Source organism: Pseudomonas mandelii (genome assembly GCF_006438925.1).
GTDB classification, from domain to species: Bacteria; Pseudomonadota; Gammaproteobacteria; order Pseudomonadales; family Pseudomonadaceae; genus Aquipseudomonas; species Aquipseudomonas mandelii_C.
Genome location: NZ_RCZA01000007.1, coordinates 337,470 through 393,856, shown reverse-complemented (window position 1 = coordinate 393,856; position 56,387 = coordinate 337,470). Strand labels below are relative to the sequence as shown.

Below are 56,387 nucleotides of genomic sequence, written 5' to 3'. Positions count from 1 at the left end.
CACCCGGGTCATGGAATCCATGGCGATCTTGCCGATCTGCTTGCCCACGGCGGTGGAGCCGGTGAAGGTCAGCTTGTCCACCAGCGGATTGTGGGTCAGGGCGGAGCCTGCGGTGATGCCGGTGCCGGTGACCACGTTGAACACGCCTTCGGGGTAACCGGCTTCCAGCACCAGCTCGGCAAGCTTCAGCGCGGTCAGCGGGGTTTCGTCGGCGGGTTTGAGCACCACGGTGCAACCGGTGGCCAGGGCCGGGCCGAGTTTCCAGCAGGCCAGCAGCAGCGGGAAGTTCCAGGCGACGATGGCGCCGACCACGCCCACCGCTTCGCGACGGATGAAACTGTGGAATTGATCGTTAGGCATCAACGGCAACGACACTTCAACGCTGGAACCTTCGATCTTGGTCGCCCAACCGGCCATGTAGCGCAGGAAGTCGATGGACAGTTGCACATCCATCACCTGGGCCACCGCCGCACTTTTGCCGTTGTTCAGGCATTCCAGTTGCGCCAGCAGTTCGGCGTCGCGTTCCATCAGGTCGGCGAGTTTCCACAGCAGGTTCTGCCGCTCCCGAGGCCGGGTGCGGGTCCAGGCCGAATCATCGAAGGCCTGACGGGCGGCGAGTACCGCGCGGTCGACATCTTCAGGCGTGGCCCGCGGCACGACGCACAGCACTTCACCGGTGGCCGGGTTGTGCAGGGGCATGGTCTGGCCGTCGGCGGCCTCGACCCAGTCGCCGCCGATGAGCATGCGTGGGGCGCGCTGGATGAACGCCGAGGTGGCGGGAAGCAAATAAGGGAGGGGCATGACGAAACCTCTTGTTGTTCGTGAGAACAGGGCTTTCGCAATGGCTGTGCCAAGTGCCCACAAAGGCGGACAGCCCTCGGCTGACGGGGTTTTGGGGCACTCAAGGGCATCGCGGACGCTGTGAGGTTGTTGCAAATTGCGACAGCTGTGAGACGACGAGCAACCGAGTTGCGACCTTGAGGTAGCCAGTATTGAGGACTAGAATTTTTTGGGATCGGTGGGTGAAATGACGGACCGTTCATCCGGCAATATATCTGGCGTGAGGGAGGTAACGATGTTCCTTTCAACCCTGGAAATTCAAAACATCATTGAACACAGTTTTCTGCCGTCCGTTTGCACCTGCACCATGGCGGCGGACCAGTCCCTGACAATTCGGGTCTGCGACTGCATGACCGGCAAAGTGGATATAGTGGCCACCCACGTTCCCCTGTGGACACTGGACAGTCCCCATGCGATCGCGTCGCTGGTGGCGGACATGCAGCACGAGATCGACGTACACAAAAGCGTTCCCCCCACCTATGACATCTGAACCGGCGTCACGCCGCACCGTGGGAACGCGGTGCGGCCTGCGCCGATTACTCAGGCTGCAAATTCCCGGGAAATTTCTTCGAACGTGTTGCCATCCACGGCGGCCAACAGCTTTCTGTCGTCCTTGAGTGTCGCCAGGAAGGTCACTTCGGTTTCCTTGCCGGCCAGCATGAACCCGGCAATTGCGCCGATGGGCCCCAACAGCATGGCCCCGGCCACGCCAAAGCCGATGGCATCCTTGATGTTGTTGATCGAATCCTCGTCGGCCACTTCCACGCACTTGAACGATGAGAGCGGCAGGGTAATGCCGGGCCATGGGTGAAGCGACGTTCTGAGGGTGAAAACGCCGTCTCTGTACTCTCCATCACCCTGCAGAAAGTCCCCCGCCAGGACAGTGATGCTTGCCATTTTTTTATCCCCTGGTGGCAATCGGTGAACAACCATTTCGCGCTTGCAGAGGATGGGCGTCAATCGTCGGCCGATGAGCTGTTCCGGTCAGGCCATCTATGCTGTCTCAGACTGCAACACGTGTCGCGTTATTAGACGCAGGCGATCTCGTTCAGCGATGCCGAAAAGCAGTAATCTTCACGCAACGGCTTGATTTAAAAGGTAATTGTTAAGCTGGCACGCTCCGTGTATTGCTCATTGCAGACGTTTCTCTTGCCTCCGTCAGCGGTGCGCCGCCGACGGCAGAAACCATAAAAACGATAAGCCACAAAAATAAGAAAGCACTGTGCGAGGTTCGACGTTGATGAAGAGAAAACTCCGATCAGGCCTGAGTGCCAGTCTGCTGGCTGTGGCCGCTTGTGTGGCGCTGCATTCGCCTTACAGCCTGGCAGCCCGCGACGCTCAGACCATCCTCAAGGAAACCTGTCAGGGCTGTCATACCCCCGAAGCCGATAACGCCCTGAGCCGTATCAGCCACCAGCGCAAAACCCCTGAAGGCTGGCTGATGAGCATCGCCCGCATGCAAACCATGCACGGTTTGCAGATCAGCGATGACGACCGTCGCACCCTGGTCAAATACCTGGCCGACACCCAGGGCCTGGCCCCAAGCGAGACCGACGGCGTGCGTTATGCGCTGGAGCGTCGACTCAATACCGTCGAGAAGTTCGACGACCAGACCAGCCAGATGTGCGGCCGCTGCCATTCCGGTGCGCGGGTCGCCCTGCAACGGCGTCCGGCCCAGGAATGGGAGCGTCTGGTGAACTTCCACCTTGGCCATTGGCCGTCCCTGGAATACCAGGCTCTGGCGCGTGACCGCGACTGGTTCGACATTGCCCGCAAAGACATGGTGCCGCTGCTGGCCAAGCGTTATCCGCTGGACAACCCGGCCTGGAAAAAATGGCTGAGCACCGCACCGAAAGCTGAAGCGCTGGTCGGTGACTGGAGCTTCAGCGGCCACTTGCCGGGCAAGGGGGAAGTGGCCGGTGTGATGAGCGTCACGGCCGATGGCAACGACACGTTCAAGGTCAGCGTCAAAGGCCAATACGCCGACGGCAGCCCGTTCAATGGCGACGGCAGCGCGATTCTCTACACCGGTTACGAATGGCGCGGCAACGTGACCATCGATGGCGTGACCATGCGTCAGGTATTCGCCGCCCAAGGCAACGCGATGCAAGGCCGGATGTTCGAGGCCGAGCACGATGAGCGGGGTCTGGACTTCGTCGCCGCCAAGCAGGGCAGTAGTCGTCTGCTGGCGGTGCAGCCGGGTTACCTGAAGGCCGGCAGCGAAACTGAAGTAACCCTTGTCGGCAGCGGTCTCACCGGCAAACCGAACTTCGGCAAAGGCGTGGAAGTGGTCGAAGTACTGGAGCAAAGCCCGGAGCGCATACGCGTCAAGCTCAAGGCTGCCGCCAATGCTCAACCGGGTTTGCGCAACGTTACTGTCGGCACGCTGAAAGGCCCGACCCTGTCGGTCTACAGCAAAATCGCCGAAGTCAAAGTCGTGCCCGAGTTCTCGGTGGCGCGGATTGGCGAGGGCGGTGGTTCGACGCCGAAAGTCCAGGGCCGTTTTGATGCCGAAGCCTGGGGCAAGGGCGCTGACGGCAAGCCTTATCGCATCGGCGTGTTCCCGGCGCAGTGGTCGGTCGAAGCGTTCGACGACCGCGCCAAGGAAGACGAGGACGTCAAGTTCGCCGGCACCATGCAGGCTGACAGCGGCGTGTTTACACCGGGCGATGCCGGGCCAAACCCACAGCGCAAAATGTCCACCAACAATGCCGGCAATCTCAAGGTGATCGCCGCCGTCGACGACGCAGGGAAATCCCTGACCGGCGAAGGCCACATGATCGTCACTGTGCAACGCTGGAACAATCCACCCATTCCATGATTTTGAAAACGTGAGCTGGCTGACTTCAACGGCTTCAGACATTTTTTTGGAATGACCGTGAGCCCCGTAGAACGGGGTTTGCACAGGAGGTTGCAATGGGCGCTATTTTGAATCTGGTCGAGCGGAATCTGCACGAAGTGCACGTCGATGCCGACCGCATGCTGTTTCACATCCCCAGCAGTTCGCTGTTCGCCAGCGATGAGCTGACCGGCACCATCATCGATACCTTGCGCGGTCCCGGCTGTTCGTCGGACGACCTGATCCAGCGCCTGGCCGCTCGCTTCAACGGCGAAGAAATCACCGAGACCCTGCGTGAGCTGATGGCCCTGGAACTGGTCAGCGACGGCTCGCCGTTGACCCCGGACATCGGCACCAAACGGGTCGAGCGCACGGCGATCAATACCGTGGTACTCAACGTCAACACCGGCTGCAATTTGAGCTGCACCTATTGCTACAAGGAAGACCTGGACAAGCCGTCGGCCGGCAAGAAAATGGACGTCGAAACGGCGGTCGCCTCGGTGGAGATGCTGCTGCGCGAGTCCCCAGACGAAGAGCGTTTCACCGTGGTGTTTTTCGGTGGCGAGCCGCTGAGCAATCGCAAGCTGATCGAGTACATGGTCGACTATTGCGAAAAGCGTTTCCGCGAGGCGGGCAAGTTCGTCGAGTTCGTCATGACCACCAACGCGACGCTGCTCACCGAAGAAACCGTGGACTACCTCAACGCCCACCGTTTCGGCCTGTCAGTCAGTATCGACGGACCGAAAACCGTGCATGACCGCAACCGCATCACCGTGGGCGGGCAGGGCACATACGACGTGGTGCGGCGCAAGGCTGAAATGCTGCTGTCGCGCTACAACAGTCGTCCGGTCGGTGCCCGTGTGACCCTGACCACCGGCGTCACCGACGTCGAAACCATCTGGGATCACCTGTTCAATGAACTGGGTTTTGCCGAGGTCGGCTTTGCCCCGGTGACCTCCGGTGACATCAGCACCTTCAACCTGTCCAGCGACGAGCTGATCGAAGTCTTCGCCAACATGAAGAAACTCGGCCGGCGTTATCTGGAAGCGGCGCTGGAGCACCGCAACATCGGTTTCTCCAACCTGCACCAGCTGATCACCGACATCCACGAAGGCCACAAAAAAGCCCTGCCTTGCGGCGCGGGCCTGAAGATGCTGGCGGTGGATCACAAGGGCGAATTGAATCTGTGCCACCGCTTTACCGGTTCGAGTCTGCCGACGTTCGGCAACGTCCATAGCGGTGTGAAGCAGGTGGAGTTGAATGACTTCCTGTCCCAACGCCTGGACCGTACCAACACCGGTTGCGAGGATTGCCAGATCCGCAATCTCTGCTCCGGCGGCTGCTATCACGAGAGCTACGCCCGTTACGGCGACCCGACCCACCCGACCTATCACTACTGCGAACTGATGCGTGACTGGGTCGACTTCGGCATCGAGGTCTACACCCGGATCATGGCCCACAACCCTGCGTTTATCAGCAGCTACATCACTCCGCGCAAGGCTCACTGATATGAAACATCTCAAGGCAATCAATAATAAAGCGCTGAAACTGGATGAGGCCGCGGCCGAAAACCGCATCGAAGAAGTGGTGGCGATGAGTTCCGTCGCCGGCTGTGCCTCGACCACCGACCCGGGTTGGGAAATCGATGCATTTGGCGGTGTGTCGTCGCTGTGCCAGCCGATGGAAGCCGACCTTTACGGTTGTTCCGACCCTTGCTGGTGGCCGGCCCAGGTGCCCGACATGATGAGCACCTACCCGGACTGGAACAAGGATGCCCAGGCGTCCAACGAAAACTGGCGCAACCTCGGCACGGTCTTCCCTAAAGACAAGTAATCGGACAGAGAAGAAGGATTCCAGCATGCATTGCATCAAAGCCTGCGGCCTGGCCGCATTCGCCGTCCTGAGCGTCTGTTCGCTCACTGTTCTGGCCGATGAAAATACAGCACTGCAAGACGGTCACGAGTACATGTTGACCACCAACTACCCGAACAACCTGCACGTCATCGACGTGGTTACCGACACCTTGTTCAAGACCTGCAAAATGCCGGATGCGTTCGGTCCCGGCACCGTTCAGTTGTCGCCGGACCGCAAGACCGCTTACGTGCTGAACAACCACTACGCGGATGTCTACGGCGTTGAACTCGACAGCTGCAAGCAGGTGTTCCACGCCAGCATCACCCAGAAGCCGGGTGAGAAAGCGAAGTCGATGTTCGCCTTCACCCTCAGCCACGACGGCAAGGAATTGTTCACCATTGCCAACCCGACGCTGATGCTCAGCGACCGCTACGAAGTGCAGCAACCGCGGCTCGATGTGTACGCCACCGACGCCGGCATGGACGCCAAACCCGTGCGCAGTTTCCCGGCGCCACGGCAGTTGACCATCATGCAGAGCGGTGACGACGGCACGCTGTACGTGGCCGGGGCGGATGTCTACAAGGTCGATGTGAAGACCGGCAAGTTCGACGTGCTGATCCCCAGCCGCCACTGGAAGCGCCCGAACTACAGCGCGCCGGACGTGCTCTACGTGTGGAACCAGCAGACCTATCGCCATGACTTTTCGCTGCTTTACACCGCCGCGAAATTCAAGGACCAGAAGCAGGACCCGTTGACCGCCGAATACCTTTACGGGCTGTTCAGCATCGACCTGAAAACCGGCAAGACCGAAACCACCGACTTCGGCCCTCTGACGGAAATCTACTTCAGCGGCATGCGCTCGCCGAAGGATCCGAACCTGATGTTTGGGGTGCTCAACCGTTTGGCGAAGTACGACATCAAGGAGAAGAAAATGCTCCAGGCAGCGACGCTGGATCATTCCTACTACTGCATTTCGTTCAACAAGGACGGTAGCAAGATCTACCTGGCGGGGACGTTTAACGATGTGGCGATCTTTGATCCCGAGAGCATGAAGCAGATCGGCAGCATCAAGTTGCCGGGCGGGGATATGGCGATCACGACCGCGCAGATATTTATTCGGTAACGGCGCAGTCTGAGCTGGCGCTTTCGCGAGCAGGCTCGCTCCCACAGTGGATCTCAGTGTGATCACTATTGTGTGAAGATCATTGAGCCCTGTGGGAGCGAGCCTGCTCGCGAAGAGGCCCTCGAAGAAACCGAAGCATCAAGCCCCAGGCACCGGGCAGCTCAAATCCCCCTCCTGACACTTCAAGTAGTTCTTGAACGTCTCAACCCGCGCCTTGGTCAACTCAGTGATGCAGTTGCTGTAGATCAGCGGATACACACTCCCACCTTCCACGGCAGACGCCGAAAACGTGCACTCGGCATCCCGAAACGCAATCCACGCACGCTGCGCACTGACCATGAGTTTTTTGCTGTCCGGGTTACTCTTCAAACGCTCATTGATCTGCTGGTAAAGCGCATTCAACTCCTTGTCCGCCGTCTTGTGCTGCTGCGCCGCGCACTCATTCATCGTGGCCTGATCGGTGGCGTTGTCGCAGTCCACGGCATAAGCAGCGGCGGTAAACAGCAGAGGCGTCAGAGCCAGGAGAAAGCGTGGGTGCATGGGGATTCTCTCTTTGACGTGGGAAATTGGGGGGCCGTGTAGCGCTACGTATTGGCCTGCTATGCCTGCCATTCAAGGTGTTTTTCGATCGACTCATCGTTGAGCCACGGCACATCATGTGATGTCCAGATATGCACCTGAGGCGTCATTTTCGGATCATCGTCCAGTGTCGCCACACGAACAATGACGTGGGGCTGGGCCAAGCGTTCGGCCATCAAATGTGAACCGCAGACCGAACAGAAATGCCGCAGCTTGCCCGGCGACGATTCGTAGCTGCTCAGGTGGTCCTGGCCTTTGGTCCAGCGAAAATGTTCGCGCATGACCCCGGCTGTCGAGGCAAACGCCGCCGCGTGTGCCTTGCGACAGGTTTGACAGTGGCAATGGCTGATGGGCATGTCGAGGCTATCGACGTGGTACTCGACGGCTTTGCACAAGCAACTGCCTTGCAGGCTATTCATCGCGTGCTCCTGTTTGCGTGAGGGTGGCTGCCCGCAGCAAAGCGTCAGCCGTGGCTTCGATGTCTTCACGCAAATGTAACTTCTCCAGCCAACGGTCGGGAATGGCCTGCACGCCGTAATGAGCCCCGGCCAACTGGCCAACAATGGCGGCGGTGGTATCGGCGTCATCGCCCAGGTTGGCGGCTTTCAGGATGGCGGCTTCAAAGCTGTCAGTCTGATGAAAGCACCACAGGGCCGCTTCCAGTGAAGCAACGCAGTAACCGCTACCATGGATTTCGCGTTCAGGTTTGCCGAAATAATCGCCTCGCGCGATGGCGGCCACTTTGGGTTCCAGGCATGTCGTTTCTGACAAGCCGAGCACTTCTGCCTTGGGCGCGCCTTGTAACGCTCGGTGGATCAGCTCGGCGAACAACTGACAGCATTCGATCGCTTCCGGTGCGGCATGGGTGGTTCGCGAGCTGTTGGCGGAAAATGCCAGGATCCGGTCGCGATCGGGAAAGTAATACAGCGCCACTGGCACCAGGCGCATCAGCGAGCCGTTCCCGGCCGTGCGGGGATCGGTGGAGCCGGCGAACGGTTCGCCGGTTTGCTGATAACGCGTCAGGGCGTCGCGTACGGTCATGCCAATGTCGAAGCATTCACCCGTTGAGCTCAGATAACCCCATTTCCACCAATTCAAGTAACGACCCATCTGATCGGCCGCCTCGAAGCCGTTTTTTTTCAGCAAGCTTTCGGCCAGGCACAGCGCCATCGAGGTGTCATCGGTCCATTGCCCGGCTTTCAGATTGAAAGGGCCGCCACCCACCATGTCGGTCAGGGGCTTGAACGAGCCGCGTGGCTGGAATTCGACGCTGGTGCCAACGGCATCACCGCAGGCCAGGCCCAGCAGGGCCCCGCGATAACGTTCCGTAAGTGAAGGCTGCATGAATCGTCCTTGTCTGAGTCAATTTCGCGTTTAACGTTAGCAGTTTCGGTCTACTCGTTTTGTCTTCAAATCAGCAGTTACACTTGGACATGCAGCTGAATATTTCGTCAGGGTTGATTGCGATGCCCGATTGATACAACTTTAGGGTTGGTCTTGTGGTCTTACAGGCCTACTGTTCAGTACAGGAGGTGACTTATGAATCCAGCATCAGATCGCATCGAAAGGAAGATCCTGCTCAAAACGCCGCGCTCGCAGGTCTGGCGTGTGCTGGCCAATGCCGAAGCTTTCGGACAGTGGTTTGGCGTGGCGCTGGAAGGCAAGCGTTTTGTCGCCGGTGAGTGGACCCAGGGGCAGATTACGTACCCGGGTTATGAGCACTTGCTGTGGAATGTACTGGTAGAGCGGGTCGAGCCCGAACGGGTGTTTTCGTTTCGCTGGCACCCTTATGCCGTGGAGCCGGAGCTCGATTACTCCCAGGAACCCACCACGCTGGTGAAGTTCGAGCTCGAAGACATGGATGAAGGCACGTTACTCAAGGTCACCGAGTCCGGTTTCGATCACATCCCTCAGACGCGCCGGCTCAAGGCGTTCCGCATGGACAGCCGCGGTTGGGATGAACAGATGAACAACATCGAAGAATTTCTCAAAGTCAGTGCCAAGGAACGCGAGCGCCAGGAATAGTGATGGCCGCCTGTTTGAACCTGGGCTGAAACGCTGGGCGTTTCTCGAGGACGGCGATCTGAGGGCCGAAGGTCAGCTGCAGTTCGCTAAATTAGCGGCCTCAATGCTTGAAACCTTACCTGTCTAAGGGTTTTCGGAAGGGCGGCTATAGCGAATGTCCTACACGCGATGGTAGCTATGTCGTCTATTGCACATTGGATCCGAAGCGTAATCTAGCTTCATCAACCGAAGCACAGGAAGTGCTCGGGATCACGGATGATCGACCATAAGCAAGGAATCGCTGCCGACAGGGAGTCGTAATGGTCTTGGGAAAAAACCCGCTTCGGCGGGTTTTTTTGGGTCTGTCGAAAAGACCTTGGCAGATGAGTTTCGTGTAGCAGGAGAGGGCTTCATGGCTGAATGGCCAATGGCTTACACCAGAGCGCTGGTATGTCCTCTGTTTACGCTTCACCGATGTGTTTAATCTCGGTCCATCAACTGAGTCGCAGGAAGCGCTCAGGATCAAGGATGATCGACCATTGGCCAGGATGGCTGCCGACAGGATGTCGAAATGGTCTTGAGAAACCCGCTTAGGCGGGTTTTTTTATGGGCGATGGAAAATCCTCGGCGCATCATTTTGGCCGGGGGAGCGGCAGCCTGGCACTGGCTGCCGATCAGGATGGATCAGCGTGCTGACAACTGATCGAGTTTCGCCGCTACACGCTCAGTGATTTCCGAGCGCAGTTTCAATGACCCGGCAGCACGTTTGCGGGCCTCCTCCAGCACACTGACCGGAGCCGTCTCAGGGCTGCCCGATGCAAACGGAGGTGCCGGGGCGTATTCGAGCTGCAACTGCACCAGCTCTGCCGTGTCCTTATCGAACAACTCCGCGGCCAGGGTCAGGGCAAAATCGATGCCCGCCGTGATCCCGCCACCGGTCAGCAGATTACCGTCGCGCACCACCCGATCCTTCACCGGGATCGCCCCCAAAGGCACCAGCAATTCGTGATAAGCCCAGTGAGTGGTGGCGCGTTTGCCCTTCAGCAGACCCGCCGCGCCAAGCACCAGCGCGCCGGTACACACCGACGTGACGTAACGCGCGTTGGCGGCTTGCGCCTGGATGAAGGCCAGCGTCTGTTCATCCTCCATCAACGGCCCGACGCCACTGCCGCCGGGAATGCAGATCACATCCAGCGGTGGGCAGTCGTCGAACGTGGTGGTCGGTTTCAGCACCAGGCCCGTGCTTGCGGTAACGGGCATCAGGTCCTTCCAGATCAAATGCACCTTCACGTCCGGCAGCGAGGCCAGTACGTCGTAAGGGCCTGTGAGGTCCAGTTGCTGAACCTGTGGAAACAACAGAAAACCGATCTGCAACGTCATGGCATTTTTCTCATGAAGTGGGTGGACGGCTTCACTTTAGGCTCGTAGGATTTGGCGTATACGCCAATCACCCCACGAATTACGCCAATCATGCCGAAAACCATTCACGTGCTCGCCTTTGCCAATGTGCAATTGCTCGACGTCACCGGGCCGTTGCAGGTGTTCGCTTCGGCCAACGATATTTCCCGCGAGCAAGGTTTTCCGCCACCTTATGCGCCGTCGGTGATTGCCAGCGGCGGCGGGGCGGTGATGTCGTCGGCGGGGCTGGCGGTGTTGGCCGAGCCGTTGCCCGAAGAGGGCAGTGACACATTGATCATTGCCGGTGGCTGGGGCGTTTACGACGCGGCGCGAGATGAACCGCTGGTGGCCTGGGTCCGTGAACACGCGACGGGGTGTCGCCGGGTATCGTCGGTGTGCACCGGGGCATTTTTGCTGGCGGCCAGCGGCTGGCTCGATGGCCGGCGGGTGGTCACTCACTGGACCCGTTGCGAGCAGTTGGCGCAGCAGCATCCGCGGCTGCAGGTTGAGCCCAATCCGATTTTCATCAATGACGGCCCGGTCTGGACCTCGGCCGGGGTCACCGCCGGTATCGATCTGGCGCTGGCCATGGTCGAAGAGGACCTCGGCCGCACGATGGCCCTGGACGTCGCCCGGCAACTGGTGGTGTTCCTGAAACGTCCCGGCGGCCAGTCGCAGTTCAGCGTGACCCTCTCTTTGCAAAAGGAAGGTAACCGTTTCGACGAACTTCATGCCTGGATCAGTGAAAACCTCACCAAGGATTTGGGTATCCCGACCCTGGCCTTGCAGGCCGGCATGAGCGAACGCAGCTTCGTCCGCCATTACCGCGCCGACACCGGCCAGACTCCGGCCCGGGCGATCGAACTGATTCGGGTCGAGACCGCCCGACGTTTGCTCAGCGATACCGGCGTGCCGATCAAACGGGTGGCGGTGCAATGCGGTTTTGGCAGCGAAGAGACGCTTCGACGCAGTTTTCTGCGGGCCATGGGCGTGACCCCGCAGGCTTATCGCGAGCGTTTCAGCGTCAGCCTTCCAGCAGATCCAGTAACGCTCTGACCGTTGCCTCGGGCGCTTCTTCGGGAATGTTGTGCCCCACGCCCGCCAACACTCGCCGCTCATAACGTCCGGTGAAATGGGCGATGTCTTCGTCTATTTCCGGTGCCGGTCCGACGCCATCGTCGGCTCCGCACAGGGAAATCGTCGGTACGCTGATCGGCGGCTGTCGGGTCAGTGCTTCTTCGATCCACTCCAGCGCCGGGTCGCCGGGCGCGTACATGAACCGGTGGCGGTAGGAGTGAATCACCACCTCGACGAAATCCGGGTTGTCGAAAGCCGGGGCGCTGAGGGGATACCGCTCAGGACCTTTGGTCCAGGTCGGAGACCACAACGTCCAGAGTAATTCACACAAGGCTCGATGATTTTTCGTCAGGCCTTCGACCCCGCGTGGCGTGTGGAAGTAGTACCTCTACCAGAGGCGGTGCTCGGTTTCCGGGTCCAACGGTTCGGTGGAGAGGGGAATGTTCTGTAGGTTGTAACCGTCGCCGGTCACCAGGCAACGAACCCGCTCGGGCCATAGCGCCGCCACAATACACGCCGCCCGACCGCCCCAGTCGTAGCCGCACAGGGCGGCTTGTTGAATGGCCAGCGCGTCCATCAGATCCAGCAAGTCCTGAGCGAGGGCGGCTTGTTGTCCGGAGCGCAGGGTGTCGGGGTGGTTGAAACGGGTCGGGCCGTAACCGCGCAGGTACGGGACGATGACGCGGTAGCCCTTGGCGGCGAGGACTGGGGCAATTTCGTCATAGGCGCGCGGGGAATAGGGGAAACCGTGGAGGAGGAGGATCGGGTCGCCGGTGGTGGGGCCGTGTTCTTCGTAGGCGAGCGACAACCCTGGCGTTTGGGTGAAGTGGATCAGCGCTTCATTGTTCATTCGACACTCCAGACAGGGTTGTTTTTCGCCTGGTTCCTAGACTTCGATTTCTGCCACCTGATTAAAGTATTTCGACCGATCCGGCGTGAACGTCACCACCATGTTGGTCCGCGAACAGGTCAAGGCCCGTTCTTCACTCAAATCAATATCCAGATCTTCCCCGCGCATCCCCTGCCACTCGGCGAGGTATTTGAGGGATCCGTATTTTTCGAGTTTCTTCAGGCTGCGGCTGACGCCACCTTTCCAGCCCAGCACCGGCAGTTCGCCGGCAAGGCAGCGTTGCGCGAGTTCGGGGAAACGGGCGGCGCGTTGGCGGCCGATTTCCCAGCATTTGATCAGGCCCTTGTCGTGGGCTTCCCACAATTCGTCGCGGTTCAGTCCGGACCTGAGTGGGGTATCGATGCTGCGGTGGATGCGTTGGGTCATTCTGGTTCCTTGAATTCGGGTTTTGTTGGACAGCTCCGCTGTACCCGTTGAGGGGGGATGGTAGGTGGGGATGTAACGGCTGGCAACAAACGTTTTCAGGCTATAGAAATCAGGTGCTTCGTGCGATTGAACAGCTCTGTTTAGCAGTTGTAGGAGCTTGGCCTATACCGGCCACCGTTTCTTTCGCCGGTGTTCAGTCGGCCTTGTGTTGTGGCTGATGGCCCTATCGCGAGCAGGCTCGCTCCCACATTTAATCTCGGTCGAATACAAATTTCCTGGCCACTAAAGATCCAATGTGGGAGCGAGCCGGCTCCGGGCGGCGTTCCGACGAAAGGGGCTACGCGGTTTCACGGCTGCCAGAAACTCTTCTCCCTACTCAATTTCCGATCCAGAAAACTGGCCGCACTGATCAGTGCCAAATGCGTCAGCGCTTGCGGCGTATTGCCCAGATGCCGCGCATGGCTGTCGAACTCTTCGGCGTACAACCCCAGCGGGTTGGCGTACCTCAGCAGCTGTTCAAACTCCAGATGTGCCTTTTCCACCCGTCCGGCGCGAGCCAGGCATTCGACGTACCAGAATGAGCACGCGGCGAAGGCGCCTTCGGTGCCGTCGAGGCCGTCGATTCGGGTGTCGTCATTGCGATAGCGGTAAACCATGCCGTCGCGCACGAGGTTTTTTTCGATGGCGTCGAGGGTCGCGAGCCAGCGCGGATCTTTGGCGCTGACGAAGCGCACCAGCGGCATCAGCAGCATCGAGCCATCGAGCGCGGTACCGCCGATGTACTGGACGAAGTGCCCGCATTCTTCGTTCCAGAAGTTTTCCCAGATGTCAGCGTAGATCGCTTGTCGGGTCTGGTCCCAGCGGGCGAACGGGGCGGGCAGTGAGCGTTTTGAGGCGAGGCGAATGGCTCGATCCAGTGCGACCCAGCACATCAGCCGGGAGTGCAGAAAGTGATGCTGCTCGCCGCGCATTTCCCAGATGCCGACGTCCTCTTGCTCCCAGGTTTCGCAGACCTGATCGACCACTTCCACGGTATGTTTCCAGCCTTCATGGGAGATGGCGTCGCCGTATTTGTTGACCAGGTACACCGCGTCCATCAGCTCGCCGAAGATGTCGAGCTGGACCTGGCCGTAAGCCTGATTGCCGATCCGTACCGGTGTTGCGCCACCATGACCGGAGAGGTGCGAGAGTTCGGTTTCCGGCAGTTCCTGGCGACCATCGATGGCGTAGAGGATGTTGAGCTTCATCGATTTTCCGTGGCAATCACTGACCCGCCCGCGCAGCCAGCGCATGTAATCGTTGGCCTCCTGGACGAAGCCCAGGCGCATGAATGCGTAGACGGTGAACGAGGCGTCGCGGATCCACGTGTAGCGATAATCCCAGTTGCGCTCGCCGCCAGGTGTTTCCGGCAGGCCGAAGGTCGCGGCGGCGAGGATTGCGCCGTGTTTGCGCGAGGTCAGCAGCTTCAATGCCAAGGCCGAGCGATTGACCATTTCCCGCCAGCGACCGCGATAGTTGGACTGGCCGATCCAGTCGCGCCAGAACTTCAGGGTCCGCTCCAGGCAGATCGCGGCGGCGCCTTCCTTGAATCGCGGATCGTCGATACCACCCAGCATGAATTCGGCGGTCTGGTCCTGTTCGAGGGTGAATTCGGCGACTGCCGCATGGCCGTCTATGCGTAAAACCTGGTCCGAAAACAAGCGCAGGGAAGGCTGGTCGGCGGCCTCGAAGGTCACGTCTTCTTCATCCATGCGCGCGCGGGTCTTGGCGCGCGCATAGTCATGGCGCACGGCGCAGCGCATGTGAAACGTTGCCTGACCACTGACCACACGAACCCGGCGCATCAGCACCGACGTGTCATCTTCGCTGTCGCCGATGGGCAGCAGGTCGGTGACTTCGACGACTGCGCGATCGCTCAGCCAACGGGTTTGCAGCACATTGGTGTCGGGCAGGTAAATCTGCTCGCGGCGAGCGTCGGGTAAATCCGGGGACAGTTGGAAAATCCCGGCCTCAGGGGTGTCCAGCAGCGAGCAGAAGATCGACGGGCTGTCGAATTCCGGCCAGCAGAAAAAATCCACACTGCCCTTGTCATTGACCAGTGCCGCGCTGCGCATGTCGCCGATGATGCCATGGGCATCGATAGCGCTTTGTCGTTCGGGATGATGATCAGCCATTGCCGCGAAACTCCGGATAAAGGCTCATGCCGCCGTCGATGAACAGGGTGGTGCCAACGATGTAGTCGGACGCATCGGAGGCGAGGAAGACCACCGCGTTGGCGATGTCCTCGACATCGCCAACGCGGCCGTAAGGAATGAGTTTGAGCAGCTCCTGCTCGGCGACGCCTTCGGTGTCGGCGCGATTGATCGCCGTGCGAATGGCGCCCGGCGCGATGCCGTTGATGCGGATGCGCTGGTGACTGACTTCCTGGGCGAGGGTTTGCATCAGCATGTCGACGCCACCCTTGGACGCGGCGTAATTGACGTGACCGGCCCAGGGAATGCGCTGGTGCACCGAACTCATATGGATGATCTTGCCCGCGGCCCGCGAGATTCCATCGCGAATGCCTTGCCGGTTGAAAATTCGCAGGGCGGCGCGGGCGCAGAGGAACTGGCCGGTGAGGTTGACGCCAATCACCTGGTTCCAGTCGTCGAGACTCATGTCCACGGCCGATGCGTCTTTCTGCATGCCTGAGTTGGCGACCAGAATGTCCAGAAAACCGAAGGCTTCGAGGGTTTGTGCGAATAACCGTTCGACGTCTGCTTCTTTGGAGACGTCGGCGCCAATGGCGATGGCGCGACCGCCTTCAGCATTGATCGTCCGGGCCAGCTCCTCGGCGGGGGCGGCCTGGGAATTGTAGTTGATCACCACGGCGGCACCGGCGGCGGCCAGGGCCTTGGCCGCGCCGGCACCGATGCCGGAACTGGCACCGGTGATCAGGGCGACTTGTTGGTCGAGGGAAATCTGCATGAACGTCAGCGCCTTGAGTTGAGGGCTTAATTAGCTGACTGGTTTGAGTTGCAGAGAGTTCAGCTGCAAGATCAAAAGATCGCAGCCTTCGGCAGCTCCTACAGTGGAATGCGATCTTCTGTAGGAGCTGCCGAAGGCTGCGATCTTTTGATCTTCAAGGCCTTCACATTCAACCAACAATTGCCTGCTTTCCCCTCAATCAGGCTTATGGCAACTTGCAGGCCCTTGTTGAGACCGGCACCCATGGCAAACCCTTACCGCGAGCTGTTCAAAGCCCCAGGCAGCAGTGCTTTTGTGCTGGCCGGGATGATCGCGCGCATGCCGATTTCCATGACTGGCATCGGCCTGATTACCATGCTCTCGCAACTGCAGGGCGGGTATGGATTGGCTGGCGCAGTGGCGGCGACGTTTGCCTTGGCCACGGCGTTTTGTGCGCCGCAGGTTTCGCGGCTGGTGGACCGCTTCGGGCAGCGTCGGATCTTGCCAGTCTCGGCGCTGATCGGTGGCGGGGCGTTGTTGCTGGTGTTGCTTTGCACTCGCTTGCAGGCGCCGCACTGGACGTTGTTTGTGTTCGCAGCGTTAGCCGGTTGCATGCCGAGCATGTCGGCGATGGTGCGGGCGCGCTGGACCGAGTTGTATCGCGGCCAGCCTGAGCTGCAAACGGCTTATGCGCTGGAATCGGTGCTGGATGAAGTCTGCTTTATTGTCGGGCCGCCGCTGTCGGTGGGGTTGTGCGTGGTGGCGTTCCCCGAGGCCGGGCCGTTGGCGGCGTTGCTGATGCTGGCGATCGGGGTGACGGCGTTTGTGCTGCAACGTGACACCGAGCCAGCGATTCATCCTCATGAAGAACATCATCAGGGCTCGATCATTCGCTCCAGCGAGATTCAGTTGCTGATGCTGTTGATGGTCGCCATGGGCACCATCGTCGGTGTGGTGGACGTGGTCAGCGTGGCGTTCGCCCAGCAGCAGGGCCAGCCGGCGGCGGCGAGTATTGTGTTGTCGGTGTATGCCATCGGCTCGTGCCTGGCCGGTTTGGCGTTCGGGGCGTTGCGCTCGAAACTGCCGTTGCCGCGACTGTTCCTGTACGGCGGAGTGGCGACGGCGGTGACTACGTTGCCGTTGCTGCTGGCGACGAACATTCTCGGGCTGTCGCTGGCGGTGTTTGTCGCCGGGTTGTTTTTTGCGCCGACCCTGATTGTGGCGATGGCGTTGGTGGAGCGCATCGTGCCGCCGGCCAAACTCACCGAAGGCCTGACCTGGCTGGTGACCGGATTGAGCATTGGCGTGGCGATGGGTGCGGCCAGTTCGGGTTGGCTTATCGATGCATTTGGAGCCCAGAGCGGATTCTGGGTCGCCGTCGCCGCTGGCGCCGTGGTCCTCGGTTCCGCAGTGCAAAGCTTCCGCCACTTGAAATGATGACTAAATGTGGGAGCGAGCTTGCTCGCGATAGCGGTCTGGCAGCCACATTCATGTTGACTGATACACCGCTATCGCGAGCAAGCTCGCTCCCACAGGGTTATCTGTACGACTAATTCTCGTCGGCGCTCATCCGTTCTCTTGATAGACAACTTTTGAGGTAAACCCGGTGACCCAGCTGACATTGCTCTGCCTGCCCTATTCGGGCGCGAGTGCCATGGTCTACAGCCGCTGGCGGCGCAAACTGCCGGAGTGGCTCAAGCTGCAACCCGTGGAATTGCCGGGGCGTGGTGCGCGGTTTGGCGAACCCTTGCACACCGACATGCGACGCCTGGCGCTGCAACTGGCGCAGGAACAAAAAGCCACGCTCAAGGCGCCGTACGCGCTGTTCGGTCATAGCCTTGGCGCGTTGCTGGCCTGTGAGATGGCCCATGCGTTTCGCTCGCTGGGCTGCCCGGAACCGGTGGCGCTGTTCGCTTCAGGTACCGCCGCACCCACAATGCGGGCCGACTACGACAGGGGGTTCGCCGAGCCCAAAACCGATGCTGAATTGATCGAGCAATTGCGCACCCTCAACGGCACCAGTGAAGAGGTGCTGGCCAACGAAGAGCTGATGAACCTGACACTGCCGGCCCTGCGCGCGGACTTTCTATTATGCGGACGTTTCGAACCGCAACAGCGCCCGTTGCTCAAGTGCCCGATCCATGTGCTTGGCGGCAAGGCTGATCGCGCCACCACCGAGCAGCTGATCGGTTGGCGCAAGGAAACCCATGGCAGTTTCTCGGTGGACATGCTCGCTGGCGGACCCTTCTTTATCCACGAGCACGAAGCCAAGGTGTTGCGGGTGATCAAGGATCAGCTGGGCGTTCATCATCGGCGGCATGCCATGGCCGTCAGCGCCTGACCCAGTCTCAGCATCACTCAACACCTGTGGGAGCGAGCAAGCCCGCTCCCAAATTTTTTCCTGTGAACGCAGGCCCATTGTGGGAGCGGGCTTGCTCGCGAAGAGGCCCTGAAGAACAGCACAAATCCAAAATCCTGAACCCTTCCTGAAGAACCCCGCGATTCCCCCTCCACACGGCTTTGCATCGTTTACTCTCCAGAAATCGGGGCGTAAGCTTCGCGCGTTTTCAATCAATAGCGGAGACCCACAGTGGGTACTTGTTCGAGTGACAGTAGTCGGCCGGTTTCGATAACCGGCACCTTCCCGGCAAGATAACGCGCCACTTTTTTGTGCCGTTGTCTCGCCGAAAAGCGAGCAGCGGCATCCTGATCGCGGCCGGTCCTGGTCCGTGTCCCGACGTCCCTCTCATCGACGCTGAACCGTGCGTGATGTTCGACTTGTTGTCGTCATCGCGGCGCATCGACACGCCTGCTCGACGGTTTCCCGGCTGACCCTGGGGGAACTGTCATGAACCTGACCCTGCTCAAAGAATTCTTCGCCGGATTCCTGCGCACCCGCCACATCGCCCGACACTTCCGTCGCCTGGCGCTGCTGGAAAACTTCACCGACACCACGGTCAGCCGCGAGGTGCCGCCCACCCTGGCGCAAACCCTGGTGAGCGCTGCCAACAGCGACACCGGCCAACTGCTGAACAACCTTGGCAGCCACACCGATGGCCTGAGTGAACTCGAAGCCGATGCACTGCGCGTGCAATACGGCCTTAACGAAGTCGAGCACGAACAACCTCTGCCGTGGTGGACCCACTTGTGGCACTGCTACAAAAACCCGTTCAACTTGCTGCTGACGTTGCTCGCGGTCATCTCCTGGCTGACCGAGGACATGAAAGCCGCCATCGTGATTTTCTCCATGGTGGTGCTCTCGACCTTGCTGCGCTTCTGGCAGGAAACCAAATCCAACCAGGCCGCCGACGCGCTCAAGGCGATGGTCAGCAACACCGCTACGGTGTTGCGTCGGGATGCGCAACGTACCGAGCTGCCGATCAAGCAACTGGTGCCAGGCGACCTGATCGTGCTCTCGGCCGGCGACATGATTCCCGCCGATTGCCGGGTGATCGGCGCCAAGGACTTGTTCGTCAGCCAGGCCGCGATGACCGGCGAATCGATGCCGGTGGAAAAATTCCCCCGTCAGCAGGACAGTGACACCCGCAACCCGTTGGACCTCGACAACATTCTGTTCATGGGCACCAACGTGGTGTCCGGCACGGCCATGGCGGTGATCCTGACTACCGGCAACAACACTTATTTCGGTGCACTGGCCCAGCGGGTTGGCGCTACGGATCGCGCACCCACTTCATTCCAGACTGGCGTCAACAAAGTCAGTTGGCTGCTGATCCGCTTCATGTTCGTCATGGCGCCGCTGGTACTGTTCATCAACGGCTTCACCAAGGGCGACTGGACCCAGGCGCTGCTGTTCGCGCTGTCGATTGCCGTGGGCCTGACCCCGGAAATGCTGCCGATGATCGTCACCTCGACCCTGGCGAAGGGCGCGGTGTTCCTGTCGCGTAAAAAAGTCATCGTCAAACGCCTCGACGCGATCCAGAACTTCGGCGCCATGGACGTGCTGTGCACCGACAAGACCGGCACCCTGACTCAGGACAAGATCTTCCTGGCGCGTAACGTCGATGTCTGGGGCAACGATTCCGATGACGTATTGGAAATGGCCTACCTCAACAGCTACTACCAGACGGGCCTGAAAAACCTGCTGGACGTGGCGGTGCTCGAACACGTGGAAATCCACCGTGAACTGAAAGTCGGCACGGCGTTTCGCAAGGTCGACGAGATCCCGTTCGACTTCACTCGCCGTCGGATGTCAGTGGTGGTCGCCGAGCGCGATCATTCGCACCTGCTGATCTGCAAGGGCGCGGTGGAAGAAGTGCTGGCGGTGTGCACTCGGGTGCGTCACGGCGAGGTCGATGAAGCACTGAGCGATGAATTGCTGGCGCGGATTCGTCAGGTCACCGCATCGTTCAATGCCGAAGGCTTGCGCGTGGTGGCGGTTGCAGCGCGGCCGATGATTGAAGGGCGCGATACCTACAGCCTGGCGGATGAACAGGCGCTGACGCTGATCGGTTACGTGGCGTTTCTCGATCCACCCAAGGAAAGCACCGCGCCGGCCCTTAAAGCCCTTGCCGCTCACGGCGTGGCGGTGAAAGTGCTGACCGGAGACAACGAACTGGTGACCGCGAAGATTTGCCGCGAAGTCGGCCTGGAGCAACAAGGCCTGTTGATGGGCAACGACATCGAGCGGATGAGCGACGCCGAACTGGCGGTGGCGGTGGAGAGCACCAACGTCTTCGCCAAACTCACCCCGTCGCACAAGGAACGCATCGTGCGTTTGCTCAAGGGCAACGGTCATGTCGTCGGTTTCATGGGCGACGGTATCAACGACGCGCCAGCCCTGCGCACCGCCGACATTGGCATTTCGGTGGACAGCGCCGTGGACATCGCCAAGGAAGCGGCGGACATCATCCTGCTGGAGAAAAGTCTGATGGTGCTGGAGGAGGGCGTACTGGAAGGGCGTCGGACCTTCGCCAACATGCTCAAGTACATCAAAATGACCGCCAGCTCGAACTTCGGCAACGTGTTCTCGGTGCTGGTGGCCAGTGCCTTCATTCCGTTCCTGCCGATGCTGCCGATGCACCTCTTGGTGCAGAACCTGCTCTATGACATTTCGCAGATCGCCATTCCGTTCGATAACGTCGATGAAGAAATGCTGAGCAAACCGCAGCGGTGGCAGCCAGCGGATGTTGGCCGGTTCATGCTGTTTTTCGGACCGATCAGCTCGATCTTCGACATCACTACGTTTGCCTTGATGTGGTACGTCTTCGACGCCAATACCCCGGATCATCAAACCCTGTTCCAGTCCGGCTGGTTCGTGGTCGGGCTGCTGACCCAGACGCTGATCGTGCACATGATCCGCACACCGAAAATCCCGTTCCTGCAAAGCCGCGCAGCGATGCCACTGATGGTAATGACTGGAATCATCATGGCCGTCGGCATCTTCCTGCCGATGGGACCGCTGGCGCACTACTTCAAATTACAGGCGCTGCCGTCGCTGTACTTCGTGTTCCTGCCGGTGATTCTGCTGGCCTATATGGCGCTGACCCAGGCCGTGAAGGGATTCTATGTTCGCCGGTTTGGCTGGCAGTAATGCTGCCAGATGTAGGAGCTGCCGCAGGCTGCGATCTTTTGATCTTGATCTTCGAGCGAAATTGTCGAGCAGCCAGATCAAAAGATCGCAGCCTGCGGCAGCTCCTACAGAAGTACCGTGTCCGGACGGTTTTTTGACTTTAACTTCCCAGGTCACCGGACGAGGGTTGCAGTTTTTAGGAAAAGTCCTACAGAAAGATCGACGGGTCTTCCGTAGCCTTGCGCCCTCACGAATTCGATACCCTCCTGGGGGCCCACGTTGTCGAACAAAGCCTTACGTATCCTGATCGCCGACGAGTTGCATTTTCACCGCATGAAGGTCGAGCGACTGTTCAATCAACTCGACTACTACCGGATAGCACCGGTGCACAGCCTTGAAGAGCTGTTGACCCTGGTCGAATACGGTTGCGAGCCTTTTGATCTGGTGGTCATCAATGCCTCGCTGGCGGGCGGGGCTTTGAACCTGTTCGATTTTTTCCTTGATAACCAACAGGTTCATCACGCCTTGATCTATGACGGTCAGCAGGCGCAACTGCCGCCCATTCCTGCCTGCGTTCAACAGACCGTTGAGGTGAGCCACGCAATGCTGCCTGATCTGGCGTCTATTGCGCGGCTGATGGCGATCATCGACCCTCGTCTACCGTTCGTCGGCACTGTCATTTCTGTCAGGTAGTTGCGCCCGGTTTTCCATGCAAAAGTCTTTGCGCAGCCGGCGCGTTCAACCGGGCCGGGCTCATGGGCATTGATTGTTCAATCGTCGTTTTTGTTGCACAGGAGTTGCCATGAAGTCAGTGCTGATTGTGGACGATCATCCGGTGGTTCGCGCCGCAGTCAAAATCGTACTGGCGCAGGAGGGTTTCAAGCAGATATACGAAGCGGCGAGTGGTAATGAAGTCTTGCCGATGATCCGCGAACACAAGCCTGATCTGGTGGTACTGGATCTGGTGATGCCCTCGCTCGACGGGCTGGATGTACTGGCGCGGATCAAGACCAGTGGGGTGCCCTGTCGAGTACTGGTCTTCACGTCCCAGGAACCCATGTTTTATCAGGATCGTTGCATGCACGCCGGCGCCGCGGGCTATGTTGCCAAGTCCAATGACTTGCAGCACTTGCACAGAGCCGTGCATGCCGTGATGGGCGGTTACACCTATTTCGCCCAGCTACCCTCGGCGTCGGTGTCGCTGAACTCGATACAACTGAGTGAAAAACAGATGATCGATCAACTCTCCGACCGGGAACTGACGATCTTTCAGCATCTGGCCCGGGGCATCAGTAACAAGGCGATCGCTGAAATCATGCACTTGAGTCACAAGACCGTCAGCACCTACAAGACCCGTCTGGTTGGAAAACTCAACGTGGATTCGTCGGTACACCTGAGGGACTTTGCCAAGCGTAATCATCTGATCTGAGTGAGCCCGATCATGCGCGATTGTTTGTGGGCCCTGTTGCTGTTCTGTGGACTGGCAGCACCGGTGACGGCGGCCGATGAGCCAAAGCTTTTGCATGTGCTGGGGCGTTCCGCGGTGGAGGGTTATCAGGTCCAGCTGGGTGAAAAAGACTGGCAGTGGTTGCGTGGCAAACGAGTCTTGCGCCTCGGGGTGTCGGGGCCGGACTACCCGCCGTTCGAGATCACGCGAAACGTTGATGAGCTGGAAGGCATTACCGCAGACTATGCCGCGCTGTTGGGGCAACTGCTGCATGTAAAAATCGACGTGCTTCGTTATCGCACGCGCGAGGCGGCCATGGATGCCCTCAAACACGATGATCTGGACCTGCTCGGCACGTCCAACAATTACGAAGCGGCCGATCCCGAGCTGACCCGATCCACTGCTTATGCTGAAGATCAGCCAATGCTGGTCACGCGGCTGGACGAACAGGTGCCCGTCGACCTCGCCGGCAAACGCATCGCCATGGTCGATGACTATCTGCAGGCGCAGACTGTCGAAGCCTTCTATCCCGATGCGAGCTTGCAACGCTACCCCTCGGCACTCGATGCGATCGGGGCGGTGGCGTTCGGGCAGGATGATGTGTACCTCGGGGACTTCATCAGCGCCAATTACCTCATCAATAACAACTACCTCAGTAACGTACGCCTGGTAGGGCCTTCCGGCTTGGACGCCAATCCGTTCGGCTTTGCCTTCAGTCGGGGCAACCCTCGTCTGAAGAGCATTGTCGATAAGGCTCTGGCGGCGATTCCCATGGATCAGCGCACGGCCATCGAGCAGCGCTGGAGTGCCGGAAGAGCCAACATGGCGGGTCAAGAACGAGTACGTTTGAGCGCCAGTGAACAACGTTGGCTGGATCAACATCCGACGGTGGAAGTGGGTGCCGTCGAGAGCTTTGCACCGCTGACTTTTTACGATGCACAGGGACAACTCAGCGGGTTGACCGCGCAATTGCTGACGCTGATCAGCCAGCGCAGCGGCTTGACCTTCAAGGTGCAGCGGGGTGACTCCCTCGATCAGCAGATCCAGCAACTCAAGGACGGCAAGATCGACGTGTTACCTGTGGTCACGCCCGGTATCGAACGCGAAGTCGAAATGCGTTTCACTCGGGCCTACTTGAACAATCCGTTTGTACTGGTCAGTGCGACCACCCCGGGAAGCCCCAGGACCCTGGATGACATGGCCGGTAAACGCCTGGCAATTTATCGCGGTCATCCGTTGCTCGGGTTCATCCGCGCTCGGGCGCCCAATGTACGTCTGGTCGAAGTGCAGAGTCCGGCGCAGGGTATGGAATGGGTGATCAAGGGCCAGGTCGACGGGGCAGTCAGCTCATTGATCGTGGCTCGGTATCTGATCACCCGGCAATACCGCGAGCGTCTGCGGATCAGCAGCACCGTGGGTGATGAACCGGCGCGTATCGCTCTGGCCACCAGCCGTGGTGCGCTGGAGTTGCACTCGATTCTGAACAAGGCACTGCTGAGCATTTCGCCCCAGGAGATGGATGAGCTGTTAGCCCGCTGGAGCAATGATGTGGTAGTCGATGACAGCTACTGGCTGCGTCATCGCCAAGGCATTCTCCAGGCGTTTGCCGCTGCGGGCGCTTTGCTGTTGCTCGCACTGGCCTGGATTGCCTGGCAGCGTCGGCAGATAACTCAACGCCAACAACTGCTCGGGCAATTGCAGGATGCCAAGAACGCCGCCGATGATGCCAACCGCGCCAAAACCACCTTTCTGGCGACCATGAGTCATGAAATCCGCACACCGATGAATGCCCTGATCGGCATGCTCGAACTGGCGCTGAAGCGAGCGGAAGAGGGCTTCACTGATCGCTCCGCCATCGAAGTGGCATCCAATGCTGCGCAGCAATTGCTGGCGTTGATCGGCGATATCCTGGACATCGCCCGCATCGAGTCCGGGCATTTGTCGCTGACCCCTGAGCGGGCCAATCTACGCACGCTGGTGGAGTCGGTGTGTCGGGTTTTCGAAGGCCTGGCACGGCAGAAAAACTTGCAGTGGCGGGTCGAATTGGCCGAACACAGCGATCGTGACGTGTTAGTCGACCCCACGCGCTTCAAGCAGGTGCTGTCCAATCTGCTGAGCAATGCGATCAAGTTCACCCGTGAAGGTGAGGTGAGTCTGACACTGCGAGTAGAGCCCGGTGTGTCGGGGCATCTGGCCGTCAGTGTGCGTATTGAGGACAGCGGCATCGGTGTCAGTGTCGTCGATCAGCAACGACTGTTCAGCCCGTTCGTGCAGGCCGGCAACAGCCAGCAGTCAGGCCACACTGGCTCCGGTCTGGGACTGGTGATCAGCCGCACTCTGTGCGAAAAGATGGGCGGCCGATTGCAGTTCGACAGCATCCTCGGACTGGGTACGCAGGTCGACATCAGCTTTGATCTGATTGCGTTGCAACCGTTGACCTGCGGCGAGTGGGTGGATAGCGGATTGCAGGTGGCCACTCGGCTACTGACGATTCTGGTGGTCGACGATTACCCGGCCAATCGATTGTTGCTCTCACGGCAGCTGAGCTACCTGGGGCATCGGGTGCTGGAGGTTGAGGATGGCGAGCGTGGTCTCGCGAAGTGGCGCGAGCATGAGCTCGATCTGGTCATCACCGATTGCAACATGCCGGTGGTCAATGGTTATGAATTGGCGGGTGCGATACGCGATGAAGAGCGCGCTAATGGCTTGCCACCCACGCTGATTCTTGGGTTTAGCGCCAATGCGCAGCCGGAGGAAAAGATCCGCTGCCTTGAAGCGGGCATGGACGACTGTCTGTTCAAACCGATCCGGCTGGCAGATTTGAGTGCCTGGCTGGCGTCCCGATTTGTGAATGAGCCGCCAGCGCCGGTTGAAGAGCAAGCAACGTCCGAGATCGACTTGACCGGCCTGGAGCTCTACGTCGGTGAAGACCGGACGCTGATCAATCAGTTGTTGCGCGAACTGGCCGAGACCAATCGCTACGATCGCGATGATCTGCTTGCAGCGCACGTCAGTGGCAATCGTCACCGGCTGCAAGACCTGGCGCACCGCATCAAAGGTGGTGCGCGGATGGTTCGTGCAAAACGTTTGATCGAGTGCTGCGAACATCTGGAGCGTGCCTGCGCCGAAGGGCGCGCGCCGTTGATCGACGAGGCCGTCGATCAATTGCAACACGCCATGGCACGCCTGGATCAGGGCCTCAAGCGAGACTGACGCTTAATCCCACTGGGGCGCGATGCCTTTGGGGCTGGTCAGTCGATGGTCACGATCCAGGCCCGCGATCAGCGCCATGTCGGCGTCGCTCAAGGTCAGTGTGCGAGCGTGCAGGTTACTTTGCAGGTTGGCGCGTTTGGTCGACGAGGGGATCACTGCGTAACCCAATTGCATGGCCCAGGCCAGGGTGACTTGTGCCGGCGTCGCCTGCAGGCGATCGGCGATCTGCTGGATCACCGGGTCTTTCAGCACTTCGCCGTAAGCGAGGGTCATGTACGAGGTGATCTGGATGCCCTGGCTTTGCGCGAATTCGACGACCTTGCGGTTTTGCAGGTAGGGATGCAATTCGATCTGGTTGGTCGCGATGTGTTCGGCACCGACCGCGGCGATCGCCTGTTTCATCAGGTCGACGGTGAAGTTGGACACACCGATCTGCCGGGTCAGGCCCAGTTGTTTGGCTTCGAGCAGGGCGCCCATGAATTCCTCGACCGGCACCTGATCTTCCGGGGACGGCCAATGGATGAGGGTCAGGTCCAGGTAATCGGTTTGCAGCTTTTGCAGGCTTTCCTTGAGGCTGTCGATCAGGCGATCCCTGGCGAAGTTGGCAACCCAGATCTTGCTGGTGATGAACAACTCGTCACGGGCGATGCCGCTGGCGGCAATGGCCTCGCCGACCTCGGCTTCGTTCTCGTAGATTTGCGCGGTATCGATGACTCGATAGCCCAGTTCCAGGCCGGTGCTCACCGAATCGATGACCACCTGGCCTTGCAAGCGAAAAGTACCAAGGCCGAATGCGGGAATAGACATCAATGACTCCAGGGTTGCAGTGGGAATGGGCACGAGTATCCGCGTCCGCACCCATGGGAAAAACCGCTGGTGGGGCAAAGCAATGTTTACCGCAAGTCATGAGTCGAAAGATCGCAGCCTCGTTTCACTCGACAGCTCCTACAGAGTACGCAAACCCTTGTAGGAGCTGTCGAGTGAAACGAGGCTGCGATTTTTTGATCTTAAGCTCTATCCCCGATTCTCAAGAATCATGCAGGTGGTCGACCCCGTCGCATACAACCGCCCATCCACGTCATAAATCCGCCCCTCGGCCAACGCCGTCGAGCGCCCCAGATGAACAATCTTGCCCTCGGCCCGCACCGGTCCGCTGGCACCGTTCAGCGCACGAACATAGCTGATTCGCAAATCCAGCGTCGTATAACCCTGACCCTTCTTCAGCTGCGTATGAATCGCACAGCCCATGCACGAATCCAGCAACGTCGCGGCATAGCCGCCATGCACGCTGCCCAACGGGTTGTAATGCCGTGAATCCGGCGTGCCCTGAAAGATGAACATTCCGGCGGACCATTCGATCGGTATGAAGTCCATCAGCGTGCCGATGGGTGGCGAGGGCAGTTCACCGTTGCCGATGCCTTCGAAAAACTCGGCGGGTGACAGGGCGCTGACCTCGGCCATGGACAAACTGCCGGGGCCGGCGAGACGGGCGCGCATGGCCTGTTCCTGGGCGATCCATTGGGCGAGCGTGGCTTCGCGGGTCGGGCTTTGCATGGGAATGTCCTCGGTTGGGAGTGAATATTATGTTTGTAATCTCGATCGATATTATGTCCGAAATAAAAACTCCGCCAGCCCTCTGTCGTTACGCAACCTGTAGCAGCTGGCGAAGCCTGCGTTCGGCTGCGAAGCAGTCGTGAAACCAGACAACGGGGTGTGTCAGGAAAACCTAGTGCTCAGGATTCACGACTGCTGCGCAGCCGAACGCAGGCTTCGCCAGCTGCTACATGGAGTGTGTACGGGCTTCTAGGCAATATCGCTGTGGCTGAATTCCTCTCCCAGAAAGTCGATCAATGCGCGCACCGACGGCAGCAGCCCACGGCGTGACGGGAAGATGGCATGCACGATCCCGCACTTGGGGGCCCAGCCCGGTACCAGTTCCACCAGGCGTCCTGCGGTAATGTCATCGCGCACCACCACGCTGGGCAGGTGAGCGATGCCGATCCCGGCCACCACGGCATGCCGTAGCGCCAACAGGTCATCGGTGACCATTCGTGGCGCATGTCGGATCACCGCGCTGGCGCCGTCCGCCCCAAACAATTCCCACTGATATTCACGCTGCGCCGCACCCCAGTGCAGGCTCGGCAACCCGCTGAGGTCAGCCGGGGAGGCCGGTGATGACAGGCGCGGCACGAAGGCCGGACTGCCCACCAGGCATTGGGTGCTGTTGCCGAGCACCTTCATCACCATGTCGGTGTTTTCCAGCGGCGGAAAGCGCACCCGCAGGGCGATGTCGAAACCCTCGTGGATCAAGTCGACTCGGCGGTTGGTGCTCTCGATGAACAATTCCACCAGCGGGTACTTGAGCATGTAGCGGGTCAACATCGGCCCGACCCAGGAGTTGAGCAGCGCGGTCGGGCAACTGATGCGCACCAGGCCCTGGGGTTCGGAGCGGTTGCGTTCGATCAGTTCGGCAGCGCTTTCCGCTTCCACGCGCATCGCCAGGCAACGCTGGTAATAGGCCTGACCGATTTCCGTCAGTGAACAATGCCGGCTGGTGCGATGTAGCAGGCGTACGCCGAGGCGCTCTTCGAGCTCGGCAATGCGCCGGCTCAGCTTCGACTTGGGCATGTCCAGCGCCCGACCGGCCGGGGCGAAACCGTGGTGTTCCACCACTTGGGTGAAGTAGTAGAGGGTGTTGAGGTCTTCCACCATCGTTCTCCATATAGAACGCTAAGGCTGATTTTTGCAGTCTAGTGCATCAAAGGGTTCAGTTTTAAGCTTTGTCCATCGCGTCACACACCAGATTCGGAGGCGGAATGAAAAACATCATCGGTATCTACACCAGCCCACGGACCCATTGGGTCGGCGACGGTTTTCCGGTTCGCACGCTGTTTTCCTACGACAACCTGGGCAAACACATCAGCCCGTTTTTGCTGCTCGATCACGCCGGTCCCGCTGAATTCACCCCGACCACCGAGCGTCGTGGCGTTGGCCAGCATCCACACCGCGGTTTCGAGACGGTGACCATCGTCTACAAGGGCGAGCTGGAACACCGCGATTCCACCGGCAGCGGCGGCAAGATCGGGCCGGGCGACGTGCAATGGATGACCGCAGCCTCGGGGATCCTCCACGAAGAGTTCCACTCCGAAGGTTTCGCCAAAACCGGCGGCACCCTGGAAATGGTTCAGCTGTGGGTCAACCTGCCGGCCAAGGACAAGATGGCCGACGCCGGTTACCAGACGATTCTCGATGGCGACATCCCGAGCATCGCGCTCAAGGACCAGGCCGGCAGCCTGCGCTTGATCGCCGGTGAGTTCGACGGCCACACCGGCCCGGCGCGTACGTTTACCCCGATTGACGTCTGGGACCTGCGCCTCAACGGTGGCAAGTTGCTGACCCTGGACCTGCACGAAGGTCGTAACACGGCACTTGTAGTGTTGCGTGGCACGGTTCAGGTCAACGGTGTGGAACTGGTGCGCGAAGGGCAGTTGGCGTTGTTCGAACGCAATGGCCAGCAGCTCAGCCTGGAAGCCAATAACGATGCCGTCGTATTGCTGCTCAGTGGCGAGCCGATCGACGAGCCGATCGTCGGTCACGGTCCGTTCGTGATGAACAGCGAGCAGGAAATCCACCAGGCCTTTGCTGACTTCCAGTCAGGCCGGTTCGGTCGGATGAGCGGTTGAGCTCATTGTTGTAACGCTGTGGCGTGACGGACGAGGGCGACTACCCTTGCTTGGTCGCGTTTTAACGAACTATCAGGTTTCTCTAACGCCGGCCCGTTCGGCATCGATAAAAAGCGAGGATTACTCCCATGACTACCTCTTACAAACGTCTCGACAAGGATAACGCCGCCGTTCTGTTGGTCGATCACCAGGCGGGTCTGCTTTCTCTGGTGCGCGACATCGAGCCGGACCGTTTCAAGAACAACGTGCTGGCCCTGGCTGACCTGGCCAAGTACTTCAAGTTGCCGACCATTCTCACCACCAGTTTCGAAACCGGCCCCAACGGCCCGCTGGTGCCCGAGCTCAAGGCGCTGTTCCCCGACGCGCCGTACATCGCCCGTCCTGGCCAGATCAATGCCTGGGACAACGAAGACTTCGTCAAGGCGATCAAGGCCACCGGCAAGAAACAACTGATCATCGCCGGCGTGGTGACCGAAGTGTGCGTGGCGTTCCCGGCGCTGTCGGCACTGGCTGAAGGCTTCGAGGTGTTCGTGGTGACAGACGCCTCCGGCACCTTCAATGAACTGACCCGTCAATCGGCCTGGGACCGCATGTCGGCCTCCGGCGCGCAATTGATGACCTGGTTCGGCCTGGCCTGTGAACTGCATCGCGACTGGCGCAACGACGTGGAAGGCTTGGGCACCTTGTTCTCCAACCACATCCCGGATTACCGCAACCTGTTTACCAGCTACAACGCGCTGACCAGCAGCAAGTAACCCCGACGCACATCGCCCCTTGTAGGAGCTGCCGAAGGCTGCGATCTTTTGATCTTTATAGATCGCCAAAAGATCGCAGGCTTCGCCAGCTCCTACAATCCGTGCGAAGTTTGCGCCACTGGTCCTTGCTGGAGTTGCTTGATGCTGTCACTGCTCACCGATCACCCGTTGTTCTGCGCGATGGCTTTGATCCTTATCGATCTGGGGCTGTGGCGCCTGCTCAGTGCCAATGGCAGCCAGTGGAAACTGGCCATACGACTGGTGATTTACTCGCTGTTCAGCGTGCTGCTGTTCAACGAGGGCATGAATCCCATGGAGCCGGCGCCTTGGGCCGACAATATCCCGCTGCATCTGGCGGCCACCGGTTTGCAGATCGGCTGGTGGCTGTTCGGCGCACGAACCCTGACGGTGCTGATCGGCGCGGTGATGATGCAACGGGTCGGGCACACCGGGCGCTTGTTGCAGGATTTGCTCGGCGCGGTGATTTTCCTGATCGCGATCATCGCGGCTCTGGCGTATGTCCTCGATCTGCCGGTCAAAGGCGTGCTGGCGACCTCTGGCGCATTGGCGATCATCGTCGGCCTGGCCTTGCAAAGTACTCTCAGCGACGTGTTCTCCGGGATCGTCCTCAACACCACCAAACCCTATCAACTGGATGACTGGATCTCCATCGACGGCACCGAAGGCCGGGTCATTGACATCGACTGGCGCGCGACGCGCCTGCAAACGTCCCAAGGCAGCATGGCGGTGATCCCCAACTCCCTGGCGGCCAAGGCCAAGATCATCAACTTCAGCCGGCCCAGTGACATTTTCGGCGTATCCATCAGCCTGCAACTGAGCCCGCACGCTCGTCCGCAAACGGTGATCGACGCGCTGGAACGGGCGATGCAAGGGTGCCGCTATCTGTTGAACAAACCGGCGCCGTGTGTCGCGTTGAAAGGCTCCAGCGCCACCGGCGTGGAATACGAAATCAGTGGTTTCGTGGTCTCCATGGACCAGAAGCGCATGGTCCGTAATCTGCTGTTCGACCTGGCGTTCCGGCACTTGCAGGCCAGCGGCGTCAGCCTGTTGTCGAACGTCGAACCCAATGCACCTGCCAACCTGTCGCGGCCACGGGCATTGCTGGATGCGTCGAATATTTTCTCGACCCTGCGTCAGGAAGAGAAAGAAACCTTCAGCCAGAACATGACCCTGCAAAACTTCCGCGCCGGTGAAATGATCCTGCCGGGGGGGGAGGTCAGCGATCATTTGTTCATCATCGAATCCGGTGTCGTGTCGGTGGAGCTGAGCCGTGGCGGGGTCAAGTTCGAGTCCGGGCGCATGGGGCCGGGTGAGGTGATCGGCGAGGGCGGTATTTTGTCCGATACGGCGCTACCGGCGGACTTCAGCGCCAAGACGTTCTGCAGCTTGTACCGGATCGAGAAGGAATACCTCAAACCGTGTCTGGATGCGCGGCATGACATCAGCGAAGCGATGAAGGCGTTGCTGGATTTCCGCTTGAACAAGGCTCAGACGTTGACTCAGGAAGCGCCTAGGGTTGTGCAGAAGAAGGGTTTTTTGCAGTGGCTGCGCAATCGAGCGTAGGGGCTCGGAGATCATGGGAACGGGTGCAATCGAGTGCGCCGTCAGCAGGCGTCCCATTGGCATCCTCAACTTCCCAATAATTGGCTATTTTCTGCCGGTCAATGCGGGATTAACGTAGCTCCACATCCCTTGTGACTGGAGCTCACCATGCAACCGCGTATCGATTTCTACACCGCTTCCCCCGATGCACTCAAAGCCATGATCGCGCTGGAAACCGCGGTTTCGAAGTTGCCGCTGGAAAAGACCTTGATCGAACTGGTCAAGCTGCGTACCTCGCAAATCAACGGCTGCGCCTTCTGCCTGGATATGCACAGCGCCGATGCCCGCAAGGGCGGTGAAGACGAGCGCCGCCTGTACACACTGTCGGCCTGGCGTGAAACGCCGTTTTTTACCCCACGTGAACGTGCTGCGCTGGCCTGGACCGAATCCCTGACGCTGCTGAGCCAGACCCATGCCCCGGACGAAGACTACGAACTGGCCACTGCGCAGTTCACCCCCAAGGAAATGGTCGATCTGACCGTGGCCATTACCACGATCAACGCCTGGAACCGCCTGGCGGTTGGTTTCCGCAAAATGCCTCAAGCCTGATCAGTGAGCGTCTGCTGACGGCGCGGCCGGTGGTTGCACCTTGCGCATCAAGGGCACCATCGCCGTGGCGATGATGAAGCAGACCATGATCATCAGGAACGTATCGCCATAGGTTTGTGTCTGCGCTTCGCGGTAGGTCAGCAGCCATAGCTGATGCAGGCTGGCGGTGACACCCACGTCACCGCTTTGGCCGAGGGCGGCGAAGTTGTTGCCGACCTGGGACAGCCACTGATTCAGTGCTTCGTTGGTGCTGTTGAGGTTTTCCGCCAACCGGGTGAAGTGCAGGTTGGTGCGGTCATTCAGAATGGTCGCGCACGCGGCAATGCCGATGGCACCCCCAAGGTTTCGCATCAAATTGAACAATCCCGACGCGTGTTTAAGCCGTGCTGGCGCCAGTCCGCCGAGGGTCAGGGTGACCGCGGGCGGCACCGCCAGTTGCTGGGCAATCCCGCGCAGCGCTTGCGGCAGCATCAATTCCTTAGCCCCCCAGTCATGGGTGATCGGGCTGAAATCCCACATCGACAACGCGAACAACCCCAGGCCGAACATCATGATCCAGCGCAGATCGATGCGGTTGGCCAGAAAGGCGTACAGCGGAATCGCCATGATCTGGAACACCCCGGTGGAGAAAACCGCCAGACCAATGTCCAGTGCGCCATAGCCACGCACCCGGCCGAGAAACAGCGGCGTCAGGTAAATGGTGGCGAACAGGCCGATCCCGGTAACGAACGAAAAGAAGCAGCCAAGGGCGAAGTTACGGTCTTTCAAGGCGCGCAAATCGACGATCGGGTTGGCGACGTGCAAGGTTCGACCGATGAACGCCAGGCCGGCCAGTCCGCTGATCCAAGCCGTGGTCAGAATCGTGCTGTCGCTGAACCAGTTCCAGCGCGGGCCTTCCTCGAGGGTGTATTCCAGGCAACCGAGAAACAGCGCCATGAACACCATGCTCACGTAGTCGGCACCTTTGAGCAGCGACAACTCCGGCTGATCGATTTTCACCAGCATCGGCACCGCCACCGCGACGAAAATTCCCGGCACCAGGTTGATGTAGAACAGCCAGTGCCAGGATGAAATGTCGGTAATCCAGCCACCGATCACCGGCCCCAGGGTCGGTGCCAACGAGGCCACCGCGCCGATGGTTGCAGCAGCGATCACCCGTTGCTTGCCAGTGAAGAAAAAGAACGCGGTGGTGAACACCAGCGGGATCATCGAACCACCGAGAAACCCTTGCAGGGCGCGGAAGGCGATCATGCTCTGAATGTTCCAGGCTGCGCCGCAGAGCAGGCTGGCCAGGGTGAAACCCACCGCCGAAGCGCAGAACAGCCAGCGTGTCGAGAACACTCGGGAGAGCCAGCCGGACAGCGGGATCACGATGATTTCGGCAATCAGGTAACTGGTTTGTACCCACGCCGTTTCGTCGGTGCCCGCCGAGAGCCCGCCGCCGATGTCACGCAGCGAGGCCGAGACGATCTGGATATCCAGCAGCGCGATGAACATGCCGATGCACATGGTGGCGAACGCGAACACCTTGGTCGCCGTCGCCATGTCGGCGGCATTGAACGGCTGCGCGGGGGCGGCGAGGGCGCGGCTCATGGCGCGCTGGCCACGGCCGGGGTTGCAGGTTCCTTGCGAGTGTCCACTTCAGCGGTGACCGACAGGCCCGGACGCAGATGGCCGAGCACGCCATCGGCCGGATCAAGCACGATGCGCACCGGCACCCGCTGAACGATTTTAGTGAAGTTGCCGGTGGCGTTTTCCGGCGGCAGCACGCTGAACTGCGAACCACTGGCCGGCGCGAGGCTGTCCAGATGACCGTGGAATTCCTGCCCCGAGAGCACGTCGGCATGAATGATCACCCGTTGCCCCGGTGTCATTCGCGATAGCTGATCTTCCTTGAAATTGGCATCGACCCACAGCCCGCTGGCCGGTACCACCGACAGCTGTTGCGAGCCGGCCTGGGCATAAGCGCCGACCCGCGCCCGGCGATTGCCGATCACGCCGTCCACCGGGGCCTTCAGTTCGGTGTAACCCACGTTCAATTGCGCCAGATCACGTTCGGCACGAGCCTGCATCAATGCGGCGCGGGCTTGCTGCTTCTGGGTTTCGATCACATTCAACTGACGTTGTGCGGCGAGCAATTCAGCCTGGGCCCGGGCGCTGAGGGCTTGGGCGGTCTTGAAGGTGGCGTTGGCGCGTTGGGCGCTTTCCACCGAGACGGCGTTGCTGCCGACCAGTTTTTTGTAGCGAACATCGTCATCCCGTGAACGGGCGGTTTCGGCACCGGCGGCATCAATCCCCGCGCGGGCCTGGCCGATCACTGCGTGTTGCAATTGTTCGGTGGCATCGAGATTAGCGAGCAGCGCCTCTTCGGCGGCCACCGCACCTTCGGCCTTGGCCAGGTTGGCGCGGTAGTCGCGGGAATCGAGACGAATCAACACATCACCGGCCTTGACCTTCTGGTTGTCGGTGACCAGCACCTCTTCGATGTAACCCGCCACCTTCGGCCCGATCACCGTTACATCGCCGCCGATGTAGGCGTCGTCGGTTTCTTCGATGAAACGGCCCGCGGTCCACCAGTGAGTCGCGTACAGCCCGGCGAACACCAGGGCAGCGATGACCGCCGTCAGCAAGATCAACCGTTTGAACAGGGGAGGCTTGGGTGTGCTCACCGGGACAGCAAGGTCGTGTTCAAGGCTGGGCATGCTGGTCATGGAGATTACCTGTGGGAAACGGGTCTTTATTACGCGTGTAATATGACGTAGGTAATATTTAGTGGCAGTTGATTTCTGTTGCCGGTCGTCAGGTGCTAGCGGAGGAGGGCTGGTTGTTGAGGCTCGGGTATCAACAAAGAAATGACACAAACGGAAATCGGATACGGTCATTTCGGAATCCTCCCACACCCAGAGTTTGAGCTTCCCGGTAGGGTCAACGGCCCCGGCACCCTGCCGAGACACCCCAAGGAAGAACGAACCATGACCAGAAAGGCCGTTATCGTTTTCAGCGGCGGACAAGACTCAACCACCTGCTTGATCCATGCATTGCCGATGTACGAGGAAATCCACTGCATTACCTTTGATTATGGCCAGCGCCATCGTGCGGAAATCGAAGTGGCGCAACAGCTTTCAAAACAACTCGGCGTGAAGGTGCACAAAGTATTAGACACTTCATTGTTGAGCGAACTGGCCATTAGCAGTTTGACGCGCGACCACATTCCAATTGCAAGGAGTACGGGGGATGGCGTGCCTGATACGTTCGTGCCGGGCAGGAATATTCTGTTTTTAACGTTGGCTTCTATTTATGCCTATCAGGTAGACGCTGAAGCTGTCATTACAGGTGTTTGTGAAACAGAGAGCTCTGGTTATCCGGATTGTGGTGATGAGTTTGTTAAGGTGTTGAACAGCGCCATTCACTTGGGTATGGACTATAAGGTACGAATCGAGACGCCGCTTATGCGGCTCAATAAAGCTGAGGCCTGGGCTTTGGCTGATTACCATAAGCAGCTGGATTTGATTCGGCACCATACATTGACTTGCTACAACGGGATAATGGGGAGTGGATGTGGTGACTGTGATGCTTGTAGTCTTCGTTCAAAAGGGTTGACTGAGTTTTTGGAAAATAGAGCAGAGGTTATTCACAGTCTAAAAATTAAATTAGAACTATAGGCAGTAATGCACAACGGGGGAGGGTCGATTTGCAGCTGGTTCACACTCCCCTAGGTCTTATGCGGTTGGCGGGCTGTGATGCCTGCGGGACTTGCCGGAAACCCGACCACAGAATGTGACAGCACCTGCTCTGTTCGAGACGTTGTGGCAAATGCTCAAGGACCGCGATGTCTGGCGCTCGACGCTGTTGGTGGCGCTATTCAACATTGCCTTGTTCAGGTACTACAGCCTCGGTCCTTTCGTGTTTCAACGCCTGGGTTTGAGTACGCAAGGGTTCGGCTACAACGGGGTGATCCTGACCTTGGGCTCTGGCCTTGGCGCCTGGCTCAACAAACGCCTGTTGCAGCGAGGGTTCAATGGTTTGCAACTGAACGCTGGCGGCGATGTTGGCATTGGTGGGCGGTGTCGGGACTCGAAGGGACGAGGACATTCTATGTTGCAACGCAACCTTGCCTTCAGGTGCCGTTCTTGAGCAACTGGCTGAGCGCCTCCAGCTCACTTTTTTCCAAATCGGAAACCAGCACAAATCGCATGTGGTTTTCTTGCCAGAACACGACGTTAAAGCCGCGGACCGTCTGACTCTGTCGCGGCTTGTCCGCCTCCTGCGTGGGCAGGATGAACACATTGATAATGTGCTTGGCGCGCCCATAGCTCAGGGCCGCCGTGGTCTGATGTTGCAGGTAATCCAGCCGCCCACCCAACAACGGAAAACCTTGCGCCGAGTAATCGAATACGGGCGGCGAGAAGTCGAGCTTGCCGGTGAACCAAGGTTTCACGGTATGGCGGTCGGACGAAACCACATCGTTCAAATGTTCACCCATCAACGAGCGGACATGGCTGGAGACCGCCTCATCCATCAACGGCTGTTCACCGCCCGGCGTGACGACATACAGCATCACAGCCAAGGCCAGGGCTGTCGCTGAAAAAACAGGCGCGAACCACTTCCGCCAACGTTCCACGGCCCGGGGTTGAGGTGCAACAGGGGCGAATAGGTTGGCGGTCAACGACGCCGGTGCCGAGTAATACGGCGCATGTCGCTTCACGCTGACCTTTAATAGCCGCGCCTGATCATGCAACCGCGTGCATTCGGCGCATTCGGCCAAATGCCCGGCGACCCGGGCAGCCATCACCGTATCCAGTTCTTTGTCCAGATAGCCATGAACCAGCGTCTGGCAAGCCGTGCAGTCGAGTTCATTCATGATCATGTAACTTCAGTAGTTCGAGTTTGAGCATGGCGCGAGCCCGGGCCAGTCTCGACATGACGGTGCCGATGGGGATGTCGGCCACCAGGGCGATGTCCTTGTAGGGCATGTCTTCGAGCTCCTTGAGAATAATCACCTCGCGAAATACTGGCGGCAGGGCGCACAGGGCCTGTTGGACAAGCGCCGCGTTTTCCGTGTGAATGGCCAGCAACTCCGGGGTTTGGCCGTGACTCAACGCGGCATCGTCTTCGGGCAGTTCATCGCCGATGGCCACCCAGTGGTGGCCGGCCGAGGCCTTGAGCCAGGTGTAGCTTTCGTTACGCACGATGGTCAGAAACCAGGCCTTGGCATTGCCGTCGGCGAAACGGTGCAAGAATCTGAAGGCCCGCAGGGCGCTTTCCTGCACGACGTCGCGCGCGGCGCTGTCGTTACCGGTGAGCCAGCGCGCGAGGTTGTAGGCGGCGTCCAAGTGGGGCGCAAACAATTCCTCAAATCGCTTCATAGTGATTCCCGTAACGTCCCACCCCTATAACTGTCATTCGCTGTGTTTTATTCCCGAGGAAAAAATAATTTTCCGACGTGGAATAAAGACTCGTCCCGCAAGGTTGTATCTCGTGTCAGCTACATCACTGTAGTCCGCTAACGAGGGCACACCGATGGACATACATACGAAATACGAACGACGCACCGACGGTCCGCTGAACCCCGACCGCCGGACACTGCTCAAGTGCTCCGCGTGGGCCGGAGCCGGCGTGATCTGGGCCTTGAGCGGCGGCATTCCACGGGCCTTTGCGCTGGACGATTCCGGCAACGTCTCCGACCCAAAAGCGCTGGCCAGCACCTTCCACTTTGTGCAGATCAGCGACTCGCACATCGGTTTCAATAAAGAGGCCAACCCGGAACCGTTGAAGACCTTGCAGGTGGCCATCGACAAGGTCATCGCATTGCCGAAACGGCCATCGTTGATCCTGCATACCGGCGATATCACCCACCTGTCGAAGCCGGAAGAATTCGATACGGCCGCGCAACTGCTCAAGGGCCTTCCGTCCAACGTGCATTACGTGCCGGGCGAGCACGACACCCTCGACGAGGGCGGCGGAAAACTCTATCTGGAGCGTTACGGCAAGGGCACCAAAGGCAATGGCTGGTACAGCTTCGATGACCACGGCGTGCATTTCATCGGGCTGGTGAATGTCTTCAACTTCCAGGCTGGCCATGAAGCGACGCTTGGCGCCGATCAACTGGCCTGGCTGGCCGATGACTTGCGCGCCGTGACGAGCAGCACGCCAATCGTTGTGTTTACCCATATTCCGTTGTGGACGATTTATCAGCCGTGGGGTTGGGGCACCGAGGATGGCGATCAGGCGATTGCCATGCTGCGCAAGTACGGTTCGGTGACGGTATTGAACGGGCATATCCATCAGGTCATCCAGAAGGTGGAAGGCAATATCACCTTCCACACCGCCCGCGGCACGGCTTATCCACAACCTGCACCGGGTACGGCGCCGGCACCGGGACCGATGACGGTGGCGGCTGATCAACTGCGCAATTATTTAGGGCTCACCGATGTGCGAGCGACGCAGGGCGAGCATCCGCTGGCGCTGATCGATTCGACACTGGTTTAGCGGAGGAACTGGGATGAAAACGCGACTGTTGGCTGTTGTCTGCCTGATGCTGTCGATGCCGGTGTGGGCTCAGGAGGTGAAAATCGATATCAAGGAGTTCATGTTCGGGCCCAAGGATTTGAACGTGGCCGTGGGCACCAAAGTGACGTGGGTGAACGACGACCAGATTCCGCATACGGTGGCGGAAACCCACAAGGTGTTTCGCTCTGGGGCGCTGGATACCAATGACAGCTTTTCCTGGGTATTCAACACGCCGGGGGAGTTTGAGTATTTTTGTGCGCTGCACCTGCAGATGATCGGGAAGATTGTGGTCAGCCAGTGATGCCGCAAGAACTTTGCGATAGATCCAGCTGAAGAAACCCTAACCTCCTGGGAGTAGGCTCGCTCTCACATTTGATCCATGTCGTTCACACATTTTGTGTTCACTGAAGATCCCTTGTGGGAGCGAGCCAGCTCCGGGCGGCGATCCGACGAAGCTTTCAGACTTTCAACACCTTCCCGCCGATAGCCACCGCCACCAGCAACACCGCCATCAGCCCGAAGGCAAAACTCAAACTGCTGCCATGGGCGATAAACCCGATCAACGCAGGCCCCGCAAGAATGCCCGCATAACCCAGCGTGGTAATGGCCGGCACGGCGACGCTTTCGGGCATCACCGTCTGTTTGCCCACCGCGGTGTACAACACCGGCACAATGTTCGAACAACCCACCCCCAACAATGCATAACCCATCAGCGCCGCTTCCCAACTCGGGGCGAAGGTCGCCACAAACAGGCCCGCTGCGGCCGTTAACCCACCGAACACAATCACCCGGGTAGCGCCGAGACGACGCACGATCGAATCGCCGGTCAAACGGCCGACGGTCATGGTCAACGCAAACGCCGCGTAACCCAGCCCCGCGTAAGCGGTGTCGATCCCGCGTTCCTGCGCCAGGAACACCGCGCTCCAGTCGAGCGCCGCGCCTTCGGCGAGGAACACGATGAAACACATTCCGCCGATGAACAGCACGATGCCATGGGGAACGGCAAACGCCGGCCCCGAACTTTCGCTGCCGTAAGGCAAGAGGTGTGGCGCGGCCTTGGCCAGGGCGATCAGCAGCATCACGATCACCACCAGCGTTGCCCCCAGCGGTGAAACCCCGAAGCCGAGCAGGGCGCTGACACCCGCCGCACCGACAATCCCGCCGAGGCTGAACAACCCATGGAAACCCGACATCATGGTCTTGCCGCTGGCCCGTTCGACGATCACCGCTTGCAGGTTCACCGTCGAATCCACCGTGCCCAACCCCGCGCCGAACATGAACAACGCAGCAATCAACGCCGGAATCGACGACACCGTTGCCAACAGCGGCAGGGCCGCACAGATCAGCAACACCCCGGCGCTCACCACCCGGCGACAGCCAAAACGCGTGGCCAGAAGCCCCGCCATCGGCATCGCCAGAATCGACCCCACCCCCAGGCACAACAGCAGCAAACCGAGCGTCCCTTCATCCAGCCCGGCCCGAGCCTTGGCGTAGGGCACCAGCGGCGCCCACGCGGCGATGCCGAAGCCGGCAATGAAAAAGGCGATGCGCGTGGACATCTGCTCCAGGCGTCCGGGAACAAATGCGGTTTGGGTGTTGAGGTTGGTCATATCAATCCTTGGCAAAAAACGTCGCGTATCCAAGGGACAGTGATCGACCTGCGAGGGTTCGATCAGCGTACGCGCAAGTTCGCGGTCAGGCAGGGTGACATCCTTGCACAGCCTGACCCTCCATCGCGAGTGCGGCTGTCAGTGCCCTTCGCACAATCCGCGCAGGTGTTCGTCGCGCACTTGCAGAATCTCGAACAAACCCAGCGCCCGTAACGCCGGCAAAGCCTCGACGATGTCGTGCTCGGCCAGCCGCCGCTGTTCTTCGCTGCCACCCGGATCGGCCAGCCTGCGTGCATTGATCAAAAAAGCCCCGACCGTGCCTTTGCGCACAGCGATGCCATTGAATTGGCCTTGGTCGAGATGGTCGGGAAGCAGGTCTTCAGCGCGCATAAGGGTGTCCCTCTGTTGAATGAGTGTTCAGCCTAAAGCGATGTTCATGGCTAAACTGCGTCATCCAGGTCATTCGATAACGTAGAACTGCCAATGGTTAAACCGCTGATATCCACCGAGCTGGCGCAGTCTTCCACGGCGGCGCGGGTGATCGCCGTCACTCAGGACAGCCCGGTCGAGCGCCAAAGTGCCTTGCACCAGCATGCCCGCGGCCAATTGCTGGGGGCACGGCGCGGTTTGTTGTCCGTAGATGCGGCAGATCATCATTGGGTGGTGCCGGCCACCCACGCGGTGTGGATTCCGCCGGACTGCCTGCACGGCTTGCGTTCCCACGGCCCGTTCCATGGCTGGAGCGTTTATGTGGCGACGCCGGCCTGTGCCGAGTTACCGGAGCAGCCGTGCATCATCGCCACCTCGGGCCTGCTCCGAGAGGCCGTCGACCGGGCTGCGACTTGGAGGGAGGGCGCAATTGATGAGCGACAGGAACGGATCGCCCAACTCATTCTCGATGAAATCGCCGCGTTGCCCGCCGAGCCTTTCGGCCTGCCGCTGTCCCACGATCCGCGATTGCGCCGGATCACCCAGGCGCTGGTCGATGACCTGGCAGACAACCGCGCACTGGAACAATGGGCGCAGTGGGGGGGTGTGTCGGCGCGAACCCTGGCCAGACGCTTCGTTAGCGAAACCGGCTTCACCTTCAGCCAATGGCGCCAGCGCGCTCGGTTGTTGCGCGCGCTGGAGCTTTTGGCGGCAGCGGTGCCGGTGACGACCATTGCGCTGGAACTGGGTTATGAAAATGTCAGCGCGTTTATTGCGATGTTTCGACGAACGTTCGGGGTGACGCCGGGGCGGTATTTCATCGCCGGACATTGACGCCTAAAGTACAGGCACTTTCTGGCTGACTTCAGGACCGATCCATGACGCCGTTCTACGATGCTCGAGGCAATATCTATGCGGTTGTGGCGCCTGACGCCGTGCGCCGGGGAGGTATCGATCTACCCGTGCAGGCCAGTCGCGCTGCGCAAACCCGTGCGGCATGGACGGTTTCGGCTATCGAGGCCTTCTGTGGCTGGGCACCCGGTACACAACCGCCAGGCAGCAAGGATCATCGCTGCGACGGTTTATTGGTCGGTCCGTTTCAAGCCTCGCCACCGTTTGACCTGCTGATCGTCAACACCGACGGCACGCTCGCCGAGCGCAGTGGCAACGGGTTGACGATTTTCTCTCAGGCCCTGAGTGAGCAAGGGCTGCTGCCGAGGGACGAGGTTTGTTTGCTCAGGGTTCATCACGATAAGACTGATGCGGTTTCGCCTGTGGACACTTCGGTGAAACCGGTCGAGATCGAGGGTGTGAAAGGGTTCTGGCTGGATCTGGGCAAACCCTCGTTCGGGCCTGACGCTGTGGGGGCTAAAGGGGTTGAAAGCGTGCGGCTGAACGGTCGCGACGTCAGCCATGTGCAGCCGTTATCGGGGCTTGATCCTGCCTGGTCTCGAAGCCAGTTCGTACGCATCGGCAATCCACATTGTGTGACGCTTTTAGAGAACGCCGATGCATTGCCGAGCAATGAGCAGATGCGCGAACCGGGGTTGTCCGAAGGGCTGACGCGTATCGCTTACGCCATGCCGGCCGGGGCGGGGGAGCCGTGTGCTGCTGGCGTGAATCTGCAATGGGCGATGCTTGAGTCTGAAGGGCGAGTCGTCGCGCGGGTATTCGAGCGCGGAGAGGGGCCGACGGCGTCGTCGGGCACCAGCGCCAGTGCGGTGGCTTGCGCGGCGTGGCGGGTGGGGTGGGTCAGAGCAGGGGAGGTAAATGTGGTTATGCCCGGCGGTACTGCACCGATTCTTCTGGAGGAAGAGCAGGGTGAGTTGAGTCGGGTCAGGTTGTTCGGCACGGCGCGGTTGATGGGGTGAGTTCAAGATTGCCTTCGCGAGCAGGCTCGCTCCCACAGTGGATCTGAGGTGTACTCAGCGTTTGTGTCCACTGGAGATCAAATGTGGGAGCGAGCCTGCTCGCGAAGGCGTCAGCCCAATCAACGCAAATCTCAGCTCAAATCACCATAGAACTCGACCTCCGGCATCTGCCGCTTCATCAACACCTTGCCATCGCGCACCGAATACAGCGGCAGGCCCTGACTGCGGATCACCTCGTAATCGCAGTCCTCCGACAGAATCAGCAAATTCGCTGGCCGCCCGCGTTCCAGTCCATAACGGTCACCCAGGTTCATGGCCTTGGCGCTGTTGTCGGTGACCAGGTCTAGCGCGCTTTGCAGGTTGCGGTAACCGAGCATGTGGCAGATGTGCAGGCCGGCTTCGAGCACCCGCAAGATATTGCCGTTGCCCAGCGGATACCACGGGTCGACGATCGAATCCTGGCCGAAACACACGTTCATCCCGGCTTCGAGCAGCTCGTTGACACGGGTCACGCCACGGCGTTTCGGGAAGTTGTCGAAGCGCCCTTGCAGGTGAATGCTTTCGGTGGGGCAGGAGACAAAGCTGATCCCCGAATGCCCGAGCAGACGGAACAATTTGGCGCAGTAAGCGTTGTCGTAAGAGCCCATGGCGGTGGTGTGACTGGCGGTCACCCGCGAGCCCATGTCGCGGCTGCGGGCTTCTTCGGCCAGCACCTCTAGAAAGCGTGAGTGCGGGTCGTCGGTTTCATCGCAGTGCACGTCCACCAGGCAACCGGTGCGCTCGGCGAGGTCCATCAGGAATTTCACTGAACTCACGCCTTGATCGCGGGTGTACTCGAAATGCGGAATGCCGCCGACCACATCGGCCCCCATGCGGATCGCTTCTTCCATCAGCTCGCGACCGTTGCGGTACGACTCGATGCCTTCCTGCGGGAACGCAACGATCTGCATGTCGATCAGGTGACGGCTTTCCTCGCGCACTTCGAGCATCGCCTTGAGCGCGGTGAGCTGCGGGTCGGTGACGTCGACGTGGGTACGCACATGCTGGATGCCGTGTGCGGCGAGGGTCTGGATGGTTTTCTTGGCGCGGGTTTTGGTGTCCTCTTCGGTGATCGTCACCTTGCGCTCGCCCCAGCACTCGATGCCTTCGAACAGCGTGCCGCTCATGTTCCAGCGCGGCTCGCCGGCGGTGAGCGTGGCGTCGAGGTGGATGTGTGGCTCGACGAAGGGTGGCACCACCAGGTTGCCGCCGGCGTCCAGATCATCGGGCCCCAGGGTCGGCGCTTCGGTCTGTCGGGCGATGTTGCTGATCAGGCCGTTTTCCAGGTGCAACTCATGCAGGCCATCTTGGTTGCGCAGGCGGGCGTTGATGATGTGCATCAGGCGAATCCTTTTATAGATCTTGTAATGGTGCGTTGGCAGTACGGGCACCCAGCACGCCGGTCAGTAACACATACGTTAACGCGGCAGCGGCAATCCCTACCAGCGGCGCGACCCACGGTGAACTGAACGCAGCAACGGTGCCGACCGCGTAGGCGCCCAGGCCAGACCAATTGAACGCCGGCAAGCGGGCATCGGCCAGACGTGGATATTGACCACGATAGCGGTAGAAGAAGTCCGCCATGATCACGCCGCCAATCGGCGGGATCACGGTGCCCAGCAGAATCAGATAGGGCACCAGCATGTCGTACATACCCAGCAGCGCCAGCAGGGTGCCGATCACCGCGCCCGCCAGGGTCACGGTCTTGCGACGGCCGGTGCGCAGCAGGTTGCAACCGGCGACGGCGAAGTTGTAGATGGTGTTGTCCTGGGTGCTCCAGATATTGAGTAGCAACATCGCCATCGCCGCCATGGCGAAGCCTTGCAACAGCAACACTTCGACCACGTCCGGTTGCTGGTAGACGATTGCGCCATAGGCACCGATCAACACCATCAGGCCGTTGCCGATGAAGAAGCCGATCAGGCTCGCCAGCACCGCCACGCGTGCCGAACGGGAGAAACGCGTCCAGTTGGTTGCCTGGGTCGCACCACTGACGAAGGTGCCGAACACCAGGGTAATCGCGGTCGACCAATCCAGTGTTCCCGTCGGGACTACTGCGAGCAAACCGTCGAGCCCGCCGATCTTCACCGTGGCCACCCACATCGACAGCATCAGCAGCAACATCATCGCCGGTACGGCGATGTACGACAGAATCTCCAACCCGCGATAACCGATGTACGCGGTCGCGCAAAACATCAGGCCGAACAGCACCATCAACCCGAGAACGGTGCCCTCGGCCAATTCGAAATACTTGCCCAGCACCACGGCGGCAGTGGCCGTGCCCCAGGCGTACCAGCCGATCTGGGTAAAACCGAGGATCAGGTCGCTGAGCTTGCTGCCCACTTCACCGAAGCAAAAGCGTCCCATCAAAACCGAATTCAGACCGCTCTTGAAGGCGATGTAACCCAGGCCGGCGGCATAGATCCCCAGCAGCAGATTGCCGATGACAATCACCGCCATCATCTCGCCGAAACTGAACGCCACACCCAGCTTGCCGCCGGCAAACATGGTCGCGGTAAAAAAGGTGAAACCCAGCAGCACCATGGCCGTTGAGGCCAGGCCTTTGCGGGCATGCATCGGGACTTCGCTGAGGGGGTAATCGTTGCCGGGATCGTTCTGCGTCATGGGGCGTTCCTTGCTGAATGAGTGACGCGGGGGCATGTTGCAGTGGTCGTGCCAAGCGTGGGGTGGTGGAGTTATTTATAGCCGAGCGGGGGGATTTGGCGCGGGGAGGGCCCGAAAGCGGTGCACCTGAAGGATCACAGAACCCATGTGGGAGCGAGCCTGCTCGCGAAAGCGGTTAAACATTCAACACTGAGGTCGACTGACCCGGCGCTTTCGCGAGCAGGCTCGCTCCCACAGGGGTGTTGGTTTCTTCAGGGGGATTTGTGTTGCGGTAAAAACCGCAGCAACGCCGCGACAATCGCTTCCGGCGCATCTTCCTGAACCAGATGCCCGGCATTCGGAATCGCCTGGAACCGCGACCCCGGAATCATCTGATGCAACGCCTGCCCACGTTCAATGGGAATCCACTGATCGTCTTCGCCCCACAGAATCTGCACCGGACAACGAATCGTCGGGTACAGCCCTTCGGCCTCACGGGTATAACGCTCGTCCATCTGAGCGATCTGCCGATAGAACGCCGCTTGCCCCGGATCGCCGAGCCACGGCTGCACGTAAGGCGCGAGTTCATGATCAGGAATCTCGCGCTTGATCGCCCCGCGAATATAGGTCGGTACAATCGCCCGCTGAATGTAATCGGGCAGGCCACTGAATGCCGCCTCATGCTGACGTACATGCTGCACAAACGGCGAACCCCAAGGCGTCAGCGCCACCGGGTCAATCAGTGTCAGGCTGCGGTAGTCCTTGCCGTTCAGCAGATGGGCCCGCAATGCGGTGGCGCCGCCGAAGTCGTGAGCGACGACGTCTGGTCGCTGCAGACCCCAGTGATCGAGCAAGTGAGCCAACAGGTCGTTCTGCACACCCAGCGACACATCGCCCTCGATTTTCTCCGATAGCCCATAACCCAGCAGGTCAAAGTAATGCACCCGATGGGTGGTGATGAAGTGCGGCGCAATCCGGTGCCACACGTAAGAAGAGAAGGGCGTGCCATGCACGAACACCAACGGCGGACCGTCGCCCCGCACGGCGTAGCGAACGGAGTGCCCGTTGAAGCGATAGGTCTGAGGCAGCGGCCAGTCAGTCATTGGGGGTGTCCTCTTGGCGTGGGGGAGCCAAAAAGCATAGGCATAAAAAAACAGCCATTGAAGGCTGTTTTTATATTCACTGACGAAACGCAGTTCACTGTGGGAGCGAGCCTGCTCGCGAAAGCGGTGTGTCAGTCATGCATTTGGCGACTGATAGATGGCTTTCGCGAGCAGGCTCGCTCCCACAGGAATTTTCATCGGCCTTTAGATCGGCTTATTCGCCGTGATAGATGCAGCCGCTGGTGCACGTCTCGTGAATGCGGATCGCGCTGAGTTCCGGCAGCAGAGGCTTCAATTCCTTCCAGATGAATTTGGCCAGCACTTCACTGGTCGGGTTTTCCAGACCGGGAATGTCGTTCAGGTAGTTATGGTCCAGGCGTTCATAGAGCGGCTTGAAGATCGCCTTGATTTCCGAGAAATCGCGGATCCAGCCCGTGTGCGGATCGAGGTCGCCGCTCAGGTGGATCGCCACTTTGAACGAGTGACCGTGCAAGCGACCGCACTTGTGGCCTTCCGGCACGTGGGGCAGGCGGTGGGCGGATTCGAAGGTAAATTCTTTGAAGATTTCCACAGTGATTTCAGCTCTGTCAGGTGGCGATCGCCGCGGCGATGTGGGCAGGCGGCGAGTTTAACAGTTTGCGTTTGGCGTTGCGGGAAAACACTGACTAAAGGGTCAGCAAGCGCTCCCCGAGGCGACCGCTGGCAGCCAGTTCGAGGAACTCATCGCCCATACGACGGCTTTCATCCATCGTCGCGCGCCAGTATTTCTGCCGGCTCGGGGCATCGCCCATGAAGCGTTTGAAGTCGTTGCGGTCCGGGAGTTTGCCGTAGGGCAGGCGCGCCAGGTAATCCTTCGACGGCGCCAGCAACAAGACATCCTGCAAGCGCGCAGGGCACGCGCGGCGCCATGGCAGGGTCTTGTCGAACCAGCCGGGAATCACCCGGTCTGTGAAATGCGGATAGAGCACTATGTCGTTGCCGCTGTAGGGCAGGTCGAGGTGATAGTCCAGCAGACCGCCATCGCGAAACGTCCCGGCACCGGCCCCCGGCAAATCACGCACGCCTTCCATCACCATCGGGATCGAGCCCGACGCAAGCAAGGCCTGGCGCAGGTTGCCGGCCTCCAGCGTAACGAAGCGCGAGGGGAAATCGTTGAGTGCATTGACCGGCGGTGCCAGGCGCGGATCGTGAATGATCAGCCGTTCGAAATGTCGCGACAGCCGCGCGCGGCCCCGCAGGTTGTCGGCGATCACCGATGACAGGCCCAGCCCCAGTCGGCCGCGATGATCGTCCGCCAGCAGGCCGTGGCTTTTGACCACCATGATGTTCAGTCGGTAATGAGCGTTGTCCAGAATCGAGGCATCGCGGCCATCAAGCAGCTCATCGAGCATGCGCCGGGAGCTCTGGCTGATCTGCGCCATGGTCACGCCCTTGGCGAAGTTCTGTTCGGTGTAGAGGTGACCGAGGCGGCGGATACCTTCGGCGGCATCCGGCAGACACGCGCTGGCAAAGCGCCAGGAACCCACCGAGGCACCGATCAACGAGCGCTCCCGCGGTGCCGCCGGCAGCCATTCACCGAACAACGCCAGGTCCAGACCTTGAATCCCCAACGCCTTGGGACCACCGGCGGCACCCGGCAGTGTGCCGACATCGGCGGCGCTCAAACCGTTTTCACGGATGCGCGCCAAGGCGCGAGGGCCGGCCTTGAGGATTAAGGAGGGGAACTTGATGTGGATAGCGGTCATACCGGTCTCGATGTCTGGCAAGCGGGGGATTATAGACATGCACAATCAATGTGGGAGCGAGCCTGCTCGCGATTGCGGTAGGTCAGCCAGCATTAATACCGACTGATACACCGCAATCGCGAGCAGGTTTTGTGCAGGGCGGTGATGTCGTGTTGCCATCCCCAATGATGGCAATTCAGTTTCAATTAAGTTCGCCCCGTTAAGGTGCACTCCCTAGGCAACACATAAAAAAATACGGAGACACCCCCATGAAAACCCTTACTGCCCTGTTCACCGCGTCCATCATCGGCATGACCGCCAGCATCGCCCACGCTCGCGACCTCGGTCCCGACGAAGCCCTGAGGCTGCGCGACGCTGGTACCATTGTGTCTTTCGAGAAGCTCAACGCCACCGCTCTGGCCAAACATCCCGGCGCCAAGATCACCGAAACCGAGCTGGAAGAAGAGTACGGCAAGTACATCTATCAGGTGGAATTGCGCGACCCTCAGGGCATTGAGTGGGACCTGGAATTGGACGCCGTCAGCGGGCAGGTTCTCAAGGATCATCAGGATACGTAATGAAGGTGTTTTCTTTTTCACAGCGGTGCACGAGAGGTCGAATGGCCCTGGTGCTTCTGGCTTTTTGCTCGGTGGCCATGGCCCGCGACCTGGACCAGGACGAAGCCCTGCGCCTGCGTCAACAGGGTGTGATCCTGCCGCTGGAGCAGATGTTGCAGCAGGCGCTGGACCGCTATCCCGGGGCCAAATTGCTGGAAGCCGAGCTTGAAGAGAAACACGACGTCTATGTTTATGAAGTCGAGTTGCTGACCACCGAAGGCGTGGTCCGCGAACTGGACCTCGACGCCACCACCGGCCAGTTACTGAAAGACAAGGAAGATTGATCGATGCGTTTGCTTCTGGTGGAAGACCATGTGCCGCTGGCCGACGAACTGATGGCCGGCCTCAACCGTCAGGGTTACGCCGTGGACTGGCTGGCCGACGGTCGCGACGCGGTGTATCAGGGCAGCAGCGAGCCTTATGACCTGATCATCCTCGACCTCGGCCTGCCGGGTTTGCCAGGGCTCGACGTGCTGACGCAATGGCGGGCCGCTAACCTGTCGACGCCAGTGCTGATCCTCACCGCCCGTGATTCCTGGGCCGAACGGATCGAAGGTCTCAAGGCCGGTGCCGACGATTACCTGACCAAGCCCTTCCACCCCGAAGAGCTGCACTTGCGCGTCCAGGCGCTGTTGCGCCGTTCCCATGGTCATGCCAACCAGCCGACGCTCAAGGCTGCCGGACTGCACCTGGACGAAGGCCGCCAATGCGTGACCCGCGACGGCGCCGACATCCAGCTCACCGCCGCTGAATTTCGCCTGTTGCGTTATTTCATGCTGCACCCCGAGCAGATCCTGTCCAAAAGCCACCTCGCCGAACACCTCTACGACGGTGAAACCGAGCGCGATTCCAACGTGCTCGAAGTCCACGTCAACCACCTGCGGCGCAAACTCGGGCGCAGCGTCATCGAAACCCGTCGCGGCCAGGGTTACCTGTTCGGCGGGCAAGCCCAATGAGGTCGATCCAGCGCCGCTTGAGTCTGGGGCTGATCAGCGTGATGGTGATCGTCGGCCTGGTGCTGGCGCAGACCAGCCTGTGGCTGTTCGAAATGGGTTTGCAGCGCTACCTCGAAGCCGGGCTGCGCGACGACAGCGAAAACCTGTTGGTGGCGTTGGTACGTGGGCCGCAGGGTTTGCAGCTGGATGAGCGGCACCTGTCGCCGGCCTATCAGCGACCGTTTTCCGGGCATTACTTCCGCATCGATTTTGCCGACAGCCATTGGCGCTCCCGTTCGCTGTGGGATCAGGAACTGCCGCGTCTCGACCATGCCGGCCTGCACAGCAACCTGCAATTGGGGCCGGAAGGCCAGCAATTACTAGTGCTGCGTTCAGACTATCGACGGCTCGGCCAATCGATTTCCATCAGCGTGGCCCAGGATTACACGCCGGTGCGCGAGAGTTTCCAGCGCATGCGGCAAGTCGGATTGGGCCTTGGGCTGGCAGGACTGCTGCTGATTCTGCTGCTGCAACGGATTACGGTTCGCCGAGCCTTGCGCCCGCTGGAAAAGGCGCGTGAGCAGATCGCCCAGTTGCAGCAGGGCCAGCGCTCGCAACTCGATGATCAGGTGCCGGTAGAGCTTGAACCGCTGGTGGCGCAGATCAACCATTTGCTGGCGCACACCGAAGACAGCCTCAAGCGTTCGCGCAATGCGCTGGGCAACCTCGGTCACGCCTTGAAAACCCCGCTGGCGGTGTTGTTGAGCCTGGCCTCAAGCGAGAAGCTCGATGCGCAGCCGGAACTGCGCAAGGTCATCAAGGCGCAGCTGGAACAGGTCCAGCAGCGACTCAATCGCGAGCTCAATCGCGCACGGTTATCCGGCGATGCGTTGCCGGGGGCGTTGTTTGATTGCGATGCTGAATTGCCGGGGTTACTGGCGACGTTGAACATGATTCATGGTGAGCATCTGGGCCTCCGCTACGGTGCACCGGCCGGTTTACAACTGCCTTGGGATCGCGAGGACTTGCTCGAACTGCTCGGAAACCTGCTGGACAACGCTTGCAAGTGGGCGGACGCCGAGGTTCGGTTGAGCGTGGTCGAGACCGCCGAAGGGTTTGAGTTAAGCGTGGAAGACGATGGGCCGGGGATTCCGGAAAACCAGCGCGATCAGGTGTTCGGCCGGGGTACGCGACTGGATGAACAAACTGAAGGACATGGGTTGGGATTGGGAATTGTGCGGGACATCGTCGATACGTGGGGCGGGGTGTTGCGGTTGGAGGAGAGTGAGTGGGGCGGGTTGAGGGTTGTCATCGAATTACCCAAACGCTGAGTAACCTGTGGGAGCGAGCTTGCTCGCGATAGCGCCGGAACATCCAACATCAATGTGACTGACAAATCGCTATCGCGAGCAAGCTCGCTCCCACATTGGATCTTCAGTGGGTAATGAAATTGGGTTACACGCGAAACTGATCCATCAAACTCTGCTGCTGATTCGCCAGGCTATTGAGCGACTGACTCACCCGCGCCGATTCATTCGCCTGCCCCGACAGCGACTCCGTCACATCCCGAATCGTCGCCACGTTGTTGTTGATCTCCTCGGCCACGGCGCTTTGCTCTTCCGCAGCACTGGCGATCTGCAGGTTCATGTCGCTGATTACCGTCACCGCCTCACCAATCTGCCGCAGAGCCGTCACCGCCTGACCCACCTGTTCGACACTGCCCTGAGCCTGACGATGGCTACTGTTCATCGAACCGACCACGTCCTGAGTGCCGCTCTGCAACTGCTCAATCACCAGACGGGTTTCTTCGACAGACTCCTGGGTCCGGCGTGCCAGGTTGCGCACTTCATCGGCCACCACGGCAAAACCGCGCCCGGCTTCACCGGCACGAGCGGCCTCGATGGCGGCGTTGAGCGCCAGCAGGTTGGTCTGTTCGGCGATGGCCCGAATGACTTCCAGCACCGAACCGATCTTCTCGCTATTGGCCGCCAGGCCTTCGACCTGGACCATCGCCGCGCTCATGTCGGCGGCGAGGTTGTCGATGCTGGTGGTGGTGCGGTCGATCACGGTCAAACCGCGACGGGTGGCCTGATCGGCATCCCGCGCCGCCTGTGCCGCTTGTGCTGCACTGCGCGCGACGTCTTGAGCGGTGGCGCTCATTTCGTGGGAAGCGGTAGCGACCTGATCCACCTGACGGTATTGCTGCTCCATGCCGGCGCTGGTCTGGGTGGCGATGGCGGACGACTGATCCGCCGTGCTGCGCGCGTCCTGCACCGAGCGTTTGACCTCGGCAATGATCGGTTGCAGCTTGTCGAGGAAGCGGTTGAACCAGCCGGCCAATTGGCCGAGTTCGTCCTTTTTGTCGTAGGCCAGGCGGCGGGTCAGATCGCCTTCGCCGCTGGCAATGTCTTCGAGCATGTGCGCCACACCCAGGATCGGCCTGGTCACGCTGCGGGCCATCAGCCACACCAGCAACAGGCCAATCAACGCGGCCAGCACACCCAGGCCGAGTTCGACCAGGGTGTCGGCGGTGTTGCTTTCATCGAGTTGCTTTTTCAACGCTTCGGCGGGGCCGACCAAGACTTTCTCCGGCACCTCGAGCAACACGCCCCAGGACTTGCCACCGGGAATCGGTTGGAACGGCGACAGCACTTTGAGCTGTTGATTGTTGTGCAGGCTTTCGGTCTTGCTGCTGGCGGCGAGCATGCGGATCAGCTCGGCACCGTTGGTTTTGTCCACAGTGTCCAGGCGCTGGCTGAGTTTGCTGGCGTCCGGGCTGTAACCGGCCAGCAAACCGACCGGGCTGATGATGCTGACGTTGGTCTGGCCGTCATAGAGCTTCTTGCTCGCACCTTGGCTGACGGCTTGCAGGCTGTTGAGGTTGATGTCCACCGACAGCGAAGCGATGACTTTGCCATTGACCATCAACGGGAAAACGATGCTGGTCATCAGCACGTTCTGGCCGTCGATCACGTAGAAGTAGGGTTCGATCACGCAGGGCTTGAGGGTCGTGCGCGGGCAGGTGAACCAGGCGTTGGCCGGTTCGCCGCTGGGGCCGGTGCTGGTGTCGGCCATGTCGCTTTCCGGTAGCGCCATCGACGTCACCTTGCCAGGCACAGGTTGCGACCAGTACAGGGCAAAACGGCCCTTGTCGTTGCTGCCCAGCTCGGCCTGGCCGGCGAACAGATCGTCCTTGCCGTCCAGCGCGTTGGCTTCGAACACCAGCGAGAGGCCGAGCAGTTCCGGGTTGGCTTGCAGGGCTGACTTGACCTGACGCGTCAGGTCTTCACGCAGGTCAAAGGCATCGAGGAAGCGCTTCTCGGCCTGGTCGCGCAGGAACAGCACCTGACGCGAAAAGCCGTGGCCATATTGATAGGCATCCATGAACTGCTGGCGAATCCCCAGCGCCTGGTTTTCACCCTGGGATTCGATCCGGGCCTGGGCCGCTTCGGTGAGCATCTCCATGCTGGAGGCTTTCACCATCTCGGAGCTGTGCTCCATGCGATACAGCGAAAGACCCACCAGCAGGGTCACGATGCCGGCCAGGCACAGCCCGGCCAGCAGGGTGATTTTCCATTGAATGGAAAGTTGTCTGAGCGACATGGAGACGTCCTTTATTCGATAAATATCTGAGACTTTGCACTGTAGCGGCCGCGATTCGGCTTTCTTTATGCAGTTGTCTGAATATCGACTCTCACCCCGTAGGAGCTGCCGAAGGCTGCGATCTTTTGATCTTTACGTTCTTGATGGCGCCGGAAGATCAAAAGATCGCAGCCTTCGGCAGCTCCTACTGGGATGGGTGTTGGCTTTGACAAGGTGGCAGCGGTCCGGCACAGTGCGCGCCCTCTAATAAAACCCTCTCATTTAATCCGCTGGCGGCTCTTTGCAGACTGCCGGCCGGACTCTTTCCGTTTGCCTTGAGGTAACGATGATTAATGCTGTAATTGCCGCGGTCGGCGTCATGCTGATCCTTAGCCTGTCCCGCGTGCACGTCGTAATCGCGCTGATCGTGGGTGCCCTGGTGGGTGGTTTGACCGGTGGCCTGGGCATCGACGCGACACTCAAAGCCTTCAACAGTGGCCTCGGTGGCGGCGCGACGGTCGCGTTGTCCTACGCATTGCTCGGCGCTTTCGCCGTGGCCATTGCCAAGTCCGGCCTGGCACACGCGCTGGCAGACAAAGCCTTGCTGATGGTCGACCGCCAGCACGCCAGCGGCGGCGGTCAGGTCAAATGGCTGTTGATCGGTTTGCTGTGGGTGGTGGCCATCGCGTCCCAGAACATTCTGCCGATACATATCGCCTTTATTCCGCTGCTGGTGCCGCCACTATTATATGTGCTGACCAAGTTGCAGCTGGACCGCCGACTGATTGCCTGCGTCATGACCTTCGGCCTGATTACGCCGTACATGTTCTTGCCCGTGGGCTTCGGCAACATCTTCCTGAATGAAATCCTGCTGGCCAACGTTGCCCGTAGCGGGGTGGACATCAGCGGCATCAACGTCACCCATGCCATGGGGATTCCGGCCTTGGGCATGGTCGTCGGGCTCGTGGCAGCGTTCGTCAGCTACCGCAAGAAGCGGGTTTACGATCTGGAAAAGATCGAGCAAGTCGAACAGGTCGCGGTGCAGTACAACCCGCTGAGCCTGATGGTCGCCGGTCTGGCCATCGCGGTGGCGTTCATCATTCAGCTGTTGTTGGACTCGATGATTATTGGTGCGCTGGCAGGCTTTCTGATTTTTTCGGTGTCGGGGATCGTGAAGTGGCGTGAAACCGACGACCTGTTCACCGAAGGCATGAAGATGATGGCGATGATCGGTTTCATCATGATCGCCGCGTCCGGTTTTGCCGAGGTGATGAAAGCCACCGGCGAGGTGCAGACACTGGTCGAAGCCTCGGCTTCGTGGATCGGCCACAGCAAAGGCATTGGCGCGTTGCTGATGTTGTTGGTCGGCCTGTTGGTGACCATGGGCATCGGTTCGTCGTTTTCCACTGTACCGATCCTGGCAGCGATTTTTGTGCCGTTGTGCGTGCAACTGGGCTTTAGCCCGATCGCGATCGTGTGCATCGTCGGGACTGCCGGCGCGCTGGGCGATGCCGGTTCGCCGGCGTCGGACTCGACCCTCGGCCCGACTTCGGGCCTGAACATCGACGGCCAGCATCACCACATCTGGGACACCGTGGTCCCGACCTTCCTGCACTACAACATTCCGTTGCTGGCGTTCGGCTGGGTGGCGGCGATGGTGCTCTAAACACATTTCCCCTGTGGGAGCGAGCCGGCTCCGGGCGGCGTTCCGACGAAGGCGGCGGCACATTCAACATCCCGGAGCCGGCTCGCTCCCACAATGACCGCATTCAACTTTTGATCCTGCGTGCCGTTAAAGCCTTTAACCACGCCAATAAAATCAAAAGAGTGAACCGTCATGCGCATGAGCCTGAAGGCTAAAGTCCTGTCCCTTGCCGTTCTCCCGGTGTTGCTCTTTGCGCTGGTCATCAGCCTGACCACGTTGTTCATTCTGCAGGAGCAGGCCCGCAAGGAAGTCGAGGAAACTCGCCAGCGCCTGCTCAGCGATGCCAAGGCAACGCTGCAAAGCTACGTCGCCGTGGCCATGACCACAATAAAACCTCTTTACGATGCGGCCGCCCCCGGTGATGACGCGGCGCGGGCCCAGGTGGTCAAATTGCTGTCGAGCATCACCTACGGCAAGGACGGCTACTTCTTCGGCTACGACTCCAACACCGTGCGTCTGTTCAAGGCCAGCAGCCCTGAAGGCGTGGGCCAGAGCTTCAAGGACAACCGCGATCCGAATGGCGTCTACGTCAACCGCGACCTGGTGAAAGTCGCCAAGGACGGCACCCACTACCTGCAATACAGCTCGCCGCTGCCCGGCAACACCCAAGTGCTGGTGCCGAAACTGGGCTACACCGAATACCTGCCGAAGTGGGACATGGCGGTCGGTACTTCCGTGAACCTCGACGGTATCGAAGCGCAAGTCGCGCTGGTTCAAGCCAAAGTTCAGGAGCGCATGGAAGGCGTGGTGCTGAGCATCGTCGGGATTGCCGCCGTGGTGCTGTTGGTGATTGCCGCTGCCGGGATGCTGCTGGCCAACACGATCCTGCGTCCGCTGAACCTGATGAAAGCCAATCTCGATGACATCGCGGCGGGCGAGGGTGACCTGACGCGTCGCCTCACCATTACCAGCCAGGATGAAC

The 56,387-nt window shown here is 59.8% G+C and carries 52 protein-coding genes and 3 pseudogenes (1 of these 55 only partly in view); 29 read left to right on the top strand and 26 right to left on the bottom strand.

Features of this window, described 5'->3' with window-relative positions; translation table 11 throughout:
• Positions 1-801, bottom strand: partial view of an aldehyde dehydrogenase family protein gene (locus tag EAH74_RS18815; RefSeq protein ID WP_140680295.1) — the 5' portion only. 690 nt of this gene lie to the left of the window's left edge; the window shows 801 of its 1,491 coding nt (coding positions 1-801); it begins with the start codon at positions 799-801; the stop codon falls past the left edge of the window.
• 274 nt (positions 802-1,075) lie between these two features.
• On the opposite strand from EAH74_RS18815, the gene EAH74_RS18810 reads away from it, so the two are divergent.
• Positions 1,076-1,330 carry a DUF1652 domain-containing protein gene (locus tag EAH74_RS18810; protein WP_046048402.1) on the top strand — a complete coding sequence of 85 codons (255 nt, stop codon included), beginning with the start codon at positions 1,076-1,078 and terminating at the stop codon, positions 1,328-1,330.
• Positions 1,331-1,380: 50 nt separating this feature from the next.
• Here EAH74_RS18810 and EAH74_RS18805 read toward each other — a convergent pair whose 3' ends face one another.
• Positions 1,381-1,737: a hypothetical protein gene (locus EAH74_RS18805; protein ID WP_140680294.1), complete on the bottom strand. Its 357-nt coding sequence runs from the start codon at positions 1,735-1,737 to the stop codon at positions 1,381-1,383.
• Between the two features lie 343 nt (positions 1,738-2,080).
• Here EAH74_RS18805 and peaA point away from each other — a divergent pair, with 343 nt between their 5' ends.
• The 4 genes from peaA to peaD all read left to right on the top strand — a co-directional run bounded on the left by peaA (position 2,081) and on the right by peaD (position 6,656).
• Positions 2,081-3,661: a quinohemoprotein amine dehydrogenase subunit alpha gene (gene peaA, locus EAH74_RS18800; protein WP_140680293.1), complete on the top strand. Its 1,581-nt coding sequence runs from the start codon at positions 2,081-2,083 to the stop codon at positions 3,659-3,661.
• Between the two features lie 95 nt (positions 3,662-3,756).
• On the top strand, positions 3,757-5,187 hold the full coding sequence (peaB, locus tag EAH74_RS18795) for a quinohemoprotein amine dehydrogenase maturation protein (protein ID WP_076028106.1): 1,431 nt from the start codon (positions 3,757-3,759) through the stop codon (positions 5,185-5,187).
• 1 nt (position 5,188) lies between these two features.
• On the top strand, positions 5,189-5,512 hold the full coding sequence (qhpC, locus tag EAH74_RS18790) for a quinohemoprotein amine dehydrogenase subunit gamma (RefSeq protein ID WP_008145336.1): 324 nt from the start codon (positions 5,189-5,191) through the stop codon (positions 5,510-5,512).
• Positions 5,513-5,537: 25 nt separating this feature from the next.
• Complete coding sequence (gene peaD, locus EAH74_RS18785) at positions 5,538-6,656, top strand: quinohemoprotein amine dehydrogenase subunit beta (protein ID WP_140680292.1); 1,119 nt, start codon at positions 5,538-5,540, stop codon at positions 6,654-6,656.
• A gap of 138 nt (positions 6,657-6,794) precedes the next feature.
• Here the strand turns inward: peaD and EAH74_RS18780 are convergent, their stop codons facing one another.
• From EAH74_RS18780 to EAH74_RS18770, 3 genes are read right to left on the bottom strand one after another with little or no spacing between them, the layout of a single operon-like run.
• Positions 6,795-7,196 (bottom strand): lysozyme inhibitor LprI family protein, encoded by a 402-nt coding sequence (locus tag EAH74_RS18780; RefSeq protein ID WP_140680291.1) that lies wholly within the window; start codon positions 7,194-7,196, stop codon positions 6,795-6,797.
• 59 nt (positions 7,197-7,255) lie between these two features.
• On the bottom strand, positions 7,256-7,654 hold the full coding sequence (locus EAH74_RS18775; RefSeq protein WP_140680289.1) for a GFA family protein: 399 nt from the start codon (positions 7,652-7,654) through the stop codon (positions 7,256-7,258).
• Entirely contained in the window at positions 7,647-8,579 is a 933-nt protein-coding gene (locus EAH74_RS18770) for an ADP-ribosylglycohydrolase family protein (protein ID WP_140680288.1), read from the bottom strand. The genes EAH74_RS18775 and EAH74_RS18770 overlap by 8 nt, the downstream gene beginning before the upstream one ends.
• A gap of 195 nt (positions 8,580-8,774) precedes the next feature.
• Between EAH74_RS18770 and EAH74_RS18765 the strand changes: the two genes are divergently transcribed.
• Positions 8,775-9,260, top strand: coding sequence for an SRPBCC family protein (locus EAH74_RS18765; RefSeq protein WP_140680287.1), 486 nt, complete (start codon positions 8,775-8,777; stop codon positions 9,258-9,260).
• A 663-nt stretch (positions 9,261-9,923) separates the two neighbouring features.
• Here EAH74_RS18765 and inhA read toward each other — a convergent pair.
• Complete coding sequence (gene inhA / locus EAH74_RS18760; RefSeq protein ID WP_140680286.1) at positions 9,924-10,619, bottom strand: isonitrile hydratase; 696 nt, start codon at positions 10,617-10,619, stop codon at positions 9,924-9,926.
• A gap of 90 nt (positions 10,620-10,709) precedes the next feature.
• Here inhA and EAH74_RS18755 point away from each other — a divergent pair, with 90 nt between their 5' ends.
• Positions 10,710-11,693 (top strand): GlxA family transcriptional regulator, encoded by a 984-nt coding sequence (locus EAH74_RS18755; RefSeq protein ID WP_140680285.1) that lies wholly within the window; start codon positions 10,710-10,712, stop codon positions 11,691-11,693.
• Here the strand turns inward: EAH74_RS18755 and EAH74_RS18750 are convergent.
• The 4 genes and pseudogenes from EAH74_RS18750 to EAH74_RS18735 form a co-directional block, all read right to left on the bottom strand.
• Positions 11,662-12,564: pseudogene (locus tag EAH74_RS18750) on the bottom strand (alpha/beta fold hydrolase). The gene EAH74_RS18755 and the pseudogene EAH74_RS18750 sit on opposite strands and share 32 nt — an antisense overlap.
• A gap of 36 nt (positions 12,565-12,600) precedes the next feature.
• A complete protein-coding gene (locus EAH74_RS18745) occupies positions 12,601-12,990 on the bottom strand; it encodes a hypothetical protein (RefSeq protein WP_140680284.1) in 390 nt (129 codons plus the stop codon).
• Positions 12,991-13,337: 347 nt separating this feature from the next.
• Entirely contained in the window at positions 13,338-15,164 is a 1,827-nt protein-coding gene (locus tag EAH74_RS18740; protein WP_140680282.1) for a glycoside hydrolase family 15 protein, read from the bottom strand.
• Complete coding sequence (locus EAH74_RS18735; protein WP_140680281.1) at positions 15,157-15,957, bottom strand: SDR family oxidoreductase; 801 nt, start codon at positions 15,955-15,957, stop codon at positions 15,157-15,159. Before EAH74_RS18735 ends, EAH74_RS18740 begins: the two co-directional genes overlap by 8 nt.
• Before the next feature lie 243 nt (positions 15,958-16,200).
• On the opposite strand from EAH74_RS18735, the gene EAH74_RS18730 reads away from it, so the two are divergent.
• The 6 genes from EAH74_RS18730 (at position 16,201) to EAH74_RS18705 (ending at position 26,126) form a co-directional block, all read left to right on the top strand.
• Complete coding sequence (locus EAH74_RS18730; RefSeq protein ID WP_140680280.1) at positions 16,201-17,373, top strand: MFS transporter; 1,173 nt, start codon at positions 16,201-16,203, stop codon at positions 17,371-17,373.
• A gap of 169 nt (positions 17,374-17,542) precedes the next feature.
• Positions 17,543-18,277 (top strand): thioesterase II family protein, encoded by a 735-nt coding sequence (locus EAH74_RS18725; RefSeq protein WP_140680279.1) that lies wholly within the window; start codon positions 17,543-17,545, stop codon positions 18,275-18,277.
• Positions 18,278-18,784: 507 nt separating this feature from the next.
• On the top strand, positions 18,785-21,487 hold the full coding sequence (gene mgtA, locus EAH74_RS18720) for a magnesium-translocating P-type ATPase (protein ID WP_140680278.1): 2,703 nt from the start codon (positions 18,785-18,787) through the stop codon (positions 21,485-21,487).
• A gap of 258 nt (positions 21,488-21,745) precedes the next feature.
• On the top strand, positions 21,746-22,159 hold the full coding sequence (locus EAH74_RS18715; protein ID WP_140680277.1) for a response regulator: 414 nt from the start codon (positions 21,746-21,748) through the stop codon (positions 22,157-22,159).
• 109 nt (positions 22,160-22,268) lie between these two features.
• Positions 22,269-22,895: a response regulator transcription factor gene (locus EAH74_RS18710; protein ID WP_140680275.1), complete on the top strand. Its 627-nt coding sequence runs from the start codon at positions 22,269-22,271 to the stop codon at positions 22,893-22,895.
• A 12-nt stretch (positions 22,896-22,907) separates the two neighbouring features.
• The gene (locus tag EAH74_RS18705; RefSeq protein ID WP_140680274.1) at positions 22,908-26,126 is read left to right on the top strand and encodes a transporter substrate-binding domain-containing protein; all 3,219 of its coding nucleotides are present in this window, start codon (positions 22,908-22,910) and stop codon (positions 26,124-26,126) included.
• Between the two features lie 3 nt (positions 26,127-26,129).
• Here EAH74_RS18705 and dkgB read toward each other — a convergent pair whose 3' ends face one another.
• From dkgB to EAH74_RS18690, 3 genes are all read right to left on the bottom strand, one after another.
• Complete coding sequence (dkgB, locus tag EAH74_RS18700) at positions 26,130-26,933, bottom strand: 2,5-didehydrogluconate reductase DkgB (protein ID WP_140680273.1); 804 nt, start codon at positions 26,931-26,933, stop codon at positions 26,130-26,132.
• A gap of 207 nt (positions 26,934-27,140) precedes the next feature.
• Positions 27,141-27,680: a PaaI family thioesterase gene (locus EAH74_RS18695; RefSeq protein ID WP_140680272.1), complete on the bottom strand. Its 540-nt coding sequence runs from the start codon at positions 27,678-27,680 to the stop codon at positions 27,141-27,143.
• A gap of 249 nt (positions 27,681-27,929) precedes the next feature.
• A complete protein-coding gene (locus EAH74_RS18690; RefSeq protein WP_140680271.1) occupies positions 27,930-28,838 on the bottom strand; it encodes a LysR substrate-binding domain-containing protein in 909 nt (302 codons plus the stop codon).
• Between the two features lie 104 nt (positions 28,839-28,942).
• Here EAH74_RS18690 and EAH74_RS18685 point away from each other — a divergent pair, with 104 nt between their 5' ends.
• The 4 genes from EAH74_RS18685 to EAH74_RS18670 all read left to right on the top strand — a co-directional run bounded on the left by EAH74_RS18685 (position 28,943) and on the right by EAH74_RS18670 (position 32,736).
• Complete coding sequence (locus tag EAH74_RS18685) at positions 28,943-29,809, top strand: pirin family protein (protein WP_140680270.1); 867 nt, start codon at positions 28,943-28,945, stop codon at positions 29,807-29,809.
• A gap of 128 nt (positions 29,810-29,937) precedes the next feature.
• Positions 29,938-30,564 (top strand): isochorismate family cysteine hydrolase YcaC, encoded by a 627-nt coding sequence (ycaC, locus tag EAH74_RS18680; RefSeq protein ID WP_140680268.1) that lies wholly within the window; start codon positions 29,938-29,940, stop codon positions 30,562-30,564.
• 141 nt (positions 30,565-30,705) lie between these two features.
• Positions 30,706-32,148, top strand: a complete 1,443-nt coding sequence (locus tag EAH74_RS18675) for a mechanosensitive ion channel family protein (RefSeq protein ID WP_140680267.1) — start codon at positions 30,706-30,708, stop codon at positions 32,146-32,148.
• Positions 32,149-32,295: 147 nt separating this feature from the next.
• Positions 32,296-32,736: a carboxymuconolactone decarboxylase family protein gene (locus tag EAH74_RS18670; protein ID WP_123368384.1), complete on the top strand. Its 441-nt coding sequence runs from the start codon at positions 32,296-32,298 to the stop codon at positions 32,734-32,736.
• On the opposite strand, the gene EAH74_RS18665 is transcribed toward EAH74_RS18670, so the two are convergent.
• Together EAH74_RS18665 and EAH74_RS18660 are read right to left on the bottom strand one after the other, a co-directional pair.
• Positions 32,737-34,329 (bottom strand): DHA2 family efflux MFS transporter permease subunit, encoded by a 1,593-nt coding sequence (locus EAH74_RS18665; protein ID WP_140680266.1) that lies wholly within the window; start codon positions 34,327-34,329, stop codon positions 32,737-32,739.
• Positions 34,326-35,447 (bottom strand): HlyD family secretion protein, encoded by a 1,122-nt coding sequence (locus EAH74_RS18660; RefSeq protein WP_140680265.1) that lies wholly within the window; start codon positions 35,445-35,447, stop codon positions 34,326-34,328. Before EAH74_RS18660 ends, EAH74_RS18665 begins: the two co-directional genes overlap by 4 nt.
• 261 nt (positions 35,448-35,708) lie before the next feature.
• Here EAH74_RS18660 and queC point away from each other — a divergent pair, with 261 nt between their 5' ends.
• Positions 35,709-36,398: a 7-cyano-7-deazaguanine synthase QueC gene (gene queC, locus EAH74_RS18655; RefSeq protein WP_140680264.1), complete on the top strand. Its 690-nt coding sequence runs from the start codon at positions 35,709-35,711 to the stop codon at positions 36,396-36,398.
• Positions 36,399-36,513: 115 nt separating this feature from the next.
• Positions 36,514-36,870, top strand: coding sequence for a hypothetical protein (locus EAH74_RS18650; protein WP_345789597.1), 357 nt, complete (start codon positions 36,514-36,516; stop codon positions 36,868-36,870).
• Here the strand turns inward: EAH74_RS18650 and EAH74_RS18645 are convergent.
• Both EAH74_RS18645 and EAH74_RS18640 read right to left on the bottom strand, forming a co-directional pair.
• A complete protein-coding gene (locus EAH74_RS18645; RefSeq protein WP_140680263.1) occupies positions 36,854-37,597 on the bottom strand; it encodes an anti-sigma factor family protein in 744 nt (247 codons plus the stop codon). The two genes, EAH74_RS18650 and EAH74_RS18645, sit on opposite strands and share 17 nt — an antisense overlap.
• Entirely contained in the window at positions 37,590-38,102 is a 513-nt protein-coding gene (locus EAH74_RS18640) for a sigma-70 family RNA polymerase sigma factor (RefSeq protein ID WP_140680261.1), read from the bottom strand. Before EAH74_RS18640 ends, EAH74_RS18645 begins: the two co-directional genes overlap by 8 nt.
• A gap of 154 nt (positions 38,103-38,256) precedes the next feature.
• Between EAH74_RS18640 and EAH74_RS18635 the strand changes: the two genes are divergently transcribed.
• Both EAH74_RS18635 and EAH74_RS18630 read left to right on the top strand, forming a co-directional pair.
• Complete coding sequence (locus EAH74_RS18635; protein ID WP_140680260.1) at positions 38,257-39,225, top strand: metallophosphoesterase family protein; 969 nt, start codon at positions 38,257-38,259, stop codon at positions 39,223-39,225.
• A gap of 13 nt (positions 39,226-39,238) precedes the next feature.
• Positions 39,239-39,547 carry a plastocyanin/azurin family copper-binding protein gene (locus tag EAH74_RS18630; RefSeq protein WP_140680259.1) on the top strand — a complete coding sequence of 103 codons (309 nt, stop codon included), beginning with the start codon at positions 39,239-39,241 and terminating at the stop codon, positions 39,545-39,547.
• 157 nt (positions 39,548-39,704) lie between these two features.
• Here the strand turns inward: EAH74_RS18630 and EAH74_RS18625 are convergent, their stop codons facing one another.
• The gene (locus EAH74_RS18625) at positions 39,705-40,856 is read right to left on the bottom strand and encodes an MFS transporter (RefSeq protein WP_140680258.1); all 1,152 of its coding nucleotides are present in this window, start codon (positions 40,854-40,856) and stop codon (positions 39,705-39,707) included.
• A gap of 138 nt (positions 40,857-40,994) precedes the next feature.
• A complete protein-coding gene (locus EAH74_RS18620; RefSeq protein ID WP_140680257.1) occupies positions 40,995-41,246 on the bottom strand; it encodes a hypothetical protein in 252 nt (83 codons plus the stop codon).
• Between the two features lie 93 nt (positions 41,247-41,339).
• On the opposite strand from EAH74_RS18620, the gene EAH74_RS18615 reads away from it, so the two are divergent.
• Both EAH74_RS18615 and EAH74_RS18610 read left to right on the top strand, forming a co-directional pair.
• On the top strand, positions 41,340-42,119 hold the full coding sequence (locus tag EAH74_RS18615; RefSeq protein ID WP_140680256.1) for an AraC family transcriptional regulator: 780 nt from the start codon (positions 41,340-41,342) through the stop codon (positions 42,117-42,119).
• Between the two features lie 44 nt (positions 42,120-42,163).
• Positions 42,164-43,156 carry a diaminopimelate epimerase gene (locus EAH74_RS18610; RefSeq protein WP_140680254.1) on the top strand — a complete coding sequence of 331 codons (993 nt, stop codon included), beginning with the start codon at positions 42,164-42,166 and terminating at the stop codon, positions 43,154-43,156.
• Between the two features lie 131 nt (positions 43,157-43,287).
• Here the strand turns inward: EAH74_RS18610 and codA are convergent, their stop codons facing one another.
• The 5 genes from codA to EAH74_RS18585 form a co-directional block, all read right to left on the bottom strand.
• Complete coding sequence (gene codA, locus EAH74_RS18605; RefSeq protein WP_140680253.1) at positions 43,288-44,535, bottom strand: cytosine deaminase; 1,248 nt, start codon at positions 44,533-44,535, stop codon at positions 43,288-43,290.
• Between the two features lie 13 nt (positions 44,536-44,548).
• Complete coding sequence (gene codB, locus EAH74_RS18600) at positions 44,549-45,820, bottom strand: cytosine permease (RefSeq protein WP_140680252.1); 1,272 nt, start codon at positions 45,818-45,820, stop codon at positions 44,549-44,551.
• Between the two features lie 251 nt (positions 45,821-46,071).
• Positions 46,072-46,902 carry an alpha/beta fold hydrolase gene (locus EAH74_RS18595; RefSeq protein ID WP_140680251.1) on the bottom strand — a complete coding sequence of 277 codons (831 nt, stop codon included), beginning with the start codon at positions 46,900-46,902 and terminating at the stop codon, positions 46,072-46,074.
• 214 nt (positions 46,903-47,116) lie between these two features.
• Positions 47,117-47,473: a 6-carboxytetrahydropterin synthase QueD gene (gene queD, locus EAH74_RS18590; RefSeq protein ID WP_008152165.1), complete on the bottom strand. Its 357-nt coding sequence runs from the start codon at positions 47,471-47,473 to the stop codon at positions 47,117-47,119.
• 94 nt (positions 47,474-47,567) lie between these two features.
• A complete protein-coding gene (locus tag EAH74_RS18585; RefSeq protein ID WP_140680317.1) occupies positions 47,568-48,647 on the bottom strand; it encodes a patatin-like phospholipase family protein in 1,080 nt (359 codons plus the stop codon).
• 248 nt (positions 48,648-48,895) lie between these two features.
• Here EAH74_RS18585 and EAH74_RS18580 point away from each other — a divergent pair, with 248 nt between their 5' ends.
• Genes EAH74_RS18580 through EAH74_RS18565 form a run of 4 tightly spaced genes read left to right on the top strand, consistent with a single transcriptional unit; the run spans position 48,896 to position 51,509 of the window.
• Complete coding sequence (locus tag EAH74_RS18580) at positions 48,896-49,204, top strand: PepSY domain-containing protein (protein WP_140680250.1); 309 nt, start codon at positions 48,896-48,898, stop codon at positions 49,202-49,204.
• Positions 49,204-49,527, top strand: a complete 324-nt coding sequence (locus EAH74_RS18575; protein WP_140680249.1) for a PepSY domain-containing protein — start codon at positions 49,204-49,206, stop codon at positions 49,525-49,527. The genes EAH74_RS18580 and EAH74_RS18575 overlap by 1 nt, the downstream gene beginning before the upstream one ends.
• Positions 49,528-49,530: 3 nt before the next feature.
• A complete protein-coding gene (locus EAH74_RS18570) occupies positions 49,531-50,199 on the top strand; it encodes a response regulator transcription factor (RefSeq protein WP_140680247.1) in 669 nt (222 codons plus the stop codon).
• Positions 50,196-51,509, top strand: coding sequence for a sensor histidine kinase (locus EAH74_RS18565; RefSeq protein WP_140680246.1), 1,314 nt, complete (start codon positions 50,196-50,198; stop codon positions 51,507-51,509). Before EAH74_RS18570 ends, EAH74_RS18565 begins: the two co-directional genes overlap by 4 nt.
• A gap of 124 nt (positions 51,510-51,633) precedes the next feature.
• Here the strand turns inward: EAH74_RS18565 and EAH74_RS33910 are convergent, their stop codons facing one another.
• Both EAH74_RS33910 and EAH74_RS33905 read right to left on the bottom strand, forming a co-directional pair.
• Positions 51,634-52,389 carry a methyl-accepting chemotaxis protein gene (locus EAH74_RS33910; protein ID WP_430539788.1) on the bottom strand — a complete coding sequence of 252 codons (756 nt, stop codon included), beginning with the start codon at positions 52,387-52,389 and terminating at the stop codon, positions 51,634-51,636.
• Between the two features lie 102 nt (positions 52,390-52,491).
• A pseudogene (locus EAH74_RS33905) lies at positions 52,492-52,638 on the bottom strand (HAMP domain-containing protein); the annotation flags it as partial.
• Positions 52,639-54,109: 1,471 nt separating this feature from the next.
• Here EAH74_RS33905 and EAH74_RS18555 point away from each other — a divergent pair.
• On the top strand, positions 54,110-55,426 hold the full coding sequence (locus EAH74_RS18555) for a Na+/H+ antiporter family protein (RefSeq protein ID WP_161990870.1): 1,317 nt from the start codon (positions 54,110-54,112) through the stop codon (positions 55,424-55,426).
• A 171-nt stretch (positions 55,427-55,597) separates the two neighbouring features.
• A pseudogene (locus EAH74_RS33900) lies at positions 55,598-56,374 on the top strand (cache domain-containing protein); the annotation flags it as partial.
• Positions 56,375-56,387 lie beyond the last annotated feature (13 nt).

What these genes read in the sequence shown, in the direction of transcription:
- EAH74_RS18810 (WP_046048402.1), top strand. Translation starts at nt 1,076, where the DNA reads ATGTTCCTTTCAACCCTGGAAATTCAAAACATCATTGAACACAGTTTT.
- EAH74_RS18805 (WP_140680294.1), bottom strand. Translation starts at nt 1,737, where the DNA reads ATGGCAAGCATCACTGTCCTGGCGGGGGACTTTCTGCAGGGTGATGGA.
- peaA (WP_140680293.1), top strand. Translation starts at nt 2,081, where the DNA reads ATGAAGAGAAAACTCCGATCAGGCCTGAGTGCCAGTCTGCTGGCTGTG.
- peaB (WP_076028106.1), top strand. Translation starts at nt 3,757, where the DNA reads ATGGGCGCTATTTTGAATCTGGTCGAGCGGAATCTGCACGAAGTGCAC.
- qhpC (WP_008145336.1), top strand. Translation starts at nt 5,189, where the DNA reads ATGAAACATCTCAAGGCAATCAATAATAAAGCGCTGAAACTGGATGAG.
- peaD (WP_140680292.1), top strand. Translation starts at nt 5,538, where the DNA reads ATGCATTGCATCAAAGCCTGCGGCCTGGCCGCATTCGCCGTCCTGAGC.
- EAH74_RS18780 (WP_140680291.1), bottom strand. Translation starts at nt 7,196, where the DNA reads ATGCACCCACGCTTTCTCCTGGCTCTGACGCCTCTGCTGTTTACCGCC.
- EAH74_RS18775 (WP_140680289.1), bottom strand. Translation starts at nt 7,654, where the DNA reads ATGAATAGCCTGCAAGGCAGTTGCTTGTGCAAAGCCGTCGAGTACCAC.
- EAH74_RS18770 (WP_140680288.1), bottom strand. Translation starts at nt 8,579, where the DNA reads ATGCAGCCTTCACTTACGGAACGTTATCGCGGGGCCCTGCTGGGCCTG.
- EAH74_RS18765 (WP_140680287.1), top strand. Translation starts at nt 8,775, where the DNA reads ATGAATCCAGCATCAGATCGCATCGAAAGGAAGATCCTGCTCAAAACG.
- inhA (WP_140680286.1), bottom strand. Translation starts at nt 10,619, where the DNA reads ATGACGTTGCAGATCGGTTTTCTGTTGTTTCCACAGGTTCAGCAACTG.
- EAH74_RS18755 (WP_140680285.1), top strand. Translation starts at nt 10,710, where the DNA reads ATGCCGAAAACCATTCACGTGCTCGCCTTTGCCAATGTGCAATTGCTC.
- EAH74_RS18745 (WP_140680284.1), bottom strand. Translation starts at nt 12,990, where the DNA reads ATGACCCAACGCATCCACCGCAGCATCGATACCCCACTCAGGTCCGGA.
- EAH74_RS18740 (WP_140680282.1), bottom strand. Translation starts at nt 15,164, where the DNA reads ATGGCTGATCATCATCCCGAACGACAAAGCGCTATCGATGCCCATGGC.
- EAH74_RS18735 (WP_140680281.1), bottom strand. Translation starts at nt 15,957, where the DNA reads ATGCAGATTTCCCTCGACCAACAAGTCGCCCTGATCACCGGTGCCAGT.
- EAH74_RS18730 (WP_140680280.1), top strand. Translation starts at nt 16,201, where the DNA reads ATGGCAAACCCTTACCGCGAGCTGTTCAAAGCCCCAGGCAGCAGTGCT.
- mgtA (WP_140680278.1), top strand. Translation starts at nt 18,785, where the DNA reads ATGAACCTGACCCTGCTCAAAGAATTCTTCGCCGGATTCCTGCGCACC.
- EAH74_RS18710 (WP_140680275.1), top strand. Translation starts at nt 22,269, where the DNA reads ATGAAGTCAGTGCTGATTGTGGACGATCATCCGGTGGTTCGCGCCGCA.
- EAH74_RS18705 (WP_140680274.1), top strand. Translation starts at nt 22,908, where the DNA reads ATGCGCGATTGTTTGTGGGCCCTGTTGCTGTTCTGTGGACTGGCAGCA.
- dkgB (WP_140680273.1), bottom strand. Translation starts at nt 26,933, where the DNA reads ATGTCTATTCCCGCATTCGGCCTTGGTACTTTTCGCTTGCAAGGCCAG.
- EAH74_RS18695 (WP_140680272.1), bottom strand. Translation starts at nt 27,680, where the DNA reads ATGCAAAGCCCGACCCGCGAAGCCACGCTCGCCCAATGGATCGCCCAG.
- EAH74_RS18690 (WP_140680271.1), bottom strand. Translation starts at nt 28,838, where the DNA reads ATGGTGGAAGACCTCAACACCCTCTACTACTTCACCCAAGTGGTGGAA.
- EAH74_RS18685 (WP_140680270.1), top strand. Translation starts at nt 28,943, where the DNA reads ATGAAAAACATCATCGGTATCTACACCAGCCCACGGACCCATTGGGTC.
- ycaC (WP_140680268.1), top strand. Translation starts at nt 29,938, where the DNA reads ATGACTACCTCTTACAAACGTCTCGACAAGGATAACGCCGCCGTTCTG.
- EAH74_RS18675 (WP_140680267.1), top strand. Translation starts at nt 30,706, where the DNA reads ATGCTGTCACTGCTCACCGATCACCCGTTGTTCTGCGCGATGGCTTTG.
- EAH74_RS18670 (WP_123368384.1), top strand. Translation starts at nt 32,296, where the DNA reads ATGCAACCGCGTATCGATTTCTACACCGCTTCCCCCGATGCACTCAAA.
- EAH74_RS18665 (WP_140680266.1), bottom strand. Translation starts at nt 34,329, where the DNA reads ATGAGCCGCGCCCTCGCCGCCCCCGCGCAGCCGTTCAATGCCGCCGAC.
- EAH74_RS18660 (WP_140680265.1), bottom strand. Translation starts at nt 35,447, where the DNA reads ATGACCAGCATGCCCAGCCTTGAACACGACCTTGCTGTCCCGGTGAGC.
- queC (WP_140680264.1), top strand. Translation starts at nt 35,709, where the DNA reads ATGACCAGAAAGGCCGTTATCGTTTTCAGCGGCGGACAAGACTCAACC.
- EAH74_RS18645 (WP_140680263.1), bottom strand. Translation starts at nt 37,597, where the DNA reads ATGAATGAACTCGACTGCACGGCTTGCCAGACGCTGGTTCATGGCTAT.
- EAH74_RS18640 (WP_140680261.1), bottom strand. Translation starts at nt 38,102, where the DNA reads ATGAAGCGATTTGAGGAATTGTTTGCGCCCCACTTGGACGCCGCCTAC.
- EAH74_RS18635 (WP_140680260.1), top strand. Translation starts at nt 38,257, where the DNA reads ATGGACATACATACGAAATACGAACGACGCACCGACGGTCCGCTGAAC.
- EAH74_RS18630 (WP_140680259.1), top strand. Translation starts at nt 39,239, where the DNA reads ATGAAAACGCGACTGTTGGCTGTTGTCTGCCTGATGCTGTCGATGCCG.
- EAH74_RS18625 (WP_140680258.1), bottom strand. Translation starts at nt 40,856, where the DNA reads ATGACCAACCTCAACACCCAAACCGCATTTGTTCCCGGACGCCTGGAG.
- EAH74_RS18620 (WP_140680257.1), bottom strand. Translation starts at nt 41,246, where the DNA reads ATGCGCGCTGAAGACCTGCTTCCCGACCATCTCGACCAAGGCCAATTC.
- EAH74_RS18615 (WP_140680256.1), top strand. Translation starts at nt 41,340, where the DNA reads ATGGTTAAACCGCTGATATCCACCGAGCTGGCGCAGTCTTCCACGGCG.
- EAH74_RS18610 (WP_140680254.1), top strand. Translation starts at nt 42,164, where the DNA reads ATGACGCCGTTCTACGATGCTCGAGGCAATATCTATGCGGTTGTGGCG.
- codA (WP_140680253.1), bottom strand. Translation starts at nt 44,535, where the DNA reads ATGCACATCATCAACGCCCGCCTGCGCAACCAAGATGGCCTGCATGAG.
- codB (WP_140680252.1), bottom strand. Translation starts at nt 45,820, where the DNA reads ATGACGCAGAACGATCCCGGCAACGATTACCCCCTCAGCGAAGTCCCG.
- EAH74_RS18595 (WP_140680251.1), bottom strand. Translation starts at nt 46,902, where the DNA reads ATGACTGACTGGCCGCTGCCTCAGACCTATCGCTTCAACGGGCACTCC.
- EAH74_RS18585 (WP_140680317.1), bottom strand. Translation starts at nt 48,647, where the DNA reads ATGACCGCTATCCACATCAAGTTCCCCTCCTTAATCCTCAAGGCCGGC.
- EAH74_RS18580 (WP_140680250.1), top strand. Translation starts at nt 48,896, where the DNA reads ATGAAAACCCTTACTGCCCTGTTCACCGCGTCCATCATCGGCATGACC.
- EAH74_RS18575 (WP_140680249.1), top strand. Translation starts at nt 49,204, where the DNA reads ATGAAGGTGTTTTCTTTTTCACAGCGGTGCACGAGAGGTCGAATGGCC.
- EAH74_RS18570 (WP_140680247.1), top strand. Translation starts at nt 49,531, where the DNA reads ATGCGTTTGCTTCTGGTGGAAGACCATGTGCCGCTGGCCGACGAACTG.
- EAH74_RS18565 (WP_140680246.1), top strand. Translation starts at nt 50,196, where the DNA reads ATGAGGTCGATCCAGCGCCGCTTGAGTCTGGGGCTGATCAGCGTGATG.
- EAH74_RS33910 (WP_430539788.1), bottom strand. Translation starts at nt 52,389, where the DNA reads ATGGAGCAGCAATACCGTCAGGTGGATCAGGTCGCTACCGCTTCCCAC.